This is a genomic window from Anaerococcus sp. AGMB09787, from assembly GCF_022808955.1.
Lineage (GTDB): Bacteria > Bacillota > Clostridia > Tissierellales > Peptoniphilaceae > Anaerococcus.
In genome coordinates this window covers 1-47,894 of the sequence record NZ_JAKZEY010000005.1, presented here as the reverse complement: position 1 = coordinate 47,894, position 47,894 = coordinate 1, and the positions used below count along the sequence as shown (strand labels likewise).

General features: G+C 35.4%; 45 protein-coding genes and 1 pseudogene. 38 read left to right on the top strand and 8 right to left on the bottom strand.

The window, feature by feature from the left end; genetic code table 11:
* The first annotated feature begins 164 nt into the window (after positions 1-164).
* From MUN42_RS02265 to MUN42_RS02240, 6 genes and pseudogenes are all read left to right on the top strand, one after another.
* Positions 165-1,376: a cation:proton antiporter gene (locus MUN42_RS02265; RefSeq protein ID WP_243342665.1), complete on the top strand. Its 1,212-nt coding sequence runs from the start codon at positions 165-167 to the stop codon at positions 1,374-1,376.
* Positions 1,377-1,438: 62 nt separating this feature from the next.
* Entirely contained in the window at positions 1,439-2,380 is a 942-nt protein-coding gene (locus tag MUN42_RS02260; protein ID WP_243342664.1) for an FAD-dependent oxidoreductase, read from the top strand.
* Positions 2,381-2,390: 10 nt separating this feature from the next.
* On the top strand, positions 2,391-2,699 hold the full coding sequence (locus MUN42_RS02255; RefSeq protein WP_243342662.1) for a thioredoxin family protein: 309 nt from the start codon (positions 2,391-2,393) through the stop codon (positions 2,697-2,699).
* Positions 2,699-4,579, top strand: a complete 1,881-nt coding sequence (locus tag MUN42_RS02250; protein ID WP_243342660.1) for an aryl-sulfate sulfotransferase — start codon at positions 2,699-2,701, stop codon at positions 4,577-4,579. The genes MUN42_RS02255 and MUN42_RS02250 overlap by 1 nt, the downstream gene beginning before the upstream one ends.
* A gap of 355 nt (positions 4,580-4,934) precedes the next feature.
* On the top strand, positions 4,935-5,261 hold the full coding sequence (locus tag MUN42_RS02245; protein WP_243342658.1) for a helix-turn-helix domain-containing protein: 327 nt from the start codon (positions 4,935-4,937) through the stop codon (positions 5,259-5,261).
* A gap of 391 nt (positions 5,262-5,652) precedes the next feature.
* Positions 5,653-5,865, top strand: a pseudogene (locus MUN42_RS02240) (IS30 family transposase); the annotation flags it as partial.
* Positions 5,866-5,989: 124 nt separating this feature from the next.
* On the opposite strand, the gene MUN42_RS02235 reads toward MUN42_RS02240, so the two are convergent.
* Together MUN42_RS02235 and MUN42_RS02230 are read right to left on the bottom strand one after the other, a co-directional pair.
* Positions 5,990-6,532: a nucleoside deaminase gene (locus MUN42_RS02235; RefSeq protein WP_243342656.1), complete on the bottom strand. Its 543-nt coding sequence runs from the start codon at positions 6,530-6,532 to the stop codon at positions 5,990-5,992.
* A gap of 216 nt (positions 6,533-6,748) precedes the next feature.
* Positions 6,749-8,059, bottom strand: coding sequence for a cytosine permease (locus MUN42_RS02230; protein WP_243342654.1), 1,311 nt, complete (start codon positions 8,057-8,059; stop codon positions 6,749-6,751).
* Between the two features lie 325 nt (positions 8,060-8,384).
* Between MUN42_RS02230 and MUN42_RS02225 the strand changes: the two genes are divergently transcribed.
* Together MUN42_RS02225 and MUN42_RS02220 are read left to right on the top strand one after the other, a co-directional pair.
* A complete protein-coding gene (locus tag MUN42_RS02225) occupies positions 8,385-8,978 on the top strand; it encodes a TVP38/TMEM64 family protein (protein ID WP_243342652.1) in 594 nt (197 codons plus the stop codon).
* Between the two features lie 9 nt (positions 8,979-8,987).
* Positions 8,988-9,326 carry an SdpI family protein gene (locus tag MUN42_RS02220; RefSeq protein WP_243342650.1) on the top strand — a complete coding sequence of 113 codons (339 nt, stop codon included), beginning with the start codon at positions 8,988-8,990 and terminating at the stop codon, positions 9,324-9,326.
* A 40-nt stretch (positions 9,327-9,366) separates the two neighbouring features.
* On the opposite strand, the gene MUN42_RS02215 is transcribed toward MUN42_RS02220, so the two are convergent.
* The 3 genes from MUN42_RS02215 to MUN42_RS02205 form a co-directional block, all read right to left on the bottom strand.
* Positions 9,367-11,127 (bottom strand): ABC transporter ATP-binding protein, encoded by a 1,761-nt coding sequence (locus MUN42_RS02215; RefSeq protein ID WP_243342647.1) that lies wholly within the window; start codon positions 11,125-11,127, stop codon positions 9,367-9,369.
* On the bottom strand, positions 11,124-12,878 hold the full coding sequence (locus MUN42_RS02210; RefSeq protein ID WP_243342645.1) for an ABC transporter ATP-binding protein: 1,755 nt from the start codon (positions 12,876-12,878) through the stop codon (positions 11,124-11,126). Before MUN42_RS02210 ends, MUN42_RS02215 begins: the two co-directional genes overlap by 4 nt.
* A 186-nt stretch (positions 12,879-13,064) precedes the next feature.
* Complete coding sequence (locus MUN42_RS02205; RefSeq protein ID WP_243342643.1) at positions 13,065-13,679, bottom strand: hypothetical protein; 615 nt, start codon at positions 13,677-13,679, stop codon at positions 13,065-13,067.
* Positions 13,680-13,795: 116 nt separating this feature from the next.
* Here MUN42_RS02205 and MUN42_RS02200 point away from each other — a divergent pair, with 116 nt between their 5' ends.
* Together MUN42_RS02200 and holA are read left to right on the top strand one after the other, a co-directional pair.
* The gene (locus MUN42_RS02200) at positions 13,796-15,970 is read left to right on the top strand and encodes a DNA internalization-related competence protein ComEC/Rec2 (protein ID WP_243342641.1); all 2,175 of its coding nucleotides are present in this window, start codon (positions 13,796-13,798) and stop codon (positions 15,968-15,970) included.
* Positions 15,967-16,980 (top strand): DNA polymerase III subunit delta, encoded by a 1,014-nt coding sequence (holA, locus tag MUN42_RS02195; protein WP_243342639.1) that lies wholly within the window; start codon positions 15,967-15,969, stop codon positions 16,978-16,980. The genes MUN42_RS02200 and holA overlap by 4 nt, the downstream gene beginning before the upstream one ends.
* A 60-nt stretch (positions 16,981-17,040) precedes the next feature.
* Here the strand turns inward: holA and rpsT are convergent, their stop codons facing one another.
* Positions 17,041-17,307 carry a 30S ribosomal protein S20 gene (rpsT, locus tag MUN42_RS02190; protein ID WP_243342638.1) on the bottom strand — a complete coding sequence of 89 codons (267 nt, stop codon included), beginning with the start codon at positions 17,305-17,307 and terminating at the stop codon, positions 17,041-17,043.
* Positions 17,308-17,454: 147 nt separating this feature from the next.
* On the opposite strand from rpsT, the gene lepB reads away from it, so the two are divergent.
* From lepB to rpsU, 20 genes are all read left to right on the top strand, one after another.
* Positions 17,455-18,027, top strand: coding sequence for a signal peptidase I (gene lepB, locus MUN42_RS02185; RefSeq protein WP_243342636.1), 573 nt, complete (start codon positions 17,455-17,457; stop codon positions 18,025-18,027).
* Positions 18,028-18,035: 8 nt separating this feature from the next.
* Positions 18,036-19,844, top strand: coding sequence for a translation elongation factor 4 (lepA, locus tag MUN42_RS02180; RefSeq protein ID WP_243342634.1), 1,809 nt, complete (start codon positions 18,036-18,038; stop codon positions 19,842-19,844).
* 8 nt (positions 19,845-19,852) lie between these two features.
* Positions 19,853-20,995, top strand: a complete 1,143-nt coding sequence (locus tag MUN42_RS02175; RefSeq protein ID WP_243342633.1) for an AI-2E family transporter — start codon at positions 19,853-19,855, stop codon at positions 20,993-20,995.
* Positions 20,996-21,068: 73 nt separating this feature from the next.
* Entirely contained in the window at positions 21,069-21,998 is a 930-nt protein-coding gene (gene pyrB / locus MUN42_RS02170; RefSeq protein ID WP_243342632.1) for an aspartate carbamoyltransferase, read from the top strand.
* On the top strand, positions 21,991-22,416 hold the full coding sequence (locus MUN42_RS02165) for an aspartate carbamoyltransferase regulatory subunit (RefSeq protein ID WP_243342631.1): 426 nt from the start codon (positions 21,991-21,993) through the stop codon (positions 22,414-22,416). Before pyrB ends, MUN42_RS02165 begins: the two co-directional genes overlap by 8 nt.
* Before the next feature lies 1 nt (position 22,417).
* Entirely contained in the window at positions 22,418-23,602 is a 1,185-nt protein-coding gene (locus tag MUN42_RS02160) for a dihydroorotase (protein ID WP_243342630.1), read from the top strand.
* On the top strand, positions 23,589-24,455 hold the full coding sequence (gene pyrF / locus MUN42_RS02155; RefSeq protein ID WP_243342629.1) for an orotidine-5'-phosphate decarboxylase: 867 nt from the start codon (positions 23,589-23,591) through the stop codon (positions 24,453-24,455). The genes MUN42_RS02160 and pyrF overlap by 14 nt, the downstream gene beginning before the upstream one ends.
* Positions 24,442-25,158 (top strand): dihydroorotate dehydrogenase electron transfer subunit, encoded by a 717-nt coding sequence (locus MUN42_RS02150; RefSeq protein WP_243342628.1) that lies wholly within the window; start codon positions 24,442-24,444, stop codon positions 25,156-25,158. The genes pyrF and MUN42_RS02150 overlap by 14 nt, the downstream gene beginning before the upstream one ends.
* The gene (locus tag MUN42_RS02145; protein WP_243342627.1) at positions 25,159-26,058 is read left to right on the top strand and encodes a dihydroorotate dehydrogenase; all 900 of its coding nucleotides are present in this window, start codon (positions 25,159-25,161) and stop codon (positions 26,056-26,058) included.
* 8 nt (positions 26,059-26,066) lie between these two features.
* Positions 26,067-26,645, top strand: coding sequence for an orotate phosphoribosyltransferase (gene pyrE / locus MUN42_RS02140; protein WP_243342626.1), 579 nt, complete (start codon positions 26,067-26,069; stop codon positions 26,643-26,645).
* Between the two features lie 102 nt (positions 26,646-26,747).
* Positions 26,748-27,461, top strand: a complete 714-nt coding sequence (locus MUN42_RS02135; protein ID WP_243342623.1) for a hypothetical protein — start codon at positions 26,748-26,750, stop codon at positions 27,459-27,461.
* Positions 27,462-27,493: 32 nt separating this feature from the next.
* The gene (locus MUN42_RS02130; protein ID WP_243342622.1) at positions 27,494-28,321 is read left to right on the top strand and encodes a GNAT family N-acetyltransferase; all 828 of its coding nucleotides are present in this window, start codon (positions 27,494-27,496) and stop codon (positions 28,319-28,321) included.
* Position 28,322: 1 nt separating this feature from the next.
* The gene (gene hemW / locus MUN42_RS02125) at positions 28,323-29,441 is read left to right on the top strand and encodes a radical SAM family heme chaperone HemW (protein ID WP_243342621.1); all 1,119 of its coding nucleotides are present in this window, start codon (positions 28,323-28,325) and stop codon (positions 29,439-29,441) included.
* Between the two features lie 101 nt (positions 29,442-29,542).
* Positions 29,543-30,559: a heat-inducible transcriptional repressor HrcA gene (gene hrcA / locus MUN42_RS02120; RefSeq protein ID WP_243342620.1), complete on the top strand. Its 1,017-nt coding sequence runs from the start codon at positions 29,543-29,545 to the stop codon at positions 30,557-30,559.
* A gap of 15 nt (positions 30,560-30,574) precedes the next feature.
* Positions 30,575-31,120 (top strand): nucleotide exchange factor GrpE, encoded by a 546-nt coding sequence (grpE, locus tag MUN42_RS02115; protein ID WP_243342619.1) that lies wholly within the window; start codon positions 30,575-30,577, stop codon positions 31,118-31,120.
* Between the two features lie 14 nt (positions 31,121-31,134).
* Positions 31,135-32,949 carry a molecular chaperone DnaK gene (gene dnaK / locus MUN42_RS02110; protein ID WP_243342618.1) on the top strand — a complete coding sequence of 605 codons (1,815 nt, stop codon included), beginning with the start codon at positions 31,135-31,137 and terminating at the stop codon, positions 32,947-32,949.
* A 102-nt stretch (positions 32,950-33,051) separates the two neighbouring features.
* Entirely contained in the window at positions 33,052-34,176 is a 1,125-nt protein-coding gene (dnaJ, locus tag MUN42_RS02105; RefSeq protein ID WP_243342617.1) for a molecular chaperone DnaJ, read from the top strand.
* Entirely contained in the window at positions 34,176-35,474 is a 1,299-nt protein-coding gene (mtaB, locus tag MUN42_RS02100; RefSeq protein ID WP_243342616.1) for a tRNA (N(6)-L-threonylcarbamoyladenosine(37)-C(2))-methylthiotransferase MtaB, read from the top strand. The genes dnaJ and mtaB overlap by 1 nt, the downstream gene beginning before the upstream one ends.
* 66 nt (positions 35,475-35,540) lie before the next feature.
* On the top strand, positions 35,541-35,882 hold the full coding sequence (locus tag MUN42_RS02095; RefSeq protein WP_243342615.1) for a histidine triad nucleotide-binding protein: 342 nt from the start codon (positions 35,541-35,543) through the stop codon (positions 35,880-35,882).
* 36 nt (positions 35,883-35,918) lie between these two features.
* On the top strand, positions 35,919-36,101 hold the full coding sequence (gene rpsU, locus MUN42_RS02090) for a 30S ribosomal protein S21 (protein ID WP_243342614.1): 183 nt from the start codon (positions 35,919-35,921) through the stop codon (positions 36,099-36,101).
* Between the two features lie 74 nt (positions 36,102-36,175).
* Here the strand turns inward: rpsU and MUN42_RS02085 are convergent, their stop codons facing one another.
* Positions 36,176-36,319 carry a hypothetical protein gene (locus MUN42_RS02085; protein WP_243342612.1) on the bottom strand — a complete coding sequence of 48 codons (144 nt, stop codon included), beginning with the start codon at positions 36,317-36,319 and terminating at the stop codon, positions 36,176-36,178.
* A gap of 221 nt (positions 36,320-36,540) precedes the next feature.
* Positions 36,541-36,729, bottom strand: a complete 189-nt coding sequence (gene rpmB / locus MUN42_RS02080; protein ID WP_243342609.1) for a 50S ribosomal protein L28 — start codon at positions 36,727-36,729, stop codon at positions 36,541-36,543.
* 146 nt (positions 36,730-36,875) lie between these two features.
* Between rpmB and murB the strand changes: the two genes are divergently transcribed.
* The 8 genes from murB to MUN42_RS02040 are packed head-to-tail and all read left to right on the top strand — an operon-like array spanning position 36,876 to position 47,694.
* On the top strand, positions 36,876-37,778 hold the full coding sequence (gene murB, locus MUN42_RS02075) for a UDP-N-acetylmuramate dehydrogenase (protein WP_243342608.1): 903 nt from the start codon (positions 36,876-36,878) through the stop codon (positions 37,776-37,778).
* A complete protein-coding gene (gene rapZ / locus MUN42_RS02070) occupies positions 37,778-38,629 on the top strand; it encodes an RNase adapter RapZ (RefSeq protein ID WP_243342606.1) in 852 nt (283 codons plus the stop codon). Before murB ends, rapZ begins: the two co-directional genes overlap by 1 nt.
* Positions 38,626-39,342 (top strand): tyrosine-protein phosphatase, encoded by a 717-nt coding sequence (locus tag MUN42_RS02065; RefSeq protein ID WP_347708749.1) that lies wholly within the window; start codon positions 38,626-38,628, stop codon positions 39,340-39,342. Before rapZ ends, MUN42_RS02065 begins: the two co-directional genes overlap by 4 nt.
* A gap of 8 nt (positions 39,343-39,350) precedes the next feature.
* A complete protein-coding gene (gene whiA / locus MUN42_RS02060) occupies positions 39,351-40,256 on the top strand; it encodes a DNA-binding protein WhiA (RefSeq protein ID WP_243342603.1) in 906 nt (301 codons plus the stop codon).
* A complete protein-coding gene (locus MUN42_RS02055; protein ID WP_243342601.1) occupies positions 40,246-43,704 on the top strand; it encodes a DNA polymerase III subunit alpha in 3,459 nt (1,152 codons plus the stop codon). The genes whiA and MUN42_RS02055 overlap by 11 nt, the downstream gene beginning before the upstream one ends.
* Before the next feature lie 8 nt (positions 43,705-43,712).
* Complete coding sequence (pfkA, locus tag MUN42_RS02050; protein ID WP_243342600.1) at positions 43,713-44,672, top strand: 6-phosphofructokinase; 960 nt, start codon at positions 43,713-43,715, stop codon at positions 44,670-44,672.
* Positions 44,673-44,680: 8 nt separating this feature from the next.
* Positions 44,681-46,453, top strand: coding sequence for a pyruvate kinase (gene pyk, locus MUN42_RS02045; protein ID WP_243342599.1), 1,773 nt, complete (start codon positions 44,681-44,683; stop codon positions 46,451-46,453).
* Positions 46,453-47,694: a class I SAM-dependent RNA methyltransferase gene (locus MUN42_RS02040; protein WP_243342598.1), complete on the top strand. Its 1,242-nt coding sequence runs from the start codon at positions 46,453-46,455 to the stop codon at positions 47,692-47,694. Before pyk ends, MUN42_RS02040 begins: the two co-directional genes overlap by 1 nt.
* Positions 47,695-47,894: the final 200 nt, after the last annotated feature.

Here is a 47,894-nt window from a genome sequence, read left to right as displayed (position 1 = left end):
AGGAGATAGAAATAGGATAACCAATCCGTTAGTGTTTAATATTTAACGAATCATAAAAGCTTAAGAAAAAATTTTTGATTATTTTATAACTATGATATAATTATATATATAATCGATTTGTAAGTTCAAATTGATTATAAAATTTATCAAGCAAGCGAGGTTATATGCTAATAATTAATTTGTTGCTTGGATATATGATAGCTTTTTTAGCTGGAAAACTTATTTCTAAGTTAAAATTTCCGCAGATTTTAGGTTGGCTATTAGCGGGGGTTATTATAGGTCCAAATGTTATCGGTATTATAAGTAAAGATGCCATGGCAATTCCTACATTTACTGTTATAATGAATTTTGCAAAAACGATTGTAGGAATAATGGTTGGTTACTCTATGGTATTTAAGAAACTAAAAAAAGCTGGAAGTAAATACTTAACTATTACCTTATCTGAAATGATAGGTGCAGCTTTGTTGGTATTTGCGGTTTTTGCAATAGCTTTTGTTGTAATGGGTATACCTTGGCCTTTGGCAATCTTGATAGGGTTAGTTGCTTTGCCTACGGCCCCAGGTGTTAATATTTCTCTTATTAGTGAATTTAAGGCAGAAGGTAGATTTACAGATATTTTAAAAACTGTGACAGGTTTGGATAATATCTTAGCAAATATTGTTTTTTACTTATTTCTAGCTCTTGTGCAAGCTATATTTAGTGCTGGTATATCAGTTGATGTGTCAATGTTTGATATGATGGCTTTACCTGCAATAATCGGTCTAATATTTGGTGTAATAGCATCATTACTTATTAAAAATTCTAAGGATTCTAAAACTGACTTAGCAATTTTTGTTTCAGTTATGGTTGTTGCAAATATATTAGCATTTTATGTTGACAATTACATACTTGAAAATCCTTCTATGAATTTTATAATAATCGGTATATTATATTCAACCGTATATGTAAATATGGTTTCTGATGAAAAATTATTATCAGTAAAAAGAGAATTTCATTCTATTCAAGAAATTGGGCTAATGTGTTTAGTTTTTAGTCTTGGCTTGCCACTAAATCCAAAACTCATACCTGATCACTTCTTAATATTGATAACATTTATTATAGTAAGAGGATTGGGAAAAATAATAGGAGGATATATTGGTTCAAGTCTTGCTAATGAGCCTGAGACGGTAAAGAAAACAATAGGTATAACAATGACACCAGCTGCTGGAGTTGCCCTAGTATTTTTTAACAATGCTGCTACAACGGCATCGGTTTTATTCCCAGAATATTTATATATATTTACCGTAGCCCTCCCTGCAAGTGTAATAATAAATGATGTGGTTGGAATATTATTGTCAAAATATGCCTATACCAAAACCGGAGAAACAAATAAGTAATTTTGAAATAAAGCTTTTAAATATTTTCTAATAATTGGTACAATAATTATAGGAGGTTAATTATGAGTAAAAGATATGATTTGATTGTAATTGGAGCAGGTCCTGCCGGAATGACAGCTGCAATTTATGGAGTAAGAGCTAATCTAAGCGTTTTGTTATTAGACAAACTAGCTCCAGGCGGAAATATAGTAAATACAAATCTTATAGAAAATTACCCAGGTAGCGGAAAAATTAATGGAGCAGATCTAGCCTACAAGATGTATGAAGATACACAAAATTTAGGTGTAGAATTTGAATATGCTACAGTAAATAAGATTGAAGATGGAGAGTTTAAGAAAATCTATACTGATGAATTCGATGAGGCTTTCGAAGCTATGACTGTTATAATTGCAACAGGTACAAGACCACGCATGCTAAATATACCTGGTGAAGCTGAGCTTGCTGGAGTTAATGTTTCATGGTGTGCTATATGTGATGGAGCAAAATATAGAGATAAAGATGTTATAGTTTGTGGTGGTGGTAATTCTGCTATCGATGAGGGGATATATCTAGCAGATATTTGTAATAAAGTTACTGTTGTCACAGACTTTGATCTCACTGGAGATCCTACAACAGCTGAATATTTTAGATCTTTAGATAATGTAGAAGTTAATTCTTATAAGGCAATACAAGAGTTTCTTGTAGAAGATGGACATCTTAAAGGAATTAAATTTGCTGATAAGGATACTTTAGAAAATGAACAAATAGTAGAGGCTGATGGTGCCTTTGAATATATAGGAACCCTTCCAAATACTGAGTTTCTTGAAGATACAAGTATAGAAAATGATAGGGGATACATAATTACAGATGAAAAAATGAGGACAAGTATGCCAGGTGTTTTTGCTGCTGGAGATTGTATATCTAAGGGATTACGCCAAATTGTTACCGCTACAAATGATGGTGCTATAGCTGCTCAAGAAGCTAGACTTTACAAGAAGTCAAAAGAAATGGATGAAAATAATTAAGGAGGATATTATGATTAGAGAATATGAAGGTGGAGATTTTAAAGATTTAATTGCTGAAGGAGTAAGTTTAGTAGACTTTTATTCAAAAACTTGTGGCCCTTGTAAGATGCTTTCATTTGTATTGAATGATATCAGCAAAAATAACGAAGGTTTAAATATAGTAAAAGTAGACTTTGAAGCAAACCCTGATTTAATTAAAGAATACAATGTAGAAGGTTATCCTACTATCGTATTATTTAAAGATGGACAAGAAGTAAATAGAAGAGGTGGATTACAACAAAAACCAGTTATAGAAAATATGATTAAGGAGGCACTATAATGACTAAAGTAAAATACGAATATCAAGAACATCTAATTGATGTTCAAGCAAGAAAAGAAAAAGAAATGCTAGAAGAATTCCATGATGGACATTATACAATGGAAAATCCTCTAGTAAAATACAACTTATATGAATTAAATGCCCTATCTGCAGTTGTTTGTTTTGAAACAGAAGAAGAAACAGCGATAAATGTAAGAGTTTTAGGAAAAACCAAACAAGCAGACTTTTATCAATCTTTCCCTAAGGCAAAAGAACATATTTTACCAATAGTTGGATTATATAGTGATTATGAAAACAAGGTAGAAATTTATCCTTGGCAAAGAGAATCAGAAAAAGTTACTATAACAATCAAAACTCCTAAGACAGATGGAGCTGATTTAGTTGAGTATGTAGATACAAGCGCTGGATATATGCAAGATCAAATAATGTTCTGCTGCCCTGCAACTGCAAAACTTGCTATAGGCGTTGACTATGCTGGAGATGTTAGACTTGACTTTACAAGACCAATGATTTGGGATGTAAAAGTTCTTCCAAATGGCAACTTCTCTATGGGGTCAGATAGAATTATGAAAATGCCTTATTTCTTGTCAGGTATTTATGAATTTACTGCAGTAGGAAAAATCTATAAAGAATATAGGGTTCCTTATGGATACCATCATGACCAATGCTATCTTCCAAATGGAGATATAGTAGCTTTAAACTGTGATGCTGCAAATGGAACAGTAGAAGATGGTGCTGTTGTAATAGATAAAGATAGTGGAGAAATAAAAAAAGAATATCACTTCAAAGATTTCATAAAACCAGGTGCTCAAAAATCAGGTTCATGGTCAGATGAAGATTGGTTCCATTGCAATGCTGTATGGTATGATGAAAATACAAACTCTCTAACATTATCAGGTCGTCACAACAACGCGATGGTAAATATAGATTTTGATACAGCTGAGTTAAATTGGATTATATCTGATCCAGAATTATGGCCAGAAGAATATCAAAAATACTTATTCAAACCAGTTGGAGATACAGAAAACTTTGAATGGCAATATGAACAACATTCAAACTTGATTACTCCACTTGGAGATGTAATGTGCTTTGATAACCACCATTGGGGTAGCCAAAACCCAGATAAATATTTAGCTCCTAATGATTCTTATTCTAGAGCTGTTAAATATAGAATAGATACAGAAAAAATGGAAATTGAACAAACATGGCAATTTGGAAAAGAATTAGGAATAGATTTCTACTCACCTTATATATGTAACGTAGTATGGTATAATGAAGGATACTATCTAGTACACTCAGGTGGAGTTGCTTATGATAAAGATGGAAATGCAAGTGCTAAACTAGGGCCTTATGCTCAAATAGATGATCCAAGATCAGTACTTAAATCAAGAACTTATGAAATTGCAGACGATGAAATAAAATTTGAGATGGAAGTAAATTCTAACTACTATAGAGCTGAAAAAATCAACCTATATAATAAAGTTGGTGAAGATTTAGTTTTAGGAGAAGGAAAAATATTAGGATCTCTTGGAGAAACAACTCAAATGGATTATGATATTCCTGCTGAAGAAACAGATCTAGAATTTGAAGATTGGCAAGAAGCAACTATCAAAGAAGAAAAAGATAGGGTTGAATTTAAATGTAAATTCACAAAGGGACAACTTGTACAATTAATCTTTGAAGGAAAAGATGAAACTAGAAAATACTTTGTATCAACATCTCATGGTATAAGAGGAGCAATGTGTGCTGGGACTTTCTTGCCTGATGATGATAGAGAAACAACAACAGTAATCTCTAAAGAAGGTTTCTCAGGAGAATATGAAGTTAAAGTTTTAGTAGATGATAAGATCTATAAAACAGGAGTAACTATAAAAGCTTAATAATGGAATTAATTCAAGATCTCCCTAGGCTTATTCTGGGGAGGTTTTTAATTTATTTGATAGACTTATAATAATTAATATGAAGTATAATATACAGTCTTATATATGATATAAAACCTATTAAATCAGAATAAATTTACTAATCGCTATGGTTAAAAGCATCACATATATAGATTGGATTTATGAGTATTGACTTTATTAGTGTTTAGGATAAATAAACATTTTTTATAGAGTCTAATATTTAATCAATTTGCCAGATAACTTGTAAAATTAAATGCGACAGCATAAGTAAGAAAAAACTCATGTTAACTTCGTATAAAATGCAATAACGACAAAAACATTTACGGAGGTTAATATGAGTTATATACATCTTAGCCTAAATGATAGAAATAAGATAGAGGTATTAAAACAAGAGGGCGTATCTTTACGAACAATAGCAAAAATTCTTGGAGTTTATCACTCGACTATTTCTAGAGAGTTAAAAAGATGCAATAACACTTATTCGGCTATAGAAGCAAGCAAAGATAGAGATGCCAAATCTTCACATACAAAAGCAAATAGCAAAGTTACAGAAAAAATAAAGGATAAAATCATTGAGAAATTGAATTGTAAGTGGTCTCCAGAACAAATTGCCTCTACTGTATTAAAAGGTGGAATTTCTTTTAATACTATATACAATTAGCCTTATTCAAGACTAATTCAATTTTACATAAGCAAACTTAGAAGAAAAGGAAAATCAAGAAAAACTAAGGAAACTTGAGGCAGATTTAACGTTGGAACATCCATAAGAAACAGACCAATCAAAGTCAAGAAAAGAGCAGAGTTTGGACACTAGCAATTAGATACAGAAGTATCATCTAGAGGAAAAAGTAAAAGATGCCTAGCTACATTTATTGAGAGAAAAACAAAATTCTATATAGCATTACCAATGCAAGATAGAAGTAAGTCTTCTATCTTGGAACAATAAAAAAACTATGTCACTCACTTCCAAAAGAATCTTTGAAGAGTTTTACTTCAGATAGAGGTAAAAATTTTCTTGTAATTATGGAGCTTAAAAGCTAGGAATTTACTTTTACTTTGCTGAGCCATATTCAGCATGGCAAAGAGGAAGCAACGAAAACTTGAATGGACTACTAAGAGAATATTATCCAAAGAAAACAGATTTATCTAAAATTAAAGTAGAAGAATTAATTAAAAAACTAATGGAGCTTAATACTAGACCTAGAAAAAGTCTAAATTATCAAACTCCATTTGATTTATTTATGCACGAACTTAGTTTGATTTAGGTGTCGCAATATTATTTGCAATTCATCATATGAAAAAGCTGTTATTTGTATTCTTGCTTATATATGAAAAAACTAAATAGCAGCTTATAATATAATAAAAATTATAAGATTATTAGAATTTTATCTATTTATCCCAATAATTTTTATGGAGTTTAAAAAATTCAGGCTCAAGCTCTTTAAATGGACCTAAAGTCTCAAATTCTTTCTGTCCACTAGCAAACACTACTCTGCTAGGTAGATTTAAAGTAGGATTTCTAATGTCATCACCAGTGTACTTCTTTAATTCAGACTCTCTAGCTATATATACATGTCTACCAAGATTTCCCCAGTACATAGCACCAGTACACATAGCACAAGAATCTGCACAATTATATAATGTAAATTTTTTCATCTCTTCTTTTGAATAAATTTGGGAAGCTTTTCTCATTAATAAAGCTTCTGCGTGTGCAGTACAATCTCCGCCTAATGTAACTTCTTCATTTCCTTGTTCTAATAGTATATTTCCATTTTCATCAGCCAGCAAACAACCAAAAGGATGATTTCCTTTTTCTTTTGATTCCTTGCATATTTCTAACACTCTATAAAGTAGCTTAACTTCATACTCTTTTAAATCTGATAGATTATATTCTTGATTTTCTTCATACTCAACTTTAAATACTTTTTTCATTGTTAATCCTCTTTATGTTTTATTTTGATTTTTTAAATTATGGTTGCCATTTTGAAAAACCTATTATAGATATGACAATACTTAAGCAAAGTAGGAATGTGCCTGTGTTTGATCCTAACTTACTATTAGACAGGCATACCATAAAAGATCCAATTCCCATAAGTATTATGCCTAATATTGCTAAATATTTATATTTTTTTATATAATCTGGATATTTCATTTATTACCTAGCCTTTCTTGAAGTTTAGCAATTAATACATATATTAATAATCCTAAAATTATACCATTTAAAGCTGGTAAACCAAATATTCCATTAACGGCACTTTCTCCAAGAGCTATATTTTCAAGAAGCTTTACTATAACTAAAGAAATTACCCAACTTATCCATGGAACTACATCCCAATCTTTAATTTTATCGCTATCTAAGTCTGGGTATATTCTTTTATTTATTACATAATAATTAGCAAGGATTATACCTGCTAATGGTGGAACAATTACACCTAAAACATTAAGAAATGTAAATAATACACTAATATTATAAGGTCTTGTTAAGCATAATAAACCAGAAAAAATTAATACAACTGTAATTATTTTTTTTCTGTCAGTTCTGAAACTATTAGCTAAATTTAGCGAAGATGAATATAAATTAGCTGCGTTGGTAGTAAATATATTTGTTGTCATAAGTATCAAACTTGGAATAACTAACCCTAATGATAATAATACCTGTGTTAGATCGCTATTTTGCATACCTATTCCTGCTATAGCTCCACAAAGAATTAATAATGTGTTTCCGCCTAGAAGACCAATTGTAGCACTAAGCATTGCTTGTTTACTATTTTTAGCAAATCTCATTGTATCAGCTATGCAAGTAGCGGTAGAAAGTATCCAGGTACCAATTACTATTGTTATACCATTTACAATACTCAGGTTTTCTGTTGGAGAATAATTGATAATAGAATTCCATCCTGCAATAGATATCGATTTCATTGCTGTCCCTAAAGAAAGAAAAATAATAGCTGGTATAGCAACATATCCCAAAATTGTTATCGCTTTAATACCAGAAAAAGCAAAAATCCCCATAACTACAGCACTTAAAAATAGAATTATTAATTCTCCGACACCTTTAATGTTAAGAACATTAGATATAAAATTACCATATGTAGCAGCTTGAATAGTGTACCGTCCTATATTTACAATAGGTACAAATAAAGTTGCAAGTTTAGATCCTTTATTTCCAAAAGTATACCTAGTTATCAAGGCAAAACTTAGACCAGTTTTGCTAGCCATATTAGCTATTGCTATAGCAATCAAACTTAAAAAGATGTTACCAATTATTACGCATAATAGAATATCGTTAAATACAAGACCACTAGCTAAGCCACCTCCTGTCATCATACTAGTAATGACAAATACAAATCCAAGCCAAACGATTGTAATGCTTAAAAAGCTTTTCCTAGCATTTACAGGAACAGCAGATTTTTCATAATCAGTATCCTGTTTAGCTTCTTCTAAAGATTTTTCGTTCATGATTTCTCCTTATTAAAATATTTAATAATGCATTAAAAGTATAACATATTACACTTTAATACTAGCACAGGGAATTATTCATGTCAATAATTTTTAATAAAACTAATCTATTATTATAAATTATAATGTGATATATAAAGACTATGTGAGATATTTATAGCAAATTAATATATTAAACTTTAATAAATTATTTGAAATCCATGAGACCTAGGGCATAAATATTTTCAATTTAAGTTAACAAATGCTTATATTCATATAAAGATAGTTGACTTACTTTCTTGGGTAGTGTATGGTGTTATAGCGAACACCTGATTAAGGAGAATTTATGAAAGTTTTTATTAGAAAAAATATCTTAAATATAGTAACCGTTCTAGTTATGGTTATTTTTGTGGCCTTGGGTTTTTATGGATACAAGGCTGGGCTTTTCAATTCAATAGATACCTTTAGGGTCTATGTCTTATCTAAGGGCAAATTAGCACCTATATTTTTTATGCTGATTCAAATAATTCAAGTCGTTTTACCTATCATACCAGGAGGCCTTACTGTTGTATTTGGAGTTGTAATTTTTGGGGCTTTTTGGGGCTTTATATATAATTATATTTCGATTTGCCTAGGATCTATCCTAGTATTTCATATATCAAAGACTTTTGGCAAGTCTATAGTTTTAAAGATTTTTGGTGAAGAAAAGTATAATAAATATAGCTCTAAGTTAAGTGAAAAGTCCTACGAGAAATTTTTTGCCCTAGCAATATTATTTCCAGTTGCCCCTGATGACTTCCTATGTTATTTGACAGGTCTTTCAGATATGTCCTTAAGGAAGTTTTCAACTATAATATTTTTGTTTAAGGGCCCATCCATATTTATGTATTCCATGGCCTGGGTTTTGGGTTTAGACTTTTTATTTAAGAAATTTATTTAAGGAGGAGATATGAACGCTAAAGAGCTTTTGTTGTTCTTCCCAGCTGCTTTTCTAATTATTACAAGCTTTGTATGTAATACTGTAAAGGATAAGAGGATAAATACTAGGTATGGCTATAGGTCAGAACTCTCTATGAAAAACAAGCAAAATTGGTACTTTGCCAACCGATACATGGCCAAGGGTACCTTAGGCTTAGGTCTATTATTTTTTATCATCGGTATACTTATCTATAAGTTCCTAGAGGCAAGTACTCTGATAGTTGTCCTAGTCTTGATAAGTGAGTTTATGGCATATATAGTTCTAGGCATCACCTTAGAAAATAGACTTAAAAGCGTCCACAAAAGATAAGAAAAAGCTGCTGCAAAATTTCTCCTGCAACAGCTTATTTTTATGAGTAAAGTTCGGCTTGGGTAGTAAACATTTTTTTGTAAAGACCATCTACCTTCATTAGGTCATCGTGGCTTCCATTTTCCTTAATAAATCCATCATCGCAGACTATAATCCTATCAGCGTATTTGGTCGATGATAGCCTGTGGGAGATGAAGAGGGAAGTCTGACCCTTGGATATTTCTAGCATCTTTTCAAAGATATCCTGCTCACTTCTTGGATCTAGGGCGCTGGTTGGCTCATCCATTATGAAGAACTTGCCCCCATGGATCATGGACCTTGATAGGGCGATCTTTTGACCTATTCCTCCTGATGGCTCTATGCCTTCTTCATCGAAGAGGTTGGTTAGGTAGGTATTATCGCCTTTAGGGAGGGAAGTCACCCAATCATATATGCCCAAGAGCTTTAACGATTTATATATTTCTTCTTTTTTGTCCTCGCTAATGTTTTCTGCCTTATCAGCTGTAATATTTTCATTTACCCTAAAAGGGAATAGTCTAAAGTCTTGGAAGGTAGGAGATAAGATCTTGTAATAGTCTTCTTTACTTATATCTCTTAGGTCTACACCGTTTATTAGGATAGCCCCCTCGCTTGGTTCATAGAACTTGCAGAGGAGCTTGACTATGGTAGACTTACCTGCACCATTTTTTCCTACTAGGGCAACAGACTCTCCGTTATCAATCTTGAAAGAGCAGTTTTTTAGGGTATTCTTATCGCTCTTTGGGTATTTAAAAATTACATTTCTAAACTCTATACTTATCTTATCATCATCAATATTCACATAATCCTTGCCTGGGTCATATTGCTCTTTTAGATTTATAAACTCGAAATAAGAATTTAATTTTTCATTGGCTGATATGACTTGGGCATAGTTTTTCTGACATAGATTTATAGTGTTTATCAATTGGATAATTGAGTTAAAATAAAGGGTGAAGTCAGCAAGACTTATCGTCTTCTTAATTAGCTTATAGGTCAAATATATCAACTGTGCCACTATGGTAGCATTGGAAGTTATATTCATTATACCCTGGTAGATACCGTTCTTATTAAAATAGCATTTAGACGTCTCGATCATTTGATCCATATAATGCTTAGATTTTTCCAAGATTAGATCTTCGCCTCGATAGATCTTTAGATCTTTTGAGTATTTAAAATCTTGGGAGAAGTTCGTAAAATACCTATACACCCTCAAGTCAGGAATGTTGTGCTTTTGGTAGTTAATTTCATTTTCCTTGATAAGATTTACGAATTTCTTGTTGGCAATAATTACTACTAGACCTATTAAGGGAATAAAAATTGATAATCTAATTAATACTCCAATGGCAAAAATCCCCGTAATTATGGATGTTACAGCAAAATTCATAGCTTCTTCTAGGCCAAACAAGGTAAATACAGCATCATGGGCAGCTTCTAGCTTATCTTGAACCACTTTACTATCACTTTCTTCTATGGGAAGTCTTAGGGACTTCTCGCTTAGGTCAAAGAGCATTTTATCAGTCATTGATTCAAAAACCAGGTCAAAGTAGTTATTATAGTAGGTTTTTAGTAATGAATTTATAAGATTAGTTAGTAAAATTACTGCTACTATCAATCCAAGTTTTTCTAAAGAAATAACTCCACTAAGCTCATCTATAATTAGCTTGGGTGCAAGGATATTGATTATAGGTAAAAATCCCAGAACTATCGAAGTCAAGCAAACTTTCAAGGTAAAATGTTTGTAGTCTTGGTCTATTCTTCTAAATAATCTATAGATATTTCTCATAATACCTCCTTATAATTCTTTGCTTGCAAGTTATAGAGGTCCCTGTACTCTTCATTTTCTTCGATTAATCTTTCGTGGGTATTATTGCCAGTTATTTTTCCATTTTTAAGGAAGATAACCCTATCACAAAACTTGGTCGATGCTAGCCTATGGGATATGAATATTGAAGCCTTGTCCTTGGTTAACTTATCATAGAGCATATAGAGGTCTTTTTCTGCAAGGGCATCCAATTGGGCTGTTGGCTCATCCAAAATCAAAAGTTTAGACTTATCCTTGTACAAGGCCCTCGATAAAAATATCCTTTGCTTTTGACCACCGGAAAGGTCAACACCATTCTCATCCAAGGTCCTAAGCAAGACTTGCTTGTCCTTATCCTCATAACTCTCGACTATTTCATCTAGCCTAGTCTTCCTATAAATATCAGTCAAATCAGTTTCTCTTGACTTAAAGGTAATATTTTCTTGGATAGTAAAGGGCATAAGGAGGGAGTCCTGGAAGATTGCCCCGATTAGGTCTAGGTAATTCTTCCCATAGGTTCTTATATCTATGCCATTTAAGAGGATTTGACCAGATGTAGGCTCATAGAGACCACAGAGGAGGAGGGCTAGGGTTGACTTGCCAGCTCCATTTTCACCAACTAGGGCAATGGATTCTCCCTTATGAATAATTAGGTTGATATCCTTTAGTACAAGGGCGTCGGTGTTTGGGTATCCAAAGGACACATTTTTAAATTCTATCTTAAAATCATCCATCTTAGCTGGAAGAGGGAGGCTCTTCTCTTCAAGTAAATCTTCATCTTCAAATAGTTTCAAGAAATATCTAAAGGAAACTGCCGAATTTCTGAAGTTTGCAAAGGTCCAAAAAATACTTTCCTCAAAGGTGATAAAGCTAAAGATAGCAGTAAAGAACATATAAAAATCACCTATATCAATAGCTCCCCTTATAATTGAAGAGAGAAGCCAAAAAATCATTAGCCCATCCCTTAGTATGGAAATTAATTTTCCTAGGCTTTTTAATTTCAATTCCTTATTATTAACTTCTGCTAATCCATCTATTCTTTCCTTATTTCTTCCCATATAGTAGGATCTAAAGAGGGAGATAAAGTTAAAAATAAGGATGTCTTGCTTTGATTCAGGATTTCTTAGCTGATAATTGAGCTTTTCAAAAATATTCCAGTTATTACTCTGACTGTCCCAAAAGTCTCGAAATAATATAGTAGTCTTGTAATTGATCCATAAGGTTATCAAACTAATAGCCATAACTATCAAGAATATCTTTAATCCCATAGCAAAAAATATCCAAGCAAAGCCTGCGATTGATACTATTACAGACATAAGTGGGGGAAGCTGCATCATAATACCACCAGCTCCATTAAAGGGATCCCTACAAGCCTTATTGGCATTATTAATTTTTTCTATATAATCCTTATCTTTTTGCTTATCAAAATCGAGATGCAAGGAATAATCCGTAACCATCCTAATGAACCTATACCTAATAGAGTTCATTCTCATACGGTAGTTATTCATAATAAAAGACTCAAAAAAACCTATAAGTGAACTTATAAGTAAGACTACTATAAAAAATATCAGAAAAAAAGAAAAGGGCTTATCCGTATTCTTTAAAATATAGGCAGGTGAAATAATCCATATAAAGGGTCTAATACCGATAAATATGGAATAAAGTGCAATTAGAACAAACATGAATGGCTCAAACTTTGCCATTTGTTTCAATAAAAATTTAATTTCTTTCATATACTTGTATACTCCTTATAAATAAGTAAGTTTATAGGAGTAATCCTAAGACTTACTTCTACTTGTTACAATCTATTCCTAATTCATTTAATCTTAATTTTGTCATTTTTATTCTCCTTTCATTTAATAATTTATTTAATTATAGCATTATAAAAAAATTTAGGCAAGTAAATCTTCAAATAAGAATTACTTATCGCAGTCAAAAATAACCTTCATATTTGAATCTGTCCTCTCGGTATCAAGAATCTTAAAAAACTTTAACTTGTAAGTCCTATCAAAGCAAATTAAATTATTAATAGTCTTACCAATACCAGGAAGCTCCACTATACCATTTGACTTTTCAATCTTTAAACCAGCATCAATGGCATAATTAATCTGCCCTTCGATAAGGTCCCTATCAAGGCCCTGTCTAAAATCCTCTATAAAAATCGCCCCCTTACCATCCTCTATGGCAAAATCCATCTTGTGGGGGAGGTTGTAGGTATCAAAGAAAATCCTAAATAGACTAAAGCCACTTGCAAGTTTTAAGTTCTTGTACCTAACTTCCCTATCAAGGCTCAAAACCACCTCACGCCTAGAAATCTTTCCTTCGACAGTATGAAGGACCTTGCCATTCTTCTCCTCAATACCTAGAACCTTCTTCCCATCAATAAAGCCCTTGTCATTAGTAAGAACATCATTATTAGGCATAAAAATAGTCCTATCAAGATTCAAATAAGTTTTATTCTTGTCATAATTTTTAGAAATAACCCTGGACTTGATTGATAAAATCTCAGGGAATTGCTCGTATATTTTAATCATAAGTACCTCTTTATAATTATATCATATCGATTAATTTATAAATAAAATATTGAGAGGCTTATGAGGATTATATAATTTATAAGGAAAACTATGTTATAATTAAAAAGAGGTTTGAGATGAGGAGAAGTTTTTTGGCCCTACTTTTAGGTCTTATGGTTGGAGTGGGGATTTTTGTTAGTTTTGAAAATCTTAATATACTTTATGTCGTAGGATCTGGCCTTGTCCTTGGTCTTATTTTTTACCTTAGGAGGTCCAGGGCTATTTTTTGTATCTTGGGACTTGTTTTGTCTTTTTCGCTTAGCTCCCTTCGTTTTTCTAGCAAGGCCTTGTATAAGGACGAATCTCGCAAGATGTTTTTTACTGTTGTTCAGAAGAGGGAGAGTCAAGATGGGTTTAGGTATTTTCTTGAGGCTTCCGATGGAGAGATAAGGGAGAAGACCCTCTATTTTTCTGATGAAGACTTACATATAGGGGATAAGTTTGTGGCGAGGGCTGATTTTAAGAAGCCTAATACCAATACAAATCCTAATCTTTTTTCTTATAGGAGATACCTTGCCAGCAAGGATATTTTTTCTGAAGCTATGATTGATGGAGATTTTAAGGTTTATCCTAGTAGTAATTTTTTCCTTAGAATAAAGGACTCCTTTTATGGATGTATCCATAGGATTTTTGATAGCAATCTCTCTAAGCCTGTGGCGAATTTTGTAGTATCTGTAGTCTTGGGTGAGAATTTAGTTGATGGAGATGAGATAAGGGACCTGGGCCTTGCCCATATTCTGGCTGTTTCAGGCCTCCACCTGGATATCCTGATGGGCTTTTTGCTTTTTATCTTCACGAGAATGGGGATTTCTTATAAGTATGCCTATGGGATAGGGTTCTTTTTGTCCCTTGCCTATGGCTATCTGATTTCCTTTCCATTTTCTGTAATGAGGGTAATTGGTCTTAACCTTATCGGTTTTCTAGCATTTTTGTATAAGAAGCCCTTTGATAGGGTCAAAGCCTTACTTATAATAGCGAGCGCCATCTTAGTAGCTAATCCCTTTGCCCTCCTCAACTCTGGCTTTGTCCTTAGCTTTGTAGCATCCCTTTCGGTTTATTTGATCTATCCATATTTCAAAAGACGCTTTGGGAAGACTTATGTAGGAGATAGCCTTGCCTTTACGACTGCCATCCAAGTGGGACTCTTTCCCTTTATAATTTATTATTATGGCAGTATTAATTTGATATCTATACTTGCAAATTTTTTGGTAGTTCCAATTTTTACCTTTGCTATGTATATGATATTTGCACTTGTCATGGGAATTTTTATTATTAAGCCTCTTGGTTTACTAGTCTTGGTTATTCTTAATATCCTAGTTGAGGGGATTTTGAGCCTGACTATTCTTCTTGGATCAATAAGATTTACAAGAATTGACTTTGCCAAGCCTTCGATATTGCTAGTGATATACTTTTTTGTATTGATTTTAGTGATTATTAACCTGGGAGTGTCAAGGGCAAAGAGGCACGGATATATTATCCTAGCATCTCTTGTACTTCTCCTAGTTGGGAGCCTATCTGATACCAACAAGACCTTCTATCAAATGATAGACATAGGTCAGGGAGATGCTTTCTTGCTAGCTGATAGGGGAGATTATTATTTGATTGATGTGGGAGGACCCAAGTATAAGTCCTACGACTCAGGCGAGGCCATCCTAATCCCTTATCTAAAATCCTTGGGTATTGGTAAGATTAAGGGGATATTTATAAGCCATGAGGATAGCGACCATATAGGAAATCTCAAGGGGGTCTTGGATAATTTTGAAGTGGAAAATATTTTTGTTACAAATTCAAATTATAAGTCAGTAAAGGACCATGATCCAACTCTCCTAAAGAAGGGGGATAAGATTGTTCTAAAAGATACAGAAATAAAGGTAATTGCAGAAGGTGATTCGGATGATGAGAATGCAGATTCTATGGGATTACTAATTGATATAAGGGGGATTAAGATTATGAGCATGGGTGATATGCCGGCAGAGCTAGAAAAAAACATTGATGAGAAGGCTGATATATTGAAGCTATCCCACCATGGGTCTGCCACTTCTAGTCAGAGGGACTTTATAGAGAGGGTTGATCCCCGTATAGTTTTAATATCAGCTGGAAGGAATAATCTTTATGGCCATCCTGCAAGAGAAATTATGGATAATGTAGCCGATAGGATTATATATAATACTCAGATAGATGGATTAGTTGAAATGAGCTTTGATGGAGAATTTTCTATAGAGGGCTATGTTAAGGGAGGATATTTCAGGTGAACTACGTTGAATTTATGAAGTCTTTTGAAGGAAATAAACTAAGGGGAGTCTTTCTCTTTGATTCTAAGGAGAAATTTTTGTCAGATTCTATAATAGATCTTGCGAAGGATATGGTAGGGATAGTGGACTTCAACCTTGTTGATATCAAGGGAGAAGCTGACTATGACCAAATCAAAACTGCCATAGAAACCTACCCAGTTATGGAAGATAAGAAGGTAATTATTTGGCGTGATATAGACCTATCCAAAAACGGAATGAAGAACTACAAAAATACTCTTGATCCCTTGACCAAGGACCTAGTTACCTTGCCAGATTATGTGATTTTTCTAATCTTTTCAAATGATAGTCCTTTCAAGGGGAAGTTCTATAAGGAAGTTCAAAAATCGGGGGCTATTGTAAATATTGACAAGCTAAATAGAAAGGAGCTAACTTCCTTTATAGGTAAGAGATTTAAAAAGGCAGGCAAGAAGATTTCGATGGGGCTTATTGATGAGATTATCCAGAGATTTTCCTACCTTGATAAGAATAGTGAGGTAGAGCTCTATGAGCTAGTCAATACCATAGATAAGATTATTTCTAATTCTGATGAGGAAATTGTAGGGGAAAAGGACGTAAGAGAGCAGCTAAATGAAGTCTTAAACTTAAATATCTTCAACCTAACAGATGCTTTGAGTAACAAAAATGCCAAGAAGGCTATAGAGACTTTTCTCTATATGAAAAAAACTGGCGAGGACCTATTTATGATTTATCACATGATAATAAGACAGGTCAGGAATATGATAGGGATAAAGCTCCTTGTAAGTAAGGGAGTCAATGATAACTTCATAGGTAAATATTTAAAATTATCTCCCTTCGAGCTTAGAAAGGTAAAGGGCTTTGTAAAGAACTTTAGCCTAGATGACTTATTTAATCTTCATGATAGACTCTTTGATATGGACCTAAAACAAAAAACTTCTAATCTCGATATGGGTAAGGAATTGATACTTTTGATAGGTGATTTTGTGAAATAAAAAATGAGTGATTATCAGTAGCCATATGTGGGGATCCGTTACTGATTATCACTCATTATCTTATGCGTTAATTGAATTTAAAGCCTTAGCCATTCTTGAAGATGTTCTTGCAACTTTGTTTTTGTGCATGATATTTTTAGCTTCAGCTTGTTTTAATCTCTTGTCAGCTTTTTTGAAAAGATCGCTTGCTGCGTCAAGGTCTTTAGCTTCAACAGCTGCATCAAATTTCTTGATTAGAGTTTTGATTTCGCTTTTTCTTGACTTGTTTCTAGCTGTATTTCTTTTAGCGATGTCAATTCTTTTCTTACTAGATTTAATATTTGCCATTCGACTCTCACCTCGCTTCTTAATTTATATCGACTAATTTATAATACCATAAAGACATCAAGTTTACAAGTTTTATAGGAGATATATTAATAAATGATTTGGAAGATTTGTTTTTTTAGTATATAATTTAAGGGAAAAGAGGTAGATATGAGTAAAAATTCTAATACAAATAAAGACGGCATCTTGTACACTATATGGGATTGGGTCAAAACCATTGCCATAGCCTTAATAATAACTATTTTGGTTAAAATGTTTATAATAGATGCTACAATGGTATCAGGTAAATCAATGTTAAATACCCTCCACGATGGGGATATTTTGTTAGTTAATAAAATAGGAACTCACTTTAGTGACTTCGATAGGGGAGATATAATAATATTGAGAGCACCAGATGCCTACAATAAGTTATACGTAAAAAGGATTATAGGAGAAGAGGGAGATAAGGTTTCTATTAAGGATGGGTCTGTCTATGTAAATGACGAAGAACTCAGCGAGACTTATACTTCTATCCCACAAACAACTCCTTCTACAGAAGAAAGTGAGTGGGTACTAGGAGAAGACCAATACTTTGTTATGGGTGATAATAGGATTCCTGGAGCTAGTAATGATTCTAGGAGATTTGGGCCAATCACCAAGGATAATATAGTTGGCCATGCCTTCTTGAGATTTTATCCTTTTAATTCAATCGGACTAATAGATAATGATCCTTATGTAGATTAGGGGAATTTATGAAGAAAAAAGAAAATATAAGAAATTTCTCGATAATTGCCCATATCGACCATGGCAAATCGACCCTGGCAGATAGGCTCATAGAAAATTCTATGGACATATCCAAGAGGGACATATCAAATCAAATGCTTGACGATATGGAACTAGAGCAAGAAAGAGGAATAACCATAAAATTAAAGGCGGTTAAGATTCAATACAAGGCTAGGGATGGGAAGGTTTATGACCTAAATCTAATAGACACCCCTGGACATGTGGACTTTAACTATGAAGTTTCAAGGTCTCTTAAGGCCTGTGAAGGGGCGATTTTGGTAGTTGATGCAAGCCAAGGAGTGGAGGCTCAGACCCTTGCCAATACATATCTTGCCCTAGAGCAAGACTTAGAAATCTTACCCGTATTAAATAAGATAGACCTTCCATCAGCCAGGGTTGATGAGGTAAAGGAAGAGATTGAAAATCAAATAGGACTAGATACGGAAGATATTCCCTTGGTATCAGCCAAGACCGGACTTAATATCGAAGACGTACTGGAAGATATAGTAAATAATGTACCAGCTCCAGAAGACCATGATGATAAGCCCTTTAAGGCTTTGATCTTTGATTCCTACTACGATTCTTATGTGGGAGTTATCTGCTATGTGAGGGTCTTTGAAGGAGTAGTAAGGCCGGGTGATGAGATAGTCATGATGAATACTGGCAAAAAATACGAGGTAAATACAGTAGGCTACTCTCTTAGGTCAAGGATAGCGACAAAGGAACTTCGTAGTGGTGATGTTGGCTTTATAGAAGCATCTATCAAGGAAGTAAAGGATGCCAGGGTGGGAGATACTATAACCTCCCTCACCAATCCTACAGATAAGCCTCTAGCTGGCTACAAGGAAGTCTTGCCTATGGTATATTCAGGAATTTATCCTGCAGAAGGGGAGAGCTTTGATAAACTTCGTGATAGCCTAGAGAAGCTCCAAGTAAATGATGCGTCCTTGATATTTGAACAAGAAAATTCCAAGGCCCTCGGCGTAGGACTTAGGGCAGGATTTTTGGGGCTCTTGCATATGGATATCATAACTCAAAGGCTTGAGAGAGAATATGACCTAGATATTATTGCAACAGCACCATCAGTAATCTATAAGGTAAAACTTAGGGGCAAGGATGAAAAAATAAGCCTTCAAAACCCTAATGACTTCCCAGATCCTACAGAAATAGAATATATAGAAGAACCAGTTACAAATGCTGAGATTATAACACCGAAGGACTATATAGGCCAGGTAATGGAGCTTGCCCAAAATAGGCGTGGAGAGCTAAAGGATATGACCTATATAGATGAAAATAGGGTATCAATTAGATACAAACTTCCCCTAAACGAAGTAATCTATAACTTCTTTGATTCCTTAAAATCAAGGTCTAAGGGCTATGCATCTCTTGACTACGAACTTGCTGGCTATGAACGCTCTGACCTAGTCAAGCTAGAGATATTAATTAACGAAAAAACGGTAGACGCCCTCTCACTCATAGTCCACAGGGACTTTGCCTACAATAGGGGTAGGGGCATAGTAGAAAAATTAAAAGATGAAATACCTAGACAGCAATTCGCAATACCTATCCAAGCTGCCATAGGTAACAAGATTATAGCCAGAGAAACAGTTAAGGCACTTAGAAAAGACGTAATAGCCAAGTGCTATGGTGGAGATATTTCAAGAAAGAAAAAACTGCTTGAAAAGCAAAAAGAAGGTAAAAAGAAAATGCGTCAGCTAGGAAATGTAGAAGTTCCTCAAGATGCCTTCCTCGCTGTATTAAAACTCGAAGACGAGTAGGAGAAAAAATGGATAAAAAGGCTCTTTATCAAAGATTTGCTATAAGGATTTTGATAATCCTAGGGAGTATTTTATTTGCAGTCTATGTTTTACCTGGACTACTTGATAGTCTGATGCCAATACTAGTAGCCTTTGCTATAGCCTACCTAATATGGCCCATAGTGGAGAAGATTAATGACCTAATTCCTATCAAGCAAAAATTCCTTTCCTATATAGTCGGAACAGGTTTGCTAGTAATTTTAATTATCTTGGGATTTTGGGTTTTTGGTCTAATACTAAATCAAATTATCGGTTTAATCAGCCAGGTTATAAGGGATTGGCCTTCTATAAGGGCCTATATTGAATCGGTTATAAATAAGTTAAGCTCAGATGCAAAACTATGGCCACCAGTTGTTACAACTATAATTAATAATGTACTAAACTCAGTTTTTATAGGACTTAACTCCCTTAAGTCTACGGTTTTTAATAAAACTGTAAACATTACTGGGCAGCTAATCAATGCTTCATCAACGATTATATTTTTTACTATAACCTTTATAACAGCCTTTTATATAATACTTGGCAATATGGAGAGCTTTATCAAAAAATATGAAAAGTCAATTTCCAAATCTTCTAGGGAGAGTATTGGGGTTTTTAGGAAGGTCTTTAAGGCATCAACTGTAAACTATGTCAAGTCCCAATTAATTTTGGCTTTTTTGTGCTTTGTTATTACTGCCCTTGTCCTATACTTTACTGGTCAAGAATTTTTCTTAGCTATATCTTTGTTGGTGGCCTTTGTAGATATCTTGCCCCTAGTAGGTACTGTGGTTGTACTAATTCCCTGGTCCTTGGTAGAATTTTTAGTTTTTTCTAATTCAGAGAAGGCTCTAATTCTTCTAGTCCTAGCCCTAGGTTGGCAGTTAATTAGACAGGCTATATCTCCTAAGATAATCGGTGAGTCTGCTGATATTCACCCTTTGATATCAACTATAGCCCTCTATGCAGGACTTAGGATGGGTGGTATTGTAACGGCTATCTTTGCTCCAGTTGTGGCAATTTTTATAGTGGGACTTATAAAATCAGGACTACTTGATAATTGGTTCTATGATTTTAAGGAGGTTTTTGTTGAGATAAAGTCTAGGCTTGATATCAAGAAGAGAAGGCTTAATTAACCCAAGAATTAAAAAATTATTGATTTTTGATCTATCTTTTGATATAATAATGAAAATTATAGAAGGAGATATTATGCTTAAGATCAAAAAATTATTAAGTGCAGACGATCTATCAAAAGAAGATTTGATGGAGATAATTGAATTAGGTAAAGAAATAGTAAAGAGTCCTAGTGATTTTTCCAATTCATGTAATGGTAAATTATTGGGGACTCTTTTTTTTGAGCCATCTACTAGGACTAGGCTATCTTTTGAAAGTGCCATGTCAAGGCTTGGAGGTAAGGTAATAGGATTTTCTGATGCCAATTCCTCATCTTCTCAAAAGGGAGAAAGTCTTAGAGATACAGTAAAAACTGTTAGCCAATATGTTGATATTATTGCCATGCGTCATCCTATGGAAGGAGCTGCCAAGCTTGCAAGCGAAACAGCTGATTGCCCTATAATTAACGCAGGAGATGGGGGCCACCAACACCCTACCCAAACTCTTACAGATATCTTGACCATCATGGAAACTAAAAATACCCTAGAGGGTCATAAGATAGGAATTTGTGGTGACCTAAAATACGGAAGAACAGTTCATTCTTTACTTAAAGTAATGAGTATGTTTGATAATAACGAGTATGTATTAATATCACCTGATGAGTTAAAACTTCCTGACAATGTAAAGAAATTTGTCTTCGAAGATAATAATTTGGAATATGAAGAGAGAACCAACCTTGATGATAGTCTAGAAGACCTAGATATACTCTATATGACTAGGATCCAAAAGGAAAGATTCTTCTCTATGAACCAATACATTAGACTAAAAGATTCTTATGTCCTAACCAAGGACAAGCTCAAAAAGGCAAAAGATGATATGATTATTCTTCATCCTCTCCCTAGGGTAAATGAGATATCAACAGATGTTGACAAGGATCCTAGAGCTGTTTACTTTAAACAAGCTAAGTACGGAATGTATGTAAGAATGGCACTTATTTTGAAATTATTGGAGGCTAACAATGCTTGAGATTACTAGCTTAAAAAACGGAATTGTAATAGATCACATAGAAGTAGGTAAGGGAATCAAAATCTTTAATGAACTTGGACTAGAACACCTCGATGGGGAAGTTGCCCTAATTTTGAATGCAAATTCAACTTCTTCAAGCAGGAAAGATATACTAAAGATTGAGGATAACTTGGATTTAAACCTAGATGCTGTTGCTTTAATTGATCCAAATGCAACAGTAAATTATATAAAAGATGAGAAGGTAGTTGAGAAAAAATCCCTATCCCTACCAGAAGTAACAGAAGGAATCCTTAAGTGCCAAAATCCAAAGTGCGTCTCTACTACTGAAAGAGAAGTTACTAGCAAATTTGTCCTAGTAGATGCAGAAAAGAAAATGTATAAGTGCATCTATTGCGATCAAATATATAACGTAGAATAAGATGAAGAAAATATTTACAAACTTTATTGGAATCGATGATACAACAATAACAAAAAATAATATCTATACCGAAGATGGAGTAATTGTAGGAGCCTACAAGGAAGATGAGGACACCGAAATTATAGATTGCCAAGGTCTTTTCTTAATGCCTGCCTTTACTGACCTCCATACCCACTTTAGAGATCCGGGTTTTACCTACAAGGAAGACCTAGAAACTGGATCATATGCTGCCCTCAAGGGTGGCTATACTGCTGTAAACCTAATGGCAAATACAGATCCAGTAGTATCTTCTAAGGAAGTCTATGAGGATATAATGGCGAGGGGAAGAGACCTCGACCTAATCGATATCCATCAGGTCTATGCTATAACCAAGGACTTTGATGGAAAGAGCTTAGAGCATCTAGATGATTTACCTCAAGGAGTAAATTTCATATCAGATGATGGCCATGGAGTAGACGATGACACTACCATGTATGAGGCCATGGTTAAGGCAAAGGATCTCGGTGTAAATATGACCCTCCATGAGGAAGTAAGGGGCCTATCAGCCATAAACTACGAGCTAGCCGAAGACCTTATGACTATAAGGGATTGTTACCTATCTTACAAGTTAGCCTGCCCAATTCATTTCTCCCATGTATCAACCAAGGGATCGATTGGTGCTATTTCCTACTTTAAGGACCTAGGAGCTCCTATAACTTGTGAAGTTACTCCTCATCACATAAGTCTCTCAGAGAGGGATGACCTTAGAGTTAATCCACCTATAAGAGAAAATAAGGACAAGTATGCCTTGATAGGAGCTATTAAGAATGGCTATGTGGATGCCATAGCAACTGACCATGCTCCCCATACTGATGAAGAAAAGGTTCAAGGTAAACCTGGATTTTTGGGCTTAGAAACAGCTTTTTCAACTTCTTATATGACCTTGGTTCAAAGTGGTGAGATTTCTTTAAATAAACTAGTAGCCCTTATGTCTACAAATCCATCAGGGATATTAGGAATAAAGAAGGGCAAACTAGAAGAAGGCTATCTGGCAGACTTTGTATTAGTTGACCTTGATAGAGAATATACCTACACAAGAGATGAGATAAGGTCCAAGTCCAAAAATTCACTCTTAATAGATAAGACACTCAAAGGATCTATTGAGAAAGTTTATAGGAGAGGAGAATTAAAATATGAAAATAATTGATAAGTTATATGAGAGAGTCAAGGAAAGAGGCTTCATGTGCATAGGCCTTGATACATCCCTTGATTATCTTCCTGACAGTATGAAGGAAGGCAAGTCCATATCTGAGGCCCTCTTTGACTTTAATAAGGAAATAATTGATAATACCCATGATGTTTGTGCTATTTATAAGCTTCAAATAGCCTACTACGAATCCTATGGCTTAGAAGGAATGTTTGCCTACAAGAAAACTCTAGACTACCTAAGGGAGAAAGACCTCCTAACAATAGGCGATGTCAAAAGAGGAGATATAGCAGCTTCTGCCAAACAATATGCCAAGGCCCACTTTGAGGGAGACTTCGAAGTTGACTTTATAACCCTAAATCCTTATATGGGGATGGATTCCATTGAACCTTACGAAGAATACTTGGCAAGTGGAGAAAAGGGAGTTTTTGTCTTGCTAAGGACCTCCAATCCAGGCGCCAAGGACTTTGAGACCCTTGAACTTAAGGATGGCAGTGAATATTTTTATGCCGTAGGGGATAAGATTAAAGAAATTAATGATAAGTACCTAGGAGAATCTGGATATGGTCCATGTGGCCTTGTAGTGGGAGCAACCCATAGCAAAGAAGTTAAGAAGATTAGGGATAAGTATGACACAAACTTCTTCTTGATACCAGGTTTTGGAGCTCAAAAGGCAGACAGCTTAAATGTCTTTAACCTAATGAAAGAGCTAAATGGTGGAGTAGTTAATTCTTCTAGGGCCATCCTAAAAAATTATCAAAACTTTGATGATGGTGAGGAAAAAATTGGTTACTATGCAAGAGAAAAGGCAATCGAGAGTAGGAAGGAAATATCAGCTAATGAAAGCTTATAAGGAAGCTAAAATTATCGAAAACAAAAACATAGGTCCAGGAATCTACCTCATGAAAGTCGACCTTACTATGGATGCCAAGCCAGGCCAATTTATTATGCTAAGATCTAATGATTTTTCTGGAAGTCCCATCCTATCTAGACCCTTTGGTATAGTCGATATAGAAGAAGATGGACTTAGCCTCTTGTACCAAGTAAAGGGCAAGGGGACTGAGCTAATGAAGGCCTATAAGCCAGGGGATCTAGTAAATATCTTAGGGCCACTTGGAAATGGCTTTGACTTAGTCCAAGATAAAAAAATAGCAGTAGTTGCTGGAGGGATAGGTATAGCTCCCCTCTTGTACCTTGTTAAAAATCTAAAGGACAAGGTCGATTTTTATGCAGGCTTTTCTGATGAAGAATACTTTACTGATGCCTTTAAGCCTTATGTAAATAAAATCGTGACTACAATAGATAAAGTCGACAAGATCTTTATAACAGATGCCATTAATCCAGATGACTATGATGTAATCTATGCCTGTGGACCAAATCCTATGCTATATAACCTAGCTCGTAAGACAAAAAAAGCCAAACTATATGTATCCATGGAATCTTATATGGCTTGTGGCATAGGGGCCTGCCTTGGCTGCACTATCAAAAATCGCAAGGGTGACTTTGTGAGGGTCTGCAAGGATGGCCCAGTATTTGATGCTAAGGAGGTTTTTTAGATGAGCTTGAGAGTAGATTTATGCGGAATAAAATTTAAAAATCCAGTAATAGCTGCAAGCGGAACCTTCGGCTTTGCAAAAGAATTTGAAGACTATATTGACCTTGATAGGCTAGGTGGAGTTAGCTCCAAGGGACTCACCCTAAATAAAAACCTAGGCAATCCTGGTATTAGAATTTATGAAACCCCATCAGGGATAATGAATTCCATAGGCCTCCAAAATCCAGGAGTCGATCACTTTATTGATAATGAACTTACCTTTATGCTACAAAGAGACTTTGTTACCATGGCAAATCTTGGGGGTCATACTGTAGAAGAATATATAGAAGGAGCAAGGAAGCTTGATAAGACTGATCTAAAAATGATCGAGCTAAATATTTCTTGTCCAAATGTCAAAAAGGGTGGAATGGCCTTTGGAACAGATCCCGTTAAGGCAGCTGAAGTTGTATCTAAGGTTAGGGAAGTTACTGATAAAGTCCTCTTTGTAAAACTATCCCCAAATGTTGGCCATATAGGAGATTTTGCAAGGATAGCAAGGGATAATGGTGCAGATGGAATAAGCCTTGTCAACACCTTCAATGCCCTAGCCATTGACATAAGAACAAGAAAACCTGTCTTTGCCAATAAGACTGCAGGACTTTCAGGCCCTGCTATAAAGCCTATTGCCCTAAGGATGGTAAATGAAGTAGCTAAGGCGGTAGACCTTCCAATTATCGGCATGGGTGGAATTACAAACTACGTTGATGCCATAGAATTTATTATGGCAGGAGCCAGTGCTATCGAGGTAGGTACTGGTAACTTCGTAAAGCTTGACCTTATGACAGATATAATCGATGGGATTGAAAAGTTTATGGAAGAAGAAAATATATCTTCTTTAGATGATATTAGACATATAATTTAGGAGGAATAATGGATAAAACAGTAGAATTACTTAAAAAATCAGACGCCCTACTAGAAGGTCACTTTTTGTTATCTTCTGGTAAACATTCAAACAGGTACATCCAATGTGCCAAATTAATCGAGCATCCGGAATATTGTGAAGAAGTAGCACAAATAATTGCTGGCAAATTAAAAGAAAAGAATCTTCTACCTGACCTATGCCTAGGACCTGCCATGGGAGGAGTAATTATTTCCTATGAAGTAGCCAGAGCTCTTGGTACTCCAGCAATCTTCACAGAAAGAGTTGATAATGTAATGAGCCTAAGACGTGGCTTTGAAATAGAAGAAGGATCAAAGGTAATTATAGTGGAAGATGTTATAACCACAGGTAAATCATCCTTTGAATCTGTTAAAATAGTAGAAGAAGCAGGAGCAGAAGTTATAGCCCTTACATCTATTGTAAATAGATCAGGCAAGGATGAAATAAATGGCATTCCAGTAGTATCAGCAATATCCCTTGACATACAAACTTGGGATCCTGATGATATCCCAGAAGACTTAGCCAAAATCCCAGTCGAAAAACCAGGATCAAGGAAGATGGATAAGTAAATATAAGATCTAGATAAGTGGCAGGGGTACTTGCTGCTTTTTATTTTGTAAAATTTTAGTATAGTCAAGATATAATGATATTTATTATCAATGGAGGATATTATGACAGATACAAATAAATATAAGGTTAAAATATTAGATATAATAGATGAAATCCCTAATGTCAAAAGCTTTAAGCTAGAAAAGCCAGATGGGGTTGACTTTAGAGAAGGAGCAAGCTTTAGGTTAGAGATTCCTAGGGAAGGGAAGTCTTTGACCCATGATTTTTCAATAAATAGTTTATCTAGTGATGATTATATAAGCTTTACAACAAAATTTTCTATAAGAAAGTCAGAATTTAAGAAAGACCTTCTAAGTAAAAATATTGGAGATGACTTACATGTATCAAACATAGAATCACATATGGGTCTAAGATATGAAGAACGACCTATCGTCCTTCTTTCAATGGGAGTAGGACTTACAACTATGCTTCCCCTTATTAGGACATATTTAATTGATAAGGGAAATATTCCTCAAGCTAAATCTTACACCATAGCTCGTGAAGGAAAGAGGGTATTTGAAGATAAGTTAGCTAGTATTGAAGATCACGACTTTACTCAAGATTGGTTTGCTGGCCGCAAGGAATTCTTCGATTCCTTAAATGAAATAATTCTTCCTAATTGTATAGTTTATTTAGTTGGATCAAATGAATTTTTGCTCGATACTATTGTTAAATTAAGAGAGTTAGGACTAAGTGACGATGATATTATGATAGATATGACTGATAAGAAGAAAAAGGTAATGTTTATAGCAGCCAAGAACCACCAAGTCCTATAAGCCAGTATAGCCGGCTTTTTTGGAAGGAAATTATGGATAAGATAAATATTAAAGATATAAAATTAAAGACAGACAGACTTACTCTTAGGGTCTTTGAAGAAGGTGACTTAGAAGACTTATATGCCTATGCTAAAGAGCCAGGCCTTGGAGAGTCAGCAGGTTGGTTTCACCATGAGAGTATAGAGGATTCTCGAAAAGTTTTAGATAGCTTTATAAAAGATTCCAATATCTTTGCCCTAGTTTATGAAGGAAAAGTTGTAGGATCTATTGGCCTTCATCCTTATGATGAGAAATTTTTTACAAATCTTGCTGGAAAAAAGGCTGTAGAAATTGGCTTTATAATAGGGTCAGCCTATCAGAAAAAGGGACTCATGAAAGAAGCCTTGGAGAGGGTATTAGAATTTTTATTTAAGGATATAGGTCTTGATTATGTAGTGGCAGGCCATTTTAGGGGGAATTTTAAGTCCAAAAAAATCCAAATGAAGCTTGGTTTTAAGTATTATTCCTCCCGTTTAATTAAAACTCATATGGGGACTAGTGAGGTTGTCCACGAAAATATCCTAAGTAAGGAAGACTTTGACCAATATTTATTAGATAAAGAGAAGGAAAAATCTAGAAAAGATGAGCTCGCTCATAAAAAGCAAATCATAAACCGCTATGATCTTAAGGAAGGAGAAAAATTTTCCTACCTATTAAACTTCTCCAATGCCCTTATATTTGTTATATCAGGTCTTATTTCCTACGATACAAAACTTTATATAGGATCTGACCTTATACAAATTGACAAAAAATCTAAGATTGACCTCAAAGTTTTAAGGGATGCTTCATTTATATTAGTAGAAAATAATTTTGGGGACTAGTATGGAGAAAGTTGGCTGCTACGTCCACATCCCTTTTTGTGAAAAGAAGTGCTATTATTGTGATTTTACGGCCTTTATGGGACTTGATAAGTATATAGACTCTTATGTTGATAATTTAATCAAAGAGATTAGCTTTTATAAGGAAAGGCTCGACCTATCAATTGATAGTCTCTATATAGGAGGGGGGACTCCGACCTATATCGATCCAGAATATATAGAAAAAATCGTAAGAAAGATACAAAAATTTGACTATGCCCCTCGTGAATTTACAATTGAGGCCAATCCAAATAGTCTCGATGAGGATAAATTAAAAATATATGAGGACCTTGGAGTAACGAGGATTTCTCTAGGTGTGCAGAGCTTTGATGATAAGGTTTTGGAAAATATAGGGAGAAACCACAGGAAGAATATAGCCCTTAGGGACATAGATATGATAAAAAAATATGACTTTGACTTATCTTTTGACCTTATGCTAAACCTCCCAGGTCAAGACCTTGATTCTATAAAAAACGACCTGGCCATGGTAAAAAAGCTAGATCCTGACCATATATCCTGGTATTCCCTAATCCTTGATAAGGGCTCTCGTTTCTATGCCCTAGATAAGGAAGGAAGACTTGACCTTATGGATGATGACCTAGAAGTAGATGTTTTCTCCTATATAATAGGGGAACTTCAGAAAATGGGTCTTAATCGTTATGAGATATCAAACTTTGCGAAGCTAGGCCACGAGTCCATTCATAACAAAAAATATTGGGACAATGAGGGCTACCTAGGTGTGGGCCTTGGAGCTTCAGGATTTTTGTCAAATATTAGATATACTAATACCAAAAACTTTATAAAATATGATCAAGCTATAAGAAAAAATTGTCTACCAATAGCTACTAGGGAATTTATTAGTAAGGATGAGAGAGAAAAGGAATATATTATCTTTAAGCTTCGTGAGAGCGAGGGTTTCTCCTTGGAAGTATTTAAGAAGAAGTTTGGGGAGGACTTCTTGGAAAAATACAAGGAAGAGATTGCTAAGTTTAACCCATATGGATATTTTAAGATAGGAGATAACTTTGCCTTTACTGAAAAGGGGATGAGCCTATCCAATGAATTTTTTGTTGAGATTATCTAAGATTTACCCCTTGGGTAAAAATCTACTTGACATGGTTATTAAACTAAGTATATTATAATTAGCAGTCATAATTAAAGAGTGCTAAGAAGAGGTGAGGAGCTTTGAAAGATAGAAGATTACAAATACTTTTTTCTATCATAAACTCATATATTTTAGAAGGAGATCCAGTAGGTTCCAAGAGCTTAGCTAGTGATTACTCCTTTGACGTATCGCCTGCTACAATTAGAAATGATATGAGTAGCCTTGAAAAAAGTGGCTTACTTAAGAAAGCTCATACATCATCAGGTAGACTCCCATCAGATAAGGGTTACAGGTATTTTGTAAATTATCTTTTGGAGAACGAAATGATTGTAGCAGAAACTGAAGCTAAAGTTGATAGCATCAGGAAGATGCTTGGCAAGGAAAGTCACAATACTAGTGATATCGTTGAGACTGCGACAAAAATTTTGGCAGCGATTACTAATCTAACTGCGGTATCAGTTACATTGAAGAAGGATGTCAAAAAAATCCTAAATATCGAACTTATGAAGATAAGCGATTATAGGGTCTTACTTATAGTAGTCTTTGACAATTCTGATATTATGAATGAAACTATAGGGCTTGAAAGTCCCATTGATGATGACATACTCTCTAGGTTAAATATCTTTATCAAGAAGAACTTAATAGGAGAAGATGTAGCTGACTTATCTGAGAAAATAGATAAGGTAAAATCTAGTATTAACAATAACTTATATGTATTTTTAGATAAGCTTTTCGTGAGAATTAAAAATAATTCTAAAGATGAGTTAAATAGAAATGTCAAAATCGAAGGAATTGGTAATATTTTCAATTTTAAAGAGTTTGATGATTTAACAAAGGCTAAAGAATTTATTAAACTTTTTGATAGCAAGGAAATGATAAGGGATTTGCTATCAGATGATTTAGAAGATAAGAGCCTAGTCATCACTATAGGAGAGGAAAATCCTCTCGATCAATTTAAAGAGAATACTATTATAACTTCCTACTTTGCCATTGATAAATACACAGTTGGCAAGATTGGAGTAGTTGGTCTAACAAGGATTAATTACAGGGAGGTTATAGGAAACATTAAACTGATTTCTGATTTATTAAGCGAATAAAGGAAGGTGAATGATTTGGCTGATGATATCAAAAAGGATGAAAATATAGAAGAACCAGAGGAAAATGAAGAAGACTTTATAGAAGCTGAGCTTGTCGATGAAGAAGATGAGGCAAGTGAAGATCTTAAGGAAGAGAAGAAGGAAGATACAGAGAACGACTATAAGGATAGGTATCAAAGACTTTTAGCAGACTTTACTAACTACAAAAAAAGGGAAGAAAGTCAAAAGGAAGACTTTAAGAAGTTTGCTTCAAGTTCCCTAATAGAAAAATTACTTTCTGTTTTGGATAATCTCGATAGGGCCCTAGATAAGGCTGATAGCGAAGATCCTTTCGTTAAAGGAGTAATGATGACTCGTGACGAACTGATTAAGATTTTACAAAACGAAGGACTAGAGGAGATTGAATCAGACGGAGTTGAATTTGATCACAATTTCCACCAAGCTGTCCTAGCTGAGGAAAGCGACACTGTGGAAAGTAATTATATAATAGAAACCTTCCAAAAGGGTTATACACTAAATGGAAGAGTACTTAGACCAGCTATGGTCAAGGTAGCAAAATAGGAGGAAGATAATATATGGCAAAAATAATAGGAATTGACTTAGGAACAACAAACTCTGCAGTAGCTGTTATGGAAGGTGGTAGCGCAACTATAATTCCTAACAGTGAAGGAAACAGAACTACACCATCAATAGTAGCCTTCTCAAAAGACGGAGAAAGACTTGTTGGTGAAACTGCAAAGAGACAAGCAATCACAAACCCAGATAGAACAATCACATCAGTAAAAAGAGAAATGGGTACTGATTGGAAAACTGCTGAAATAGATGGCAAAACATATACACCTGAAGAAATATCAGCAATGATTCTTCAAAAACTAAAATCAGATGCTGAAAGCTACCTAAATGACAAGGTAACTAACGCAGTAATTACAGTACCTGCTTACTTTACAGATGCTCAAAGACAAGCAACCAAGGACGCTGGACAAATAGCAGGACTTAAGGTTGATAGAATCATAAACGAGCCAACTGCAGCAGCCCTTGCTTATGGTATGGATAAAGAAACTGACCAAGCTAAAATTATGGTATACGACCTTGGTGGTGGTACCTTCGACGTATCAATACTAGAAGTAGGAGACGGAGTATTTGAGGTACTCGCTACAAGAGGAAATAACAAACTAGGTGGAGATGACTTCGATAACGAAATCGTAAAATACCTAGCTGACGAATTCAAAAAATCAAATGGTGTAGACTTAACTAAAGACCTTACAGCTATGCAAAGACTAAAGGATGCAGCTGAAAAGGCTAAGAAAGAGTTATCATCAACTCTAACAACAAGCGTATCTCTTCCATTTATAACAGCAGTAGACGGTCAACCTGTCCACATGGAAGAAAGTATCTCAAGGGCAAAATTTGATGAACTAACCAAACACCTAGTAGAAGAAACAAGAAAACCAGTAGAAGATGCCCTAAGAGATGCAGGACTTGCCGCAAGTGATATAGAAAAAGTCCTATTAGTAGGTGGATCTACAAGAATCCCAGCAGTTCAACAAATGGTTAAAAACATCATTAGCAAGGACCCACAAAAGGACATCAACCCAGATGAATCAGTTGCCCTAGGTGCAGCTATCCAAGGTGGTGTGCTATCAGGAGATGTAAAAGACCTATTATTACTAGATGTAACACCATTATCACTAGGAATTGAAACCCTAGGTGGAGTTGCTACAAAACTAATCGAAAGAAATACAACAATACCAACAAAGAAATCCCAAGTCTTCACAACAGCAGCAGATGGACAAACAGAAGTAGATATCCACGTTGTCCAAGGTGAACGTGAGATGGCAGCAGATAACACTACCCTAGGTAGGTTCCAATTAACAGGAATCCCTGCAGCAAGACGTGGAGTACCACAAATCGAAGTTACCTTTGATATAGATGCCAACGGTATTGTAAATGTAACTGCCAAAGACCAAGGTAGTGGAAAAGAACAAAAAATTACAATAACATCATCATCTAACCTAAGCGAAGATGAAATTGATAAAAAGGTAAAAGAAGCAGAAAAATATGCTGAAGAAGATAAGAAGAAAAAAGAAGGCATAGACGCTAAAAATAACGCTGAGAACCTAATTTATCAAGCAAGAAAGACTATAGAAGATGCTAAGCTTGAAGGAGCTGAAAAAGACGAGATCGAAGCAAAAATCAACGAACTTGAAGAAGCTACCAAGACGGATGATATAGAAAAAATTAAAGCTCTAACAGATGAAGTAACTCAAAAGATCTACTCAATGAGCGAAAAAATGTATCAAGCTAGCCAAGGTGCTCAAGATCAATCAGCCAACAACGATGATGATGTAGTCGATGCTGACTATGAAGTAATCGATGATGATGAAGAATAAGATATTAGCAATTGAAAGTATTTAGATAAAAGAGTATAATTTTTAAAAAATTAGGGGGCTATTTCGAAGAGGAATAGCCTCTTTTAATGGTAGGGAGGAAAAATGAGAGATCCTTATGAAGTCCTTGGTGTAAGTAAATCAGCATCAAAAGATGAAATAAAAAAACAATATAGAAAATTAGCCAAAAAATACCATCCAGACCTAAATCCTGATGATGAAAAAGCTAGCGAAAAATTTGAGGAGGCATCTTTAGCCTACGAAATTCTCTCTGATGATAAGAAAAGAAACCAATATGATAGGTATCGGGAGGCTGCCTTTACCAATGGTGGAGGTGGCTTTAGCCATGACTTTAGTGGAGGTTTTGGAGATATCTTTGGAGATATCTTTGGAGATATCTTCGGAACAGGATTCTCATCTCAATCAACCCGTAGGGCAAAAAGACCTATTAAGGGAGATGACATCCAAAAGATAATTAAAATATCTTTCCATGAGGCAGCCTTTGGCACCAAAAAAGAAGTCCAAGTTAGAAGAGAAGTAGAATGTCATGTCTGCGAGGGCAAGGGATCAGAAGATCCATCCAAGGTCCACACCTGTGATAAGTGTAATGGTAGTGGGGTAATCAATGAAGTATCCCATACAGCCTTTGGTACTATGTCAAGGACTGTAACTTGCGATAAGTGTGGGGGTAGTGGAGAAATTATAGAAGAGCCTTGCGAGAACTGTCATGGATCTGGCAAGGAATTTAAGAACGAAACAATAGAAGTAACCGTCCCATCAGGAGTTGAGAATAACAACGTAATTAGGGTAAGTGGTAAGGGACACGTTGGAGAAAATGGAGGCCCTTATGGAGACTTATACCTAGTATTAAATGTAGCTGACCATGAAATCTTTAAGAGAAATGGCCTAGATATTTATTATGAAATGCCTATCTCCTTTACAACTGCTGCCCTAGGTGGCGAAATAGAGGTCCCAACCCTAAAGGAAACTGTAAAGTTCGATATACCAAAGGGTACCCAAACAGGTACTAAGTTTACCCTAAAGGGAGAGGGTATAGAGGATGGTAGGAATAAGAGAAAGGGAAATCTGGACTTTTATGTCAAAATCCTTACTCCAACCAAGTTAACCAAGGAAGAAAAAGAAGCCCTTGAGGCTTATGCAAAAGTAAGTGGAAAAAAAGTAAAGGAAGAGAAATCTTTCTTTGATAAAGTAAAGGACTTTTTTGATTAATGAGTAAAACATTTAACATAATAACCCTAGGCTGCAAGGTAAACCAGTATGAGAGCGAAGCAGTCGAAGAAATATTCAAGGATAGGGGCTTTACCAAAGAGCAAGACGGTGCAGATATTTATGTAATAAATACCTGTACTGTAACCAATATGTCCGATAGGAAGTCAAGGCAGATGATATCAAGGGCAAGGAAAAATAACCCTGATGCAATAATCGCTGTTATGGGCTGCTATAGCCAGGTAAAACCAGAAGAAGTATCCGAGATAGAAGGAGTAGATATAGTCCTAGGGTCAAGAAATAAGGAAGAAGTAGTAGAGCTTTGTGAGGAGATGCTAGCTAACAAAGACCATATAGACAAGTTCGTAGAAGTTAGCGATAGCAAGGAAATAGAGGACCTTCAAATATCAAACCAATCAGAAATGACTAGGGCCTATATGAAAATCCAAGATGGCTGCAATATGTATTGCTCCTACTGCCTAATTCCCTATGCTAGGGGCAATGTAGTTAGCAGGGATATGGCATCCATTATAGAAGAATCAAAGAGACTTGCCCAAAATGGCTTTAAGGAAATAGTCCTTACTGGTATCCATGTAGCATCCTATGGACTTGACTTTATGGATGAGGACCTATCACTAATCAATGTTATAGAAGAAGTAGCAAAGGTTGATGGAATAGAAAGAATTAGACTATCATCAATGGAGCCAAGGCATATTACTAGGGACTTTCTAGAGAGAATGAAGGCTACAGGCAAGGCCTGTGACCACTTCCACCTATCCCTTCAATCAGGCTCAGATAAGGTCCTAAAGGCCATGAACCGTAAATATGACACATCAACCTACAAGGAAAAAGTCGACCTAATAAGAGAAGTATTCCCAAATGCAGGAATAACTACAGATATTATAGTAGGCTTTCCTACAGAAACTGATGAAGACCATAGGGAAACTGTAGAATTTGTTAAGGACATCAAGTTTTCTAAGACCCACCTCTTTAAATATTCAAAAAGAGAAGGCACCAGGGCGAGCAAGATGACTGGTCAAGTAGATGGTAATGTCAAAAAGCAAAGGCTAAAGGACCTAGAGCAAATAGAGGAAGCCAACAAAAAAGACTTCTTAGATAAGCAAGTTGGAAAGACCCTATCAGTTTTATTTGAGGGAAAATCAGACCTGGAAGGCTATAAGTCAGGCTATTCTACTAACTACCTTAGGGTTAATACCCAAGATCAAGTTTTAAGTAATGAAATAAGAGATGTAAGAATAATTGATACACTAGGGGAAGAATTAATAGGAAAACTTGTTTAGTTTTTAAAATTTTTCCTTTACCAAAGATGTATTTTGTGGTATTATATATAGCAATGGGGGTGAAGTATGGATTGTGTATTTTGTAAGATTATAAACAAAGATATACCATCAGATATAATCTACGAAGACGAAGATGTTATTGCATTTAATGATTTAGATCCACAAGCACCTATCCATTTTCTTGTAATACCAAAAAAGCACATACAAAGTATAGCCGAGCTTGACGGTAGCGACTATGACCTTGTTGGTAAGATTTTTAAGGTAATTAAAAAACTAGCAGAAGACAAGGGACTTTCAGAAGAAGGTTATAGAGTAGTATCTAACGTTGGAGAAAAAGCAGGCCAATCTGTTCCCCATTTGCATTTTCATGTATTAGGTGGCAGAGGCTTTAAGTGGCCACCAGGCTGATAAGAGAAGTGTGCGAATACGAGAGGGGGGATAGAGATGACAGAGATTAAAGTTGGAGAAAACGAATCAATCGATAGTGCAATCAAAAGATTCAAAAGACAATGCGCAAGATCCGGTGTACTTTCTGAATACAGAAGAAGAGAACACTACGAAAAACCAAGCGTTATAAGAAAAAAGAAAAATGACGCTGCTAAAAGAAAAAACAGAAAAAATAAATAATTTAAAGACCTTCCCGGCGACTTTGCTAGGAAGGTTTTTTGTATTTGGCTTAGCTGATAGTTTATCATTAAATTTTAATTTTTAGCGATATTATCTATCAAAGTTGAAGCAATATATAAGGCAGAAGTAAGAGCTAAGCCCCTACATACAACTATTCCATCAATAGCTAGGTCATATCCATATCCTGCAAAGACTTGACTTGGATTAAAAATATCCACAAGGCTATTATAATTAAAATTACTTTCAATAAGATATATTCAACTTTTCTATTCATACCTAGGTCTCCTTTATAAATAAGAAATTATCACTATATATTGATCTACATTTTACAAGAGCAGCTTGTATTTATAAATTACTATGGTTACTAATCTCTAAGTAAATTAAAGAAAGGTAAAAAATAACTGCCGATTAGTCGGCAGTTTCTATAAAATATTTTTTATTAAGCTTTTTCTACTTTACCGCTTTTTAAGCATTTAGTACAAACGTTGATTGTTTTAGGACTTCCGTCAACTACAGCTTTGATTTTATGAACGTTAGCCTTAAATTTTCTGTTAATTTGTCTGTGAGAGAATGTAACATTTTTGCCTGATTTTGTTCCCTTGCCGCAGATATCACATGTTCTTGCCATATTTCCACCTCCTCATCATTTATCTTTATTATTTTACCAAAGTTTCCACCAAATTACAAATTTTTTCTTAAAGGGCTATTTTTAGACAATAGTTATTGGATGGAAGTTCGAGTATAGTTATATTAGGAAAAAAAATAGGAGCAGATATGGATTATAAAAATATTTACGCAAATTCTGGCTTAAAAGATATATCTTATGACGCCTATTTAAAAGACTATACAAGCTTTGGCATAGGTGGCAAGGCAGATGTTTTGATAAAACCAACCACAGAAGAAGAACTTATTGAAGTCTTAAAAATAAATTCAGAGAATAATATCCCTACGACAATTATAGGACGAGGCTCAAACCTCTTAATCTCTGATAAGGGAATAAGGGGAGCTGTAGTTGTTTTGGCTGATAATTATTCTGATATTAAGATCGAAGGCAAGAGCCTGAGAGCTTTATCAGGAACAGCCCTAAAGGATGCAGCTCTTGCATCTATCAAAGAGTCCCTTACAGGCATGGAAGAAATATCAGGAATCCCTGGATCCATTGGAGGAGGGGTCGCTATGAATGCAGGAGCCTATGGTGGAGAGATTAAGGATATTTTAGTAAGTGTGAGGGCCATAGATATTGAAGGAAATGTACATGAGTTTAATAATGAAGATATGCATTTTTCTTACAGACACTCAAGAATTTTTGAAGAAGACCTGATAGTATCATCGGCTACTTTTGAGTTAAGAGAAGGTGATCCTGAAGAAATTAAGGCTAAATATGAGGACTTCACCCACAGACGAGAATCCAAGCAACCCCTAGATAAGAAGTCCGCTGGTTCAACCTTCAAGAGACCAGAAGGCTCTTATGCATCAAAGTTGATTGATGAATGTGGTCTAAGGGGCTATAGGGTAGGAGATTGCCAAGTTAGTGAAAAGCACTGTGGCTTCTTGATAAATGCTGGTAATGCAACCTGTAGGGAGATGCTAGACTTTATAAATGAAGTCAAGGCCATAGTTAAGGAAAAGACAGGTTTTACCCTAGAGAGAGAAGTTAAGTTAATTGGAGATTTATAATGAAACTTAAAATTATTACCGGCCTAAGTGGCTCAGGCAAGACAACTGCCCTTAGGGCCTATGAGGATATGGGCTACTATGCCATGGATAATGTCCCAGCCTACCTCATAGAAAAATTTATTGAGCTAAATACCAACCAGGCAAACCCAATCGAGCAAATGGCAGTTGTAATTGATTTTAGGTCTACTCTTAATTCAGACGAATTATATAAGTCTCTTGAGGCTGTAAAAGAGATAAATACAGAAACTGAGATTATTTATTTATACTCAAATGATGAGGTCATTCTAAAAAGGTATAACGAACTTAGAAGGCCTCATCCCTTGGGATCCTTTGGAAATGTAGAGGAAGGAATAGAGAGAGAAAAGGACCTATTTATTCCCATAGAAGCCATGGCTGATAAAGTAATTGACACTTCTGATTTTAAGTCAGCTGACCTAAAGAAAATATTGGCAGATTTTTCTGGCAAAAAGGACATGATGATTATAAATCTAGTCTCATTTGGCTACAAATACGGCTTATCAGATAATTTTGATTTTGTCTTCGATACAAGATTTCTTCCTAATCCCTACTATATAGAAGAATTTAAACACTTAAATGGAACAGATAAGAGTCTAAAGGAATATTTAGATTCATTTGATAAGTCCCACACCTTTATGGATACTATATATTGCCTTATAACAGGTTTGATTCCTGACTATATTAATTCAGGCAAGGATATGCTCACTATAGGCATAGGTTGTACTGGTGGTCAACATAGGTCAGTTTATATGGTAGAGAGCCTTTATGAAAAGATGAAAGATGATGATTACATATTAGTTAAGAAACATAGAGAAAAGGATAGATGGTCATGAAATACTTAAAAAGATACCCAGTTGAAAACATAAAAAATGTCAGAGACTTAGGGGGAGTTCCTACTATTTATGGAAATGTTACAAATTGGGGCAAATTTATAAGAAGTGCAAGTCTTGATGATTCCAAAGATTGCGATATAAAATATTTAATAGATCTTGGTATTACAACGGTAATAGACCTAAGAAGAGAAGGCGAAATTGATAAGAGTCTAGAAAGCCATAAGAAAATCACTGACAATTTTGACTATCACAATGTATCCCTAGCAGGCGATAGGGAGTTTAGACAAGAAGAGATTGATATGATTATCTCAAGAAAGCTATCAGTAGGGGCATCCTATAGGAACCTTATTGATAATTACAAGGGTGTTAGAGAAATTATGGAAATTATGGCAGGGGCTGAAGGAAGCATTTTATTTCACTGCCAAGAGGGTAAGGATAGGACTGGAATGATTTCCATGATTCTTATGGGTATAGCTGATGTTTCAAAGTCTGATATAATAGCTGACTATGAAATATCTTCAGCCTACCTAGGTTATATAGAAAGATATGAGAAAAGCGAAGACTGGTCAGTCTTTAGGATAACAGATCCCTACAATATGAGAGAAGCCTATGAATATATCATTAGAAAATATGGAGGCTTCTATGAATACCTAGACTATGCAAAGGTAGATGTCAAAACAATTGATAAACTTAGGGATATGATGATAAATTAGGAGCAGGTATGTCTTTTTCACAAAGATGTAAGAAGGAAGTTATGAAAAAAGATCCTATATCGGTAGAAGGGGAGCTAGTCTCAAGCCTTCACTTTGTAGGTTCAATTAGGATAAAGAGATGGTCCTACTATATAAAATTTGAAACTGATAGTAATATTAAGGCAAGGTATATATATAACCTTGTCAAAATTTTATATAACTATTCTCCAACCTTTGAGATTTTGGATAAAAAAAGCAGAAGAGACTTTAAGGTGATTGTCGAAGATAGCCATATTTCAGAAGATTTAATTGCTAAGAAGGAAAATGGCTTTATAGATAATTTCACAAATATTGAAGAAGTTGACTTGGATGATATAAAATCTTTTCTAAAAATCGCCTTCATATACAAGGGTTCAATAAATGACCCTCAAAGAGGCTACAATCTGGAGGTAATAGCAAGGGATGATAGGGAACTTAGACTAATCAAGGAGTCTATGGAGACCTTTGAATTAAAACCAAAAGTTTATACTAGGTCTGATTATTATATAGTTTACCTAAAAGATAGTGACAAAATCTCGGATTTTTTGGCCTTGATAGGGGCTAATAAGTCTCTTTTTGAATTAGAGAATGTAAAGGCTATGAAGTCCATAAGGAATAATATCAACAGGCAAACAAATTTTGACAAGGCAAATATAGACAGGACTGTCAAGGCATCACTAAGGCAGGTAGACGCTATAAATTATCTAATAGGAGTGGGAGGTCTTGATGACTTTAATGATGAAATGAAAGAGATTGCAAGGCTCAGGATAGAAAATCCCTATATTTCCCTAGAAGAGCTTGGTAATCTTATGGATCCTCCTATGACTAAGGCAAAGATAAATTATAGGCTACAAAAGTTTATTAAGTTGGCAGAAGAAGGTTATGATGGAAAATAAATTTACCCACTTACACGTCCATACAGAATATTCCCTCTTAGATGGTTTTTCTAGGATAGATGTCCTCCTAGACAAGTGCAAGGAACTTGGCATGGATTCTATCGCCATAACTGACCATGGGCAGATGTATGGGGTTATAGAATTTTATAAGCAGGCAACTAAGCGTGGCATTAAGCCAATTATTGGCTGCGAGATCTATGTAAGTGAAAAGGACCACACAATCAAAAATCCTACCAACAAAAGGTACTACCACCTAATTTTGCTTGCAAAAAACATAGGAGGCTACAAAAATCTAATAAAAATCGTATCAGAAGCATATGTTAATGGATTTTATTACAAGCCTAGGGTTTGCTTCGACTACATAAAGGACCATGCAGCAAACCTAGTTGCCCTTTCAGCCTGCCTCAATGGTGAAGTAAACCAAAGGATCCTGGAAGATGATATGGAGGGGGCAAAGGATACTGCCCTTAGATATCAAGAGGCCTTTGGTCAAGGTAACTACTACTTGGAAATCCAAAACCATGGACTAAGAGAGCAAGAGAAGGTAAATAAGGGAGTTGACTACCTCCATAGGAGCCTTGGTATTCCCTTGGTAGCTACTAATGATGTCCACTATGTAGAAAAGGAGGATGCCCTCTACCAAGACGTCCTCCAATGCATCCAAACAGGCAAACTCCTTGAGGATAAGGATAGGATGAGGATGCCATCTAATGAATTCTACCTCAAAAGTCCTCATGAAATGGCAGATTTATTTGCTGACTATGATGATGCACTAGCTAATAGTCGAAAAATCGCCGATATGTGCAATGTTGAGTTTACCTTCCATGAGCCACATTTGCCCTACTTTACCAAGGTTGAAGATGGCTATAGCAACTTAGACTACCTAAAAAAACTTGTGAAGGAAGGACTAATTAAGAAATATGGAAGCCTTAATTCAAAGATTATAGAGAGGGCCAAAAAAGAGATTGATGTCATAGCTTCTATGGGCTATGTAGACTACTTCCTAATAGTCTGGGACTTCGTCACCTATGCCAAGAGCCATGATATAGCAGTTGGGCCAGGTAGGGGATCTGCTGCAGGGTCCATTGTCTCCTATGCCCTAGATATAACAAAGATTGATCCCCTCAAATACAACCTACTCTTTGAAAGATTTTTGAATCCTGAGAGGGTATCTATGCCGGATATTGATATAGACTTTGATTATATCTTGAGGGATAAGGTAGTAGAATATGTAAATGACCTCTATGGTAGGGACCATGTTTCTCAAATTGTAACCTTTGGTAGAATGCAGGCCAGAAATGCCATCAGAGATGTGGGTAGGGTCTACAATATCTCCTACGGCAAGGTCGATAGGATTGCCAAATTAATTCCGACAACTATAGGGATGACCATAGACAAGGCCTTTGAAGCTTCACCTAAGTTTAAGGAAATATATGATAATGACAGGGAAGCCAAAAGATTAATCGAAACAGCTAGAAAGGTGGAAGGCCTTCCTAGGCATACATCAATCCACGCTGCTGGAGTTGTAATTTCAAAAGAAAAGCTAACAGATATTATTCCCCTCGCTATATCAAATGACCTAGTCGTTACCCAATATGATATGACAGAGATTGAAGAGCTGGGCCTACTTAAGATGGACTTTTTGGGCCTTAGAAACCTTACTATAATCAAGGACACTATTAAGGATGTCAAGAAAAATCGAGGTATAGACGTAGATATTGACAATATTGATGTAAATGATAAAGACGTAATGAGTCTATTTACCAGGGCCAATACAATAGGAATCTTCCAATTTGAATCAGCTGGGATGAGAAACTTCCTCAAGAACCTTAAACCTACTGTATTTGATGACCTAATAGCGGCAAATAGTCTATTTAGGCCAGGTCCTATGGATGAAATTCCTAAATATATCGAAAATAAAAATAATCCCGGCCATGTTGAATACATTGATGAGAGCCTAAGGCCAATACTTGATGTAACCTACGGTATCATAGTCTACCAAGAACAGGTAATGCAAATAGTACAAAAACTTGCTGGCTATTCCTTGGGAGAAGCTGATAACTTGAGAAGAGCCATGTCCAAGAAAAAGATGAACGTTATGGAAGAAAATAGGGATATCTTCATCCATGGAAAGGTTGATGCTAATGGCGAAATTGAGATAGCTGGTTGCGTGAGAAATGGGATAAGTGAAAAAAATGCCAACCTAATTTATGATGAAATGATTTCCTTTGCCAAGTACGCTTTCAACAAGTCCCATTCTGCAGCCTACAGTCTAGTTGCAGTTCAAACTGCCTACCTCAAATATAATTATCCAGAAGAATATATGGCGAATTTAATAAGCTCTGTTATGGATAATCCTTCCAAGCTATACACCTACGTAAGTGAAACCAAGGCAATGGGTATAGAGATCTTGCCAGCTGATGTTAATAAGTCCAAGCGAGAATTCTCTGTAGAGAAGGGCAAAATTATCTTTGGTCTATCAGCCATTAAGTCAGTTGGTACCAATTTGATTTATGCCATAGAAAAAGCTAGGGATGATGGGGGAGACTTTCTTAACTTTAAGGACTTCCTCCAAAGAGTAGACCAGGTAGACCAAAGGACCCTTAATAAAAAGGGAATAGAAGCCCTAATAAAGGCAGGAGCCTTCGATTCCATTTCCTATAAGAGGTCATCCCTTATGGCAGTTTTCTCAAAGGCCATTGACTCGGTAATTGAAAATAGGAAAATAAATGTTAAGGGCCAGATGAACCTCCTTGATGCCTTTGGAAGTGAAGATAAGACTCAACCTATCGAAGATATAAAATTACCAGATATCAATGAATACCCCAAGAAAACCAAACTTGCCATGGAAAAAGAGGTCTTGGGCTTTTATATATCCGACCATCCTCTATCAGGAATATCTGACTCCCTTGATTCCATAGTTACCTACAAGACTTCCGACAAGGAAGAGATGACAGACCTAGAGAGAGCTAGACTTGATAGGAAATTTGTAACTATGGCTGGAGTTATCACAGAAAAAAGTGAAATAATGACCAAGAAAAGAGAACTGATGGCCTTTGCTAAGCTTGAGGATATGACAGGAAGCCTTGAAATAGTGATATTCCCTGAGGTCTACAAGAACTATAGGCTACTCTTAGATGAGGATAATCCTGTTATCGTAAAGGGGATCTTGCAAGTTGACGAATCTGATGTAAAATTATTAGCTAATGAGTTTATTGATGTAGAAAAGATTAATATTAAAACTTTGTACTTAAAAACTGAGTACATAAGGTATAATGAACTTAGGAAACTTTTAACTTCTATGAAGGGAGATAGTCCAGTCGTAGTTTATTTTTCTGATAAGGGCAAAAATTATAGGCTCGACAAGAAGCTCTGGGTAGATCTCAAGGAAGAAAATATTAGAAGCTTAGAAGGTTTTTTAGGAAAAGATAATGTTAAGATTAAGTGAGGAATTTTATGAAGACAATAGGAATACTAACAAGCGGAGGAGATGCTCCCGGCATGAATTCAGCCATTAGGGCTGCAGTGAGAACTGCCCTAAATAAGGGCCTTCGTGTTAAGGGAATTAGAAATGGTTATGATGGCCTAATGCAAGGTGATATCTATGAGATGAATGTATCATCTGTAGCAGATATTATCCACAAGGGTGGTACTATACTCGGTACTGCGAGAAGTAGTGAATTTAAAACACCAGAAGGTCAAAAAAGAGGAGCTCAAATCCTAGAAGATTATGGAATAGAAGGACTTATAGTTATCGGGGGAGATGGATCCTTTAAGGGAGCCAAGGCCTTATCAGAACTAGGCATTAGGACAGTGGCTATCCCAGGTACAATAGACAATGATATGGGCTATACAGACTTTACTATAGGATTTTTTACAGCAATAGAGACTGTAATTGATGCAATAGGAAAGCTTAGAGATACTTCATCTTCCCATGGTAGGGCTGTTGTAATTGAAGTAATGGGTAGAAATTGCGGAGACCTCGCCCTTTACTCAGGACTTGCCGGTGGAGCAGAATCTATCATAGTCCCTGAGCATACTTTCTCCATTGATGAAATTATCGAAAAGATGGAAAATGGTAAGAAGAGGGGTAAGCTTCACCACCTAATTACCCTAGCTGAAGGAGTTGGAGATCCATATTCCCTTGCTAGAGAATTGGAAGAGAAGACAGGAATTGAAACAAAGGTTACTATCCTAGGTCATGTTCAAAGAGGTGGATCACCATCAGGAGTGGATAGACTACTTGGAACAACTATGGGAGCCAGAGCAGTTGAGTTATTATATGAAGAGAAGACAGATATAGCTCTAGGTTATGTTAATGGTGAAATAATCGAAGTAAGTATTGAGGATGCAACAAGCAAGAAATCTGAATTTAATGAGAAACTTTACGAAGTTGCCAATTCATTATCAAGATAGGAGATATTATGAAGCCTGAAGTTTTAAAAAAGACTAAGATTGTTTGTACAATAGGACCTGCCAGTGAAGACGGGGAAATTCTTGAAGAATTAATTAACAATGGAATGAATGTTGCTAGGTTAAACTTCTCCCATGGTAGCCATGAGGAACACCTCGCAAAGATTAAAAATATTAGAAGAATTAGAAGAAAACTAAATCAACCTGTTGCGATAATGCTAGATACCAAGGGTCCAGAGATTAGAACAGGTAACTTCAAGGTGGATGAAGTTTACTTAAAACCTGGTGATGTCTTTACACTTACAACAAGAAATGTAGAGGGCGACCAAAACATTGTTTCAGTATCCTATGAGGGACTACCAAACGATGTTGAAGTAGGATCTGCTATTTACATAGATGATGGCCTAGTTCAACTAGAAGTTACAGAAATAAAAGATGGCACAGAAGTTGTTTGTAAGGTACTAAACAACGGAATCCTATCAAACCACAAGGGAGTAAACCTACCAGGATCAAAGACCAACCTACCATCATTGACACCAAAGGATGTTGATGACATTAAATTTGGTATAGAAAATGACATCGACCTCATAGCAGCAAGCTTTGTAAGGAAAAAAGAAGATGTCTACGACATTAGAAAAGTCTTGGAAGATCATGGTGGAGAACACATTAAAATCATTTCAAAAATCGAATCACAAGAAGGTGTAGATAACCTAGATGAAATCATAGAAGCAAGTGATGGAATTATGGTAGCTAGGGGAGATCTTGGAGTAGAGATCAAAACCGAGCTTATACCCCTAGTTCAAAAAGAAATTATAAGAAAATGTAATGCAGCTGCAAAACCAGTTATAACAGCAACCCAAATGCTTGACTCTATGATTAGAAATCCTAGACCAACTAGGGCAGAGACAACAGATGTAGCTAATGCTATAATCGATGGGACCGACTGTGTTATGCTTTCTGGAGAAACTGCAAATGGTAAATACCCAGTAGAGGCAGTAAAAACTATGAGAAATATTTGTATTACAACAGAGTTCTCAGATGACTTCTACAAAAATGTATACGGACTTCACATCGAATCATCTAACAATGTAACCAACTCAATAGCAAGATCTACAAAGTATATAGCAGAAGAACTAAAGGCTAAGGCAATAATCTCTTGCACATCATCTGGTAACACATCAAGAATAATATCAAAATTCAAACCAAAAACTAATATAGTAGCAGCAACCACAACTGATAGAGTCGCAAGAAGCCTATCCATAGTATGGGGTGTTAATCCTATTGTAATCCAAAAGGCAAAAGAAACAGATGAACTAATAGAGCGTGCCATAGTAGGGGCTTTAGCTGAAGATTATGTAAAAGAAGGAGACCTTACAGTAGTAACAGCAGGTATTCCTCTAGGAGTATCAGGTACTTCTAATCTAATCAAAGTTCATGTTATAGGCGATATATTGACAAATGGTACAGGTATTGGTTCGAAATCAGTATCGGGTAAGGTGGTAATAGGTTCAACCAAAAAAGAACTAAAGGATAAGTTCGAAGATGGCGATATAATAGTAGCCAAATTTACAGACTCAGACCTTACAGAATTTATTGAAAAAGCCAGTGCTATAGTAACAGAAACTGGAGGCCTAACAAGCCATACAGCAGTAGCAGCAGTTCACTTTGGAATTCCTGCAGTAGTGGGAGCCGTTAATATCCTAAACATGGTAGAAGACGGAGATACCATAACAGTAGATTCCATAGGTGGAGTAATATACAAGGGAGATACAAAAGTTATCTAATGATACTAGAAAACATAGAAATCATAGATATCCTACAAGATGGTAGGGGTGTTGGCAAAAAAGATGGCAAAGTATACTTTATAGAAGGGGGAAGTTACGGAGAAATCTGTAACATAGAACTCCTTGAAGAAAAGAAAAACTTTACCCTAGCCAAAAAGACCAAGACCCTACAAAAATCAAAAGACTATAGAGAACCTCCATGTCCATACTACTATGAATGTGGAGGTTGTTCTATAATGGATATATCTTACGATAGGCAAATAAAACTAAAGCAAAACCTAATAAAAAACGCACTTAACAAAACAGCAGGCATAGACCTTGATAATATAAAAATAATAAAATCCAAAGACTTTGGCTATAGAAACAAAATTCGTTTAAAAGTAGGAGATAATGGTGACCTAGCCTACAAGAAAAAAAGCTCTGATGACCTAGTCTACATAAAAGACTGCCTCCTTGCAAATGATCATATAAGAGCAAACTTTGATAATATACAAGCTCTAAGTAGAGATATAACCGAGGCCATGGGCCATATACTTAGTCAAATATCAATAAGGTCAAATGGCAAGGAAATCCTCCTAAACCTCTACTCTGATGAGGTAGATAAAGTCTACGACTACCTAAAAACCAAGGACCTAGCCTACAAAATAAATATTCTAGGGAAAAATAAGACACTTAGACTGGGAGAAGACCACCTCTTCTTTACCTACAAGGACAAAACCTTCAAAGTATCAAGAGATGACTTCTACCAAGTAAACGACTACCAAATCCAAAACCTTTACGGCTTGGCAAAAGAATTCTTGGGAGAGGACAAAAAGCTCCTAGACCTCTTCTGTGGATCAGGCACAAGCTCGATTGCAATAAATGGAGACCACTTGGTAGGAGTAGAAATAAACAAATCAGCCATAGTAGATGCCAAAGAAAATGCTAGGATAAACAATTTAACAGACTACAAATTCATAGCCAAAAACGCCAAATATATAGACCAAAAATTTATAAAAAAAGAACAAATCCACGCTGTAACCCTAGACCCACCAAGGGCAGGAATCGACAAGGAAATTATAAAAACCCTAGCAAAAACCAAAATCCCCCAAATAATCTACATCTCATGTAACCCCCAAACCCAAGCACGAGACATAAAAAGATTCCAAAAAGAAGGCTATGCCCTAGAAAAAATCAAAGCAGTAGATATGTTCCCACAGACTATGCACGTGGAGACTATAGCGTTGATACAAAAGATGTAAATATAGAAATCCTGCATTTTAAGCAGTTTTATAAGCATTTTGTCTTCGATAAAGATGAAGAAGGATACGTCAAAAAGACCCAAAAAAACTACATGGACGTAAGAGTAGTTTTGCAACTGGTATGAGGAGACACAAAGAAAAATATAATAAGATAAAACCCATTTTATACTTTCTACAAGAGTAGCTTAAATAAGGCTGCT

Coding starts and splice junctions, on each gene's coding strand:
- MUN42_RS02265 (WP_243342665.1), top strand. CDS start 165: ATGCTAATAATTAATTTGTTGCTTGGATATATGATAGCTTTTTTAGCT.
- MUN42_RS02260 (WP_243342664.1), top strand. CDS start 1,439: ATGAGTAAAAGATATGATTTGATTGTAATTGGAGCAGGTCCTGCCGGA.
- MUN42_RS02255 (WP_243342662.1), top strand. CDS start 2,391: ATGATTAGAGAATATGAAGGTGGAGATTTTAAAGATTTAATTGCTGAA.
- MUN42_RS02250 (WP_243342660.1), top strand. CDS start 2,699: ATGACTAAAGTAAAATACGAATATCAAGAACATCTAATTGATGTTCAA.
- MUN42_RS02245 (WP_243342658.1), top strand. CDS start 4,935: ATGAGTTATATACATCTTAGCCTAAATGATAGAAATAAGATAGAGGTA.
- MUN42_RS02235 (WP_243342656.1), bottom strand. CDS start 6,532: ATGAAAAAAGTATTTAAAGTTGAGTATGAAGAAAATCAAGAATATAAT.
- MUN42_RS02230 (WP_243342654.1), bottom strand. CDS start 8,059: ATGAACGAAAAATCTTTAGAAGAAGCTAAACAGGATACTGATTATGAA.
- MUN42_RS02225 (WP_243342652.1), top strand. CDS start 8,385: ATGAAAGTTTTTATTAGAAAAAATATCTTAAATATAGTAACCGTTCTA.
- MUN42_RS02220 (WP_243342650.1), top strand. CDS start 8,988: ATGAACGCTAAAGAGCTTTTGTTGTTCTTCCCAGCTGCTTTTCTAATT.
- MUN42_RS02215 (WP_243342647.1), bottom strand. CDS start 11,127: ATGAGAAATATCTATAGATTATTTAGAAGAATAGACCAAGACTACAAA.
- MUN42_RS02210 (WP_243342645.1), bottom strand. CDS start 12,878: ATGAAAGAAATTAAATTTTTATTGAAACAAATGGCAAAGTTTGAGCCA.
- MUN42_RS02205 (WP_243342643.1), bottom strand. CDS start 13,679: ATGATTAAAATATACGAGCAATTCCCTGAGATTTTATCAATCAAGTCC.
- MUN42_RS02200 (WP_243342641.1), top strand. CDS start 13,796: ATGAGGAGAAGTTTTTTGGCCCTACTTTTAGGTCTTATGGTTGGAGTG.
- rpsT (WP_243342638.1), bottom strand. CDS start 17,307: ATGGCAAATATTAAATCTAGTAAGAAAAGAATTGACATCGCTAAAAGA.
- lepB (WP_243342636.1), top strand. CDS start 17,455: ATGAGTAAAAATTCTAATACAAATAAAGACGGCATCTTGTACACTATA.
- lepA (WP_243342634.1), top strand. CDS start 18,036: ATGAAGAAAAAAGAAAATATAAGAAATTTCTCGATAATTGCCCATATC.
- MUN42_RS02175 (WP_243342633.1), top strand. CDS start 19,853: ATGGATAAAAAGGCTCTTTATCAAAGATTTGCTATAAGGATTTTGATA.
- pyrB (WP_243342632.1), top strand. CDS start 21,069: ATGCTTAAGATCAAAAAATTATTAAGTGCAGACGATCTATCAAAAGAA.
- MUN42_RS02165 (WP_243342631.1), top strand. CDS start 21,991: ATGCTTGAGATTACTAGCTTAAAAAACGGAATTGTAATAGATCACATA.
- MUN42_RS02160 (WP_243342630.1), top strand. CDS start 22,418: ATGAAGAAAATATTTACAAACTTTATTGGAATCGATGATACAACAATA.
- pyrF (WP_243342629.1), top strand. CDS start 23,589: ATGAAAATAATTGATAAGTTATATGAGAGAGTCAAGGAAAGAGGCTTC.
- MUN42_RS02150 (WP_243342628.1), top strand. CDS start 24,442: ATGAAAGCTTATAAGGAAGCTAAAATTATCGAAAACAAAAACATAGGT.
- MUN42_RS02145 (WP_243342627.1), top strand. CDS start 25,159: ATGAGCTTGAGAGTAGATTTATGCGGAATAAAATTTAAAAATCCAGTA.
- pyrE (WP_243342626.1), top strand. CDS start 26,067: ATGGATAAAACAGTAGAATTACTTAAAAAATCAGACGCCCTACTAGAA.
- MUN42_RS02135 (WP_243342623.1), top strand. CDS start 26,748: ATGACAGATACAAATAAATATAAGGTTAAAATATTAGATATAATAGAT.
- MUN42_RS02130 (WP_243342622.1), top strand. CDS start 27,494: ATGGATAAGATAAATATTAAAGATATAAAATTAAAGACAGACAGACTT.
- hemW (WP_243342621.1), top strand. CDS start 28,323: ATGGAGAAAGTTGGCTGCTACGTCCACATCCCTTTTTGTGAAAAGAAG.
- dnaK (WP_243342618.1), top strand. CDS start 31,135: ATGGCAAAAATAATAGGAATTGACTTAGGAACAACAAACTCTGCAGTA.
- dnaJ (WP_243342617.1), top strand. CDS start 33,052: ATGAGAGATCCTTATGAAGTCCTTGGTGTAAGTAAATCAGCATCAAAA.
- mtaB (WP_243342616.1), top strand. CDS start 34,176: ATGAGTAAAACATTTAACATAATAACCCTAGGCTGCAAGGTAAACCAG.
- MUN42_RS02095 (WP_243342615.1), top strand. CDS start 35,541: ATGGATTGTGTATTTTGTAAGATTATAAACAAAGATATACCATCAGAT.
- rpsU (WP_243342614.1), top strand. CDS start 35,919: ATGACAGAGATTAAAGTTGGAGAAAACGAATCAATCGATAGTGCAATC.
- rpmB (WP_243342609.1), bottom strand. CDS start 36,729: ATGGCAAGAACATGTGATATCTGCGGCAAGGGAACAAAATCAGGCAAA.
- murB (WP_243342608.1), top strand. CDS start 36,876: ATGGATTATAAAAATATTTACGCAAATTCTGGCTTAAAAGATATATCT.
- rapZ (WP_243342606.1), top strand. CDS start 37,778: ATGAAACTTAAAATTATTACCGGCCTAAGTGGCTCAGGCAAGACAACT.
- MUN42_RS02065 (WP_347708749.1), top strand. CDS start 38,626: ATGAAATACTTAAAAAGATACCCAGTTGAAAACATAAAAAATGTCAGA.
- whiA (WP_243342603.1), top strand. CDS start 39,351: ATGTCTTTTTCACAAAGATGTAAGAAGGAAGTTATGAAAAAAGATCCT.
- MUN42_RS02055 (WP_243342601.1), top strand. CDS start 40,246: ATGGAAAATAAATTTACCCACTTACACGTCCATACAGAATATTCCCTC.
- pfkA (WP_243342600.1), top strand. CDS start 43,713: ATGAAGACAATAGGAATACTAACAAGCGGAGGAGATGCTCCCGGCATG.
- pyk (WP_243342599.1), top strand. CDS start 44,681: ATGAAGCCTGAAGTTTTAAAAAAGACTAAGATTGTTTGTACAATAGGA.
- MUN42_RS02040 (WP_243342598.1), top strand. CDS start 46,453: ATGATACTAGAAAACATAGAAATCATAGATATCCTACAAGATGGTAGG.